The 57,671-nt window shown below is 40.8% G+C and carries 53 protein-coding genes and 3 pseudogenes (2 of these 56 cut by a window edge); 20 read left to right on the plus strand and 36 right to left on the minus strand.

The window, feature by feature from the left end:
* From dapF to C3F34_RS20690, 6 genes are all read right to left on the minus strand, one after another.
* A protein-coding gene (gene dapF, locus C3F34_RS01880; RefSeq protein ID WP_044740159.1) for a diaminopimelate epimerase crosses the window boundary here: on the minus strand, positions 1-654 show its 5' portion. Its footprint begins 192 nt before the window's first position; 654 of the gene's 846 nt are visible here — the first part of the coding sequence; its start codon is at positions 652-654; its stop codon lies beyond the left edge, outside the window.
* A 13-nt stretch (positions 655-667) separates the two neighbouring features.
* Entirely contained in the window at positions 668-1,912 is a 1,245-nt protein-coding gene (gene lysA / locus C3F34_RS01885; RefSeq protein WP_104440983.1) for a diaminopimelate decarboxylase, read from the minus strand.
* Positions 1,913-1,936: 24 nt separating this feature from the next.
* Complete coding sequence (gene lptM, locus C3F34_RS01890; RefSeq protein ID WP_016165907.1) at positions 1,937-2,161, minus strand: LPS translocon maturation chaperone LptM; 225 nt, start codon at positions 2,159-2,161, stop codon at positions 1,937-1,939.
* 133 nt (positions 2,162-2,294) lie between these two features.
* Positions 2,295-3,698 (minus strand): amino acid permease, encoded by a 1,404-nt coding sequence (locus C3F34_RS01895; protein ID WP_104440984.1) that lies wholly within the window; start codon positions 3,696-3,698, stop codon positions 2,295-2,297.
* A gap of 307 nt (positions 3,699-4,005) precedes the next feature.
* Positions 4,006-5,505 carry an alanine/glycine:cation symporter family protein gene (locus C3F34_RS01900; protein ID WP_016165905.1) on the minus strand — a complete coding sequence of 500 codons (1,500 nt, stop codon included), beginning with the start codon at positions 5,503-5,505 and terminating at the stop codon, positions 4,006-4,008.
* A complete protein-coding gene (locus C3F34_RS20690; protein WP_265596860.1) occupies positions 5,483-5,605 on the minus strand; it encodes a hypothetical protein in 123 nt (40 codons plus the stop codon). The genes C3F34_RS01900 and C3F34_RS20690 overlap by 23 nt, the downstream gene beginning before the upstream one ends.
* Before the next feature lie 250 nt (positions 5,606-5,855).
* On the opposite strand from C3F34_RS20690, the gene radA reads away from it, so the two are divergent.
* The 3 genes from radA to tehB all read left to right on the plus strand — a co-directional run bounded on the left by radA (position 5,856) and on the right by tehB (position 9,338).
* Positions 5,856-7,238, plus strand: a complete 1,383-nt coding sequence (radA, locus tag C3F34_RS01905) for a DNA repair protein RadA (RefSeq protein ID WP_104440985.1) — start codon at positions 5,856-5,858, stop codon at positions 7,236-7,238.
* Between the two features lie 128 nt (positions 7,239-7,366).
* On the plus strand, positions 7,367-8,341 hold the full coding sequence (locus tag C3F34_RS01910) for a Tim44 domain-containing protein (RefSeq protein ID WP_104440986.1): 975 nt from the start codon (positions 7,367-7,369) through the stop codon (positions 8,339-8,341).
* Positions 8,342-8,474: 133 nt separating this feature from the next.
* Positions 8,475-9,338 (plus strand): SAM-dependent methyltransferase TehB, encoded by an 864-nt coding sequence (gene tehB, locus C3F34_RS01915; protein ID WP_104440987.1) that lies wholly within the window; start codon positions 8,475-8,477, stop codon positions 9,336-9,338.
* 66 nt (positions 9,339-9,404) lie between these two features.
* Here the strand turns inward: tehB and cysN are convergent, their stop codons facing one another.
* The 8 genes from cysN to glnA all read right to left on the minus strand — a co-directional run bounded on the left by cysN (position 9,405) and on the right by glnA (position 17,329).
* The gene (gene cysN, locus C3F34_RS01920; protein WP_104440988.1) at positions 9,405-11,015 is read right to left on the minus strand and encodes a sulfate adenylyltransferase subunit CysN; all 1,611 of its coding nucleotides are present in this window, start codon (positions 11,013-11,015) and stop codon (positions 9,405-9,407) included.
* A gap of 84 nt (positions 11,016-11,099) precedes the next feature.
* Positions 11,100-12,008, minus strand: a complete 909-nt coding sequence (gene cysD / locus C3F34_RS01925; protein WP_026441297.1) for a sulfate adenylyltransferase subunit CysD — start codon at positions 12,006-12,008, stop codon at positions 11,100-11,102.
* Between the two features lie 212 nt (positions 12,009-12,220).
* Positions 12,221-12,433, minus strand: a complete 213-nt coding sequence (locus C3F34_RS01930) for a hypothetical protein (protein ID WP_016165899.1) — start codon at positions 12,431-12,433, stop codon at positions 12,221-12,223.
* A gap of 103 nt (positions 12,434-12,536) precedes the next feature.
* Positions 12,537-13,982 carry an alpha/beta hydrolase gene (locus tag C3F34_RS01935; RefSeq protein ID WP_104440989.1) on the minus strand — a complete coding sequence of 482 codons (1,446 nt, stop codon included), beginning with the start codon at positions 13,980-13,982 and terminating at the stop codon, positions 12,537-12,539.
* A 107-nt stretch (positions 13,983-14,089) separates the two neighbouring features.
* On the minus strand, positions 14,090-14,971 hold the full coding sequence (ubiA, locus tag C3F34_RS01940) for a 4-hydroxybenzoate octaprenyltransferase (protein ID WP_104440990.1): 882 nt from the start codon (positions 14,969-14,971) through the stop codon (positions 14,090-14,092).
* Positions 14,972-14,989: 18 nt separating this feature from the next.
* Positions 14,990-15,460, minus strand: a complete 471-nt coding sequence (locus C3F34_RS01945) for a chorismate--pyruvate lyase family protein (RefSeq protein WP_104440991.1) — start codon at positions 15,458-15,460, stop codon at positions 14,990-14,992.
* An 88-nt stretch (positions 15,461-15,548) separates the two neighbouring features.
* Positions 15,549-15,824 (minus strand): hypothetical protein, encoded by a 276-nt coding sequence (locus C3F34_RS01950; protein ID WP_016165895.1) that lies wholly within the window; start codon positions 15,822-15,824, stop codon positions 15,549-15,551.
* An 89-nt stretch (positions 15,825-15,913) separates the two neighbouring features.
* Entirely contained in the window at positions 15,914-17,329 is a 1,416-nt protein-coding gene (glnA, locus tag C3F34_RS01955; protein WP_171284946.1) for a type I glutamate--ammonia ligase, read from the minus strand.
* A gap of 813 nt (positions 17,330-18,142) precedes the next feature.
* On the opposite strand from glnA, the gene C3F34_RS01960 reads away from it, so the two are divergent.
* A complete protein-coding gene (locus tag C3F34_RS01960; RefSeq protein ID WP_104440993.1) occupies positions 18,143-18,934 on the plus strand; it encodes a hypothetical protein in 792 nt (263 codons plus the stop codon).
* A gap of 51 nt (positions 18,935-18,985) precedes the next feature.
* On the opposite strand, the gene yddG is transcribed toward C3F34_RS01960, so the two are convergent.
* From yddG to C3F34_RS01980, 4 genes and pseudogenes are all read right to left on the minus strand, one after another.
* Positions 18,986-19,873 (minus strand): aromatic amino acid DMT transporter YddG, encoded by an 888-nt coding sequence (gene yddG, locus C3F34_RS01965; protein WP_104440994.1) that lies wholly within the window; start codon positions 19,871-19,873, stop codon positions 18,986-18,988.
* Between the two features lie 225 nt (positions 19,874-20,098).
* Positions 20,099-20,233, minus strand: a complete 135-nt coding sequence (locus tag C3F34_RS01970) for a zinc ribbon-containing protein (protein WP_016165874.1) — start codon at positions 20,231-20,233, stop codon at positions 20,099-20,101.
* A 377-nt stretch (positions 20,234-20,610) separates the two neighbouring features.
* Entirely contained in the window at positions 20,611-20,754 is a 144-nt protein-coding gene (locus C3F34_RS01975; protein ID WP_213064793.1) for a zinc ribbon-containing protein, read from the minus strand.
* A gap of 510 nt (positions 20,755-21,264) precedes the next feature.
* Positions 21,265-21,648, minus strand: a pseudogene (locus C3F34_RS01980) (transposase); the annotation flags it as partial.
* 72 nt (positions 21,649-21,720) lie between these two features.
* Here C3F34_RS01980 and C3F34_RS01985 point away from each other — a divergent pair.
* A protein-coding gene (locus C3F34_RS01985) for an IS3 family transposase (protein WP_104440995.1) occupies positions 21,721-22,796 on the plus strand; the annotation gives its coding sequence in 2 pieces (ribosomal slippage) (positions 21,721-21,973 and positions 21,973-22,796; 1,077 coding nt in all).
* A 149-nt stretch (positions 22,797-22,945) separates the two neighbouring features.
* On the opposite strand, the gene acnD is transcribed toward C3F34_RS01985, so the two are convergent.
* The 5 genes from acnD to C3F34_RS02010 all read right to left on the minus strand — a co-directional run bounded on the left by acnD (position 22,946) and on the right by C3F34_RS02010 (position 31,815).
* The gene (gene acnD / locus C3F34_RS01990; RefSeq protein ID WP_104440996.1) at positions 22,946-25,570 is read right to left on the minus strand and encodes a Fe/S-dependent 2-methylisocitrate dehydratase AcnD; all 2,625 of its coding nucleotides are present in this window, start codon (positions 25,568-25,570) and stop codon (positions 22,946-22,948) included.
* A complete protein-coding gene (prpC, locus tag C3F34_RS01995) occupies positions 25,570-26,721 on the minus strand; it encodes a 2-methylcitrate synthase (RefSeq protein WP_016165870.1) in 1,152 nt (383 codons plus the stop codon). The genes acnD and prpC overlap by 1 nt, the downstream gene beginning before the upstream one ends.
* A 96-nt stretch (positions 26,722-26,817) precedes the next feature.
* Positions 26,818-27,702, minus strand: coding sequence for a methylisocitrate lyase (gene prpB / locus C3F34_RS02000; RefSeq protein ID WP_044740186.1), 885 nt, complete (start codon positions 27,700-27,702; stop codon positions 26,818-26,820).
* A 23-nt stretch (positions 27,703-27,725) separates the two neighbouring features.
* The gene (locus C3F34_RS02005) at positions 27,726-28,409 is read right to left on the minus strand and encodes a GntR family transcriptional regulator (protein WP_104440997.1); all 684 of its coding nucleotides are present in this window, start codon (positions 28,407-28,409) and stop codon (positions 27,726-27,728) included.
* Positions 28,410-28,839: 430 nt separating this feature from the next.
* Positions 28,840-31,815: a heavy metal translocating P-type ATPase gene (locus tag C3F34_RS02010; RefSeq protein WP_044740188.1), complete on the minus strand. Its 2,976-nt coding sequence runs from the start codon at positions 31,813-31,815 to the stop codon at positions 28,840-28,842.
* Positions 31,816-31,897: 82 nt separating this feature from the next.
* Between C3F34_RS02010 and C3F34_RS02015 the strand changes: the two genes are divergently transcribed.
* The 4 genes from C3F34_RS02015 to C3F34_RS02030 all read left to right on the plus strand — a co-directional run bounded on the left by C3F34_RS02015 (position 31,898) and on the right by C3F34_RS02030 (position 36,046).
* Positions 31,898-32,293 carry a MerR family transcriptional regulator gene (locus tag C3F34_RS02015; protein WP_044740189.1) on the plus strand — a complete coding sequence of 132 codons (396 nt, stop codon included), beginning with the start codon at positions 31,898-31,900 and terminating at the stop codon, positions 32,291-32,293.
* A gap of 71 nt (positions 32,294-32,364) precedes the next feature.
* Entirely contained in the window at positions 32,365-32,955 is a 591-nt protein-coding gene (locus C3F34_RS02020; RefSeq protein WP_044740190.1) for a 5-formyltetrahydrofolate cyclo-ligase, read from the plus strand.
* Between the two features lie 148 nt (positions 32,956-33,103).
* Positions 33,104-35,533, plus strand: coding sequence for an endopeptidase La (gene lon, locus C3F34_RS02025; RefSeq protein ID WP_044740191.1), 2,430 nt, complete (start codon positions 33,104-33,106; stop codon positions 35,531-35,533).
* Between the two features lie 132 nt (positions 35,534-35,665).
* Positions 35,666-36,046, plus strand: coding sequence for a VOC family protein (locus tag C3F34_RS02030; protein ID WP_044740192.1), 381 nt, complete (start codon positions 35,666-35,668; stop codon positions 36,044-36,046).
* Positions 36,047-36,328: 282 nt separating this feature from the next.
* Here the strand turns inward: C3F34_RS02030 and C3F34_RS02035 are convergent, their stop codons facing one another.
* Complete coding sequence (locus C3F34_RS02035; protein ID WP_044740193.1) at positions 36,329-37,267, minus strand: M20/M25/M40 family metallo-hydrolase; 939 nt, start codon at positions 37,265-37,267, stop codon at positions 36,329-36,331.
* 153 nt (positions 37,268-37,420) lie between these two features.
* Between C3F34_RS02035 and rlmH the strand changes: the two genes are divergently transcribed.
* The 3 genes from rlmH to C3F34_RS02050 all read left to right on the plus strand — a co-directional run bounded on the left by rlmH (position 37,421) and on the right by C3F34_RS02050 (position 39,680).
* On the plus strand, positions 37,421-37,903 hold the full coding sequence (rlmH, locus tag C3F34_RS02040) for a 23S rRNA (pseudouridine(1915)-N(3))-methyltransferase RlmH (RefSeq protein ID WP_026441300.1): 483 nt from the start codon (positions 37,421-37,423) through the stop codon (positions 37,901-37,903).
* A gap of 114 nt (positions 37,904-38,017) precedes the next feature.
* Positions 38,018-38,794 (plus strand): DODA-type extradiol aromatic ring-opening family dioxygenase, encoded by a 777-nt coding sequence (locus C3F34_RS02045; RefSeq protein ID WP_044740194.1) that lies wholly within the window; start codon positions 38,018-38,020, stop codon positions 38,792-38,794.
* A gap of 115 nt (positions 38,795-38,909) precedes the next feature.
* The gene (locus C3F34_RS02050) at positions 38,910-39,680 is read left to right on the plus strand and encodes an META and DUF4377 domain-containing protein (RefSeq protein WP_044740195.1); all 771 of its coding nucleotides are present in this window, start codon (positions 38,910-38,912) and stop codon (positions 39,678-39,680) included.
* Between the two features lie 65 nt (positions 39,681-39,745).
* On the opposite strand, the gene gdhA is transcribed toward C3F34_RS02050, so the two are convergent.
* Positions 39,746-41,089, minus strand: coding sequence for an NADP-specific glutamate dehydrogenase (gdhA, locus tag C3F34_RS02055; RefSeq protein WP_044740196.1), 1,344 nt, complete (start codon positions 41,087-41,089; stop codon positions 39,746-39,748).
* 342 nt (positions 41,090-41,431) lie between these two features.
* Here gdhA and C3F34_RS02060 point away from each other — a divergent pair, with 342 nt between their 5' ends.
* The 4 genes and pseudogenes from C3F34_RS02060 to C3F34_RS02075 all read left to right on the plus strand — a co-directional run.
* The gene (locus tag C3F34_RS02060; RefSeq protein WP_044740197.1) at positions 41,432-42,223 is read left to right on the plus strand and encodes an RnfABCDGE type electron transport complex subunit B; all 792 of its coding nucleotides are present in this window, start codon (positions 41,432-41,434) and stop codon (positions 42,221-42,223) included.
* Positions 42,224-42,225: 2 nt separating this feature from the next.
* A pseudogene (locus C3F34_RS02065) lies at positions 42,226-42,552 on the plus strand (endonuclease III); the annotation flags it as partial.
* Between the two features lie 72 nt (positions 42,553-42,624).
* A protein-coding gene (locus C3F34_RS02070) for an IS4 family transposase (RefSeq protein WP_104442269.1) occupies positions 42,625-43,715 on the plus strand; the annotation gives its coding sequence in 2 pieces (ribosomal slippage) (positions 42,625-43,165 and positions 43,165-43,715; 1,092 coding nt in all).
* A gap of 17 nt (positions 43,716-43,732) precedes the next feature.
* Positions 43,733-44,113: pseudogene (locus C3F34_RS02075) on the plus strand (endonuclease III domain-containing protein); the annotation flags it as partial.
* Positions 44,114-44,164: 51 nt separating this feature from the next.
* Here the strand turns inward: C3F34_RS02075 and C3F34_RS02080 are convergent.
* The 4 genes from C3F34_RS02080 to C3F34_RS02095 form a co-directional block, all read right to left on the minus strand.
* A complete protein-coding gene (locus C3F34_RS02080) occupies positions 44,165-44,347 on the minus strand; it encodes a hypothetical protein (RefSeq protein WP_044740199.1) in 183 nt (60 codons plus the stop codon).
* 85 nt (positions 44,348-44,432) lie between these two features.
* A complete protein-coding gene (adk, locus tag C3F34_RS02085) occupies positions 44,433-45,092 on the minus strand; it encodes an adenylate kinase (RefSeq protein WP_044740200.1) in 660 nt (219 codons plus the stop codon).
* 85 nt (positions 45,093-45,177) lie between these two features.
* Positions 45,178-46,494 (minus strand): hypothetical protein, encoded by a 1,317-nt coding sequence (locus tag C3F34_RS02090; RefSeq protein ID WP_016165853.1) that lies wholly within the window; start codon positions 46,492-46,494, stop codon positions 45,178-45,180.
* 59 nt (positions 46,495-46,553) lie between these two features.
* Complete coding sequence (locus C3F34_RS02095) at positions 46,554-47,081, minus strand: hypothetical protein (protein ID WP_016165852.1); 528 nt, start codon at positions 47,079-47,081, stop codon at positions 46,554-46,556.
* A gap of 252 nt (positions 47,082-47,333) precedes the next feature.
* On the opposite strand from C3F34_RS02095, the gene mrdA reads away from it, so the two are divergent.
* Positions 47,334-49,379: a penicillin-binding protein 2 gene (gene mrdA / locus C3F34_RS02100; RefSeq protein ID WP_416333086.1), complete on the plus strand. Its 2,046-nt coding sequence runs from the start codon at positions 47,334-47,336 to the stop codon at positions 49,377-49,379.
* Complete coding sequence (gene rsmD, locus C3F34_RS02105) at positions 49,379-49,933, plus strand: 16S rRNA (guanine(966)-N(2))-methyltransferase RsmD (protein ID WP_104440998.1); 555 nt, start codon at positions 49,379-49,381, stop codon at positions 49,931-49,933. The genes mrdA and rsmD overlap by 1 nt, the downstream gene beginning before the upstream one ends.
* Positions 49,934-50,061: 128 nt before the next feature.
* On the opposite strand, the gene C3F34_RS02110 is transcribed toward rsmD, so the two are convergent.
* Together C3F34_RS02110 and C3F34_RS02115 are read right to left on the minus strand one after the other, a co-directional pair.
* Complete coding sequence (locus tag C3F34_RS02110; protein WP_044740202.1) at positions 50,062-50,271, minus strand: hypothetical protein; 210 nt, start codon at positions 50,269-50,271, stop codon at positions 50,062-50,064.
* A 268-nt stretch (positions 50,272-50,539) separates the two neighbouring features.
* Positions 50,540-50,833 carry a hypothetical protein gene (locus tag C3F34_RS02115; RefSeq protein ID WP_016165848.1) on the minus strand — a complete coding sequence of 98 codons (294 nt, stop codon included), beginning with the start codon at positions 50,831-50,833 and terminating at the stop codon, positions 50,540-50,542.
* Between the two features lie 636 nt (positions 50,834-51,469).
* Here C3F34_RS02115 and C3F34_RS02120 point away from each other — a divergent pair.
* Together C3F34_RS02120 and C3F34_RS02125 are read left to right on the plus strand one after the other, a co-directional pair.
* Positions 51,470-51,679, plus strand: a complete 210-nt coding sequence (locus C3F34_RS02120) for a hypothetical protein (protein ID WP_044740203.1) — start codon at positions 51,470-51,472, stop codon at positions 51,677-51,679.
* Between the two features lie 328 nt (positions 51,680-52,007).
* A complete protein-coding gene (locus tag C3F34_RS02125) occupies positions 52,008-53,633 on the plus strand; it encodes a bifunctional 3-(3-hydroxy-phenyl)propionate/3-hydroxycinnamic acid hydroxylase (RefSeq protein WP_044740204.1) in 1,626 nt (541 codons plus the stop codon).
* Positions 53,634-53,709: 76 nt separating this feature from the next.
* Here the strand turns inward: C3F34_RS02125 and C3F34_RS02130 are convergent, their stop codons facing one another.
* From C3F34_RS02130 to C3F34_RS02150, 5 genes are all read right to left on the minus strand, one after another.
* Entirely contained in the window at positions 53,710-54,321 is a 612-nt protein-coding gene (locus tag C3F34_RS02130) for a glutathione S-transferase family protein (protein WP_104442278.1), read from the minus strand.
* 115 nt (positions 54,322-54,436) lie between these two features.
* The gene (locus tag C3F34_RS02135; protein WP_016165844.1) at positions 54,437-55,330 is read right to left on the minus strand and encodes a LysR substrate-binding domain-containing protein; all 894 of its coding nucleotides are present in this window, start codon (positions 55,328-55,330) and stop codon (positions 54,437-54,439) included.
* Positions 55,330-56,535 carry an MFS transporter gene (locus C3F34_RS02140; protein WP_044740205.1) on the minus strand — a complete coding sequence of 402 codons (1,206 nt, stop codon included), beginning with the start codon at positions 56,533-56,535 and terminating at the stop codon, positions 55,330-55,332. The genes C3F34_RS02135 and C3F34_RS02140 overlap by 1 nt, the downstream gene beginning before the upstream one ends.
* Positions 56,536-57,117, minus strand: a complete 582-nt coding sequence (locus C3F34_RS02145; RefSeq protein WP_044740206.1) for a TetR/AcrR family transcriptional regulator — start codon at positions 57,115-57,117, stop codon at positions 56,536-56,538.
* A 155-nt stretch (positions 57,118-57,272) separates the two neighbouring features.
* A protein-coding gene (locus tag C3F34_RS02150; RefSeq protein WP_016165841.1) for an acyl-CoA thioesterase crosses the window boundary here: on the minus strand, positions 57,273-57,671 show its 3' portion. Its footprint extends 126 nt past the window's final position; only the last 399 of its 525 coding nucleotides appear in the window; the start codon falls outside the window, past its right edge — the gene reads right to left on this strand; it ends in the stop codon at positions 57,273-57,275.

Raw genomic sequence — 57,671 nt, forward strand, 5'->3', positions numbered from 1 at the left:
TAAAGTTTCGCCAACACCTCGCTCGAATACACGTAAACGTGCATGTTTTTCATCAATAATCTGCATAAAGCCTGCATTGACGCGTGCTGGGAAACGCGCATGAGACTCGACTTGTGGTCCCATGGTTGCCACATCAGCCGTAATGACATCTGGAACAACGGTCACCGCATGTGGATTGCCCATGTTCACCACATCAATTTGAATCTGTTGTTGATTTGCCAACTCTAGATCATACAAATTTTCTGGTTCATCTGCTAAAAATGGAATTTCCTGTGGTAGAAATTTTGGATAACCCATATTGACGCGTACCCAACCATTCGACCCTAATTCAGGCTCAACAATGCCTGCTTTGGTTTGTACTTTAATTTTGGTTTTAGTGGTGAGTTGTCGTTCATGTACAAAACGTGCAAAACAGCGCACGCCATTTCCACATTGTTCAACCTCTGAACCATCGGCATTAAAAATACGATATTTAAAATCCGCTTCTGGTACATCGGGTGGTTCAACAATTAGTAACTGATCAAAACCAATGCCAAAATGGCGGTCTGCAAGACGTTGAATGGTCAGTGCATCTAAATACGCGCGCTGACTAATTAAATCCACAACCATGAAGTCATTGCCTAGACCATGCATTTTAGTAAATTCTAAAAACATTTTAAGTGACTCCTTAAGGCAATAAACGCTCTTTTTCCCAAAGTGATTCGATTGTTTCACGCTCACGAATCAGATGGGAGTCAGCACCATCGACCATTACTTCAGCCGCACGACCACGTGTATTGTAATTTGAGCTCATCACAAAACCATATGCACCTGCTCCCAATACTGCAAGTGTATCGTTTTCACGAAGAGGTAAATCACGCTCTTTACCCAAGAAATCGCCTGTTTCGCAAATTGCACCCACGACATCCCATTGTAAAGTTTCGACATCATCTCGTGGCGTAACAGGTTGGATATCCATCCATGCTTCATACAAAGCAGGTCGAATTAAATCGTTCATTGCCGCATCAATAATGGCAAAGTTACGGTGATTGGTCGGTTTCAATAAATCCACTTTAGTCAGTAACACGCCAGCATTGGCAGAAATACTGCGACCTGGTTCCATATATACTTTTAGCCCTAACTTTTCTAAAGCTGGTTTGAGTGCATTGGCATACTCTTCTACAGTTGGTGGGACTTCATCTTTATAAGTTACGCCCAAACCACCACCAATATCGATATGCTTCAACTGAATACCTAACGCTTTCAGTTGCTCAATCATGAGCATGACACGATCTAAAGCATCGACAAACGGTTTGGTTTCAGTCAGTTGTGAACCAATATGACAGTCAATTCCTATAATCTCTAAGTTCGGTAGACTGGCTGCATATTGATAGGTTTCAAATACCGTATCCGAAGGAATACCGAATTTGTTTTCTTTTAATCCTGTCGAAATATAAGGATGAGTTTTTGCATCGACATCTGGATTAACACGCAAAGAAATAGGCGCTTTTTTACCTAAAGTTGCTGCCACTTTCTGAATACGATCTAATTCGGCATGAGACTCAACGTTAAAACATGCAATCTCAACTTCCAGTGCTTTTTGTATATCTGCTTCAGTTTTACCTAAACCTGAAAAGACAACTTTAGATGCATCGCCGCCTGCAGCCAATACACGAGCAAGCTCACCGCCAGTCACGATATCGAAACCACAGCCTAACTTTGCCAAGACATTGAGTACCGCGATATTTGAGTTAGACTTTACCGCAAAACAAATTTGATGGTCGATAAAATCAAACGCACGATCCATATCTAAATAATGTTTTTCAAAAGTCGCTTTTGAATACACATACAGTGGCGTGCCATATTGCTGCGCAAGCTGTTCTAGGGAACACTGCTCTGCGTGCAATACCCCATTAATGCGGGTAAAACTCATGGAAGATGTCCTTTCAATGACAAGTTAAGGAGTAGAAGATTTTGATTCTGTAGTTGCCTGTTGTTCAGCGGATTGGTCCGTTGGAACTTGCTCTGTTTTTTGCGCAGGCGCTACATTTGGATATAACAAATATTTTGCACGTTTGTCATAATTTGAATCGCTTGGTAATTGTAATGCCCCCGATTGACCACAACCGACTAATGAAGAACCCAACACCAATACACTTATGCAGCAAATGACGTGACGCATCTGACCACCTATCTCAAATTTTAACGAAGTATAACCCGATCAACGCATTGACCAAAGCATTAAACGCTAGAGATTATCGCCAGACATAAAAAAACGCCAGTTCTAAACTGACGTTTTTCTGTATAGACAACGATTATTTATGTTTTGGCTTATAGAAACCGAAATAACCAATCGCAAGAATAATAAGCCAAATTGGGCTGACCATTAATGCCTTCATGGTATCTGGCTCTAATGACAACACGTAAATCATGCCAATGAAGAACACAATCACCACCCAACATGTCAAAGGACCACCAGGCAATTTAAAGGTCGATTTTGCATGTAACTCTGGGCGTGTTTTGTAGTAAACCAAATAGCTCCACAAAATAATCAACCACACCAAAATAAACAGAATCGTGGATAGCGTCGTTGCCAAAGTAAAGGCTTCAACCGTATTTGGCACGAAATACTGTAAGGCTGCCCCACCCAACAAACAAATTGCAGAGAAATATAGAGCATTTGCAGGAACTGCACGCTTATTCAAATGACCAAAAGCTTGTGGCCCTTGCTTCTCACGTGATAAGCCAAACAACATACGACTAGTCGAAAATACTCCGCTGTTCATAGAGGACATCACTGAAGACAGCACCACAAGGTTCATAATAATCGCAGCGGCTGCAATACCTGCCTGACTGAACAAATTCACAAAAGGGCTAACTTCTGGATTGATTCTGTTCCATGGTGTCACTGACATCACAATGACCAATGCCAACACGTAGAAAAAGATAATACGAATGGGAATAGAGTTCACTGCTTTAGGCAAGTTGCGCTCAGGATCTTTGGTTTCAGCCGCAGTTGTCCCAACCAACTCTACCCCGACAAAGGCAAAAATTGCAATTTGGAAGCCTGCTAAGAAGCCTTCCATTCCTGTCGGGAACATTCCGCCATTTGCCCATAAGTGGGTAAACGATGCCACTTCACCTGTTGTTGAGGTAAAGCCTGTAAAAATCATCCACAAACCAACCGCAATCAGCACAACAATGGCAATGATTTTGACCAAAGCAAACCAGAACTCAAGCTCACCGAACAGCTTCACCGTCATTAGGTTCAAGCCCATAATGAAGATAATCGCAGCAACACTTATCATTGCTCCTTCAACTGGGCTAAACGGTATTCCATTATTGAAGAATTGCAGATAATAAATAATGGCGGATAAGTCCGCGATACCAATGGTGATCCAACACAACCAATAGGTCCAACCTACGAAATAACCCGCCCAAGGACCAATCAGGTCTGTCGAGAAGTCAATAAAAGACTTATATTTCAGGTTAGATAACAGTAATTCTCCTAATGCGCGCATTACGAAAAACACCATTAAACCAATGATCATGTAAATAAATAAAATTGATGGGCCTGCCAAACTTATAGTTTTACCCGACCCCATGAACAAACCAGTACCAATTGCACCACCAATCGCAATTAGTTGTAGATGTCGATTTGACAAACTACGATGGAGTTCGCCTTGTGCGGCTGGCTCATTCGCGTTTTGATTTAACATCGCTATAAAAACTCTCTATTAATCCTTTAAGATTTTTTTAACCAAATTAATCCAAATTACACATTTGCACTATTTTTAAGCACGCCTTCGCCATGTAAGTTTTTGGGTCAATCTAAGCTAAACAACTCTATCTGTATCGTTCAGCATTCAAGCCTTATACAATTGGGGCCGATAATACGCACTACATCAATGCAATACAATGCGCCTTTTGGACACATCAGTTCATATAAATCTTATACCATTCAATAAAAAAAGCAGCCGCCGTGACTGCTTTTTAAGTTCTACTTCACACTAACATTCAATTACTTTATTGATTATTCTGTTGTTTCTTTAAGCGTTCTTCCCAATAAGTTGCATTACGAATCCCAAGTTTTACAGGATCAAAGGTATATTCTGTTACTCCTGCTTTTTGTTGCTGCTCATAATCTTTCAATGCTTTGATGGTTGGTTTCCATACAAAGTAGGTCACAATAATACCCACAATATTAATCCAAGCCATTAAACCTACACCGATATCACCAATTCCCCAGATATAACCTGTTGCACTGATTACACCGTAAGCGACAGAAATCATGATAAAACATTTCGTCACGAACAATAACGATGGAGATTGAGTGATATAACTCAAATAAGTGATGTTGGTTTCTGCAATATAGTAATAAGCAACAATTGTGGTAAATGCGAAGAAGAACACCGCCAAGGCAACAAAAATTTGTCCAAAACCACCAAATACAGTGCTCACCGCCATTTGGGTAAATGCTGGCGAACCAATTTCGACAGTACCTGCAACATTTTGAACAATAAATTGGCCTGCTTCTAATGTGCCTTGTACGTTATACATACCTGTAATTAAAATCATGAAGGCTGTAGCAGAACAAACAAATAGCGTATCAACATAAATTGAGAAAGCTTGTACAAAACCTTGTTGCGCTGGATGTTGTACTTCTGCGGCTGCCGCTGCATGCGGTCCAGTCCCCTGACCTGCTTCATTTGAATACACACCACGTTTAACACCCCAACCAATTGCAGCACCCAGTCCTGCCATAGGGCTAAACGCATCGTCAAAAATAAGTTGCAGCACACGTGGTAATTCGTGAATATTAATGACCACAATGACGAGGGCCATTAAAATATAGCCTAGCGCCATAAACGGAACAACGAACTCGGCAAAACGTGCAATACGTTTAATACCACCAAAAATAATGATGGCCAACAAAGATAGAATTACAACCAAAGCAACTAATTTGAATGAACCGACATTACCAAAGACGATGGAACCTTCACCTGTAATTTGCGTAAAGGCATTCCCCACCGCATTGGCTTGAATACCTGGCAGGAACAAACCACAAGATACAATTGCGGCAACCGCAAATACCACACCTAACCAACGTTGGCCTAAACCTTTATCAAAATAAAATGCAGGTCCACCACGGTATTGACCTTGGTATTCCACCTTATAAATTTGACCCAAAGTAGATTCTACGTAAGCTGTACTTGCTCCTAAGAAAGCCACAAGCCACATCCAAAATACTGCGCCCGGACCACCAAAACCAATTGCTGCTGCTACCCCTGCAATATTACCAACACCTACACGCCCCGAAAGTGATACGGCTAATGCTTGAAATGAAGAAATCCCTTGTTCTGAAGAACCACCATGTATTAATAATCTTGCCATCTCTTTCATTTGGCGAACTTGAACAAAGCGCGTCAGAATAGAGAAAAATAAACCTGCTCCCAAACACAAATAAATAAGAGCCTTGCTCCAAATAATACTATTTACCCAATCAACAATTTCTGCTGCACTCATAGACATCAACCTTTTTTATATAATTTGAAAATGTTGCAATTGCTTTATTTTCATTTGTTTGAGCATGAGCAATATCTATGCCATCAAACTGCTGTGTCATGACAAGAAACAACCAAACGCTCAAACTCCTTCCATGGAAAAAGTGAACTGAACAAATCACTTGACTCAAAACACACTGTTTCTTACTTGTAAAAGTCTTATATCATGTTATTTTTCTGAGCAATTCCCTTTAACCAGTAATTACGATAAACAGCGACACTTCTTATTCCTTAAGAATTGCATTCACTGTATTTAATTGTTTTCGTAACTATTACTTTTATCTAATTTACAGATTATTTTCAATTTTATTTATGGCAAAAATTAAAACCGTATATCGCTGTGAGCAATGTGGTGCAGACCATTCAAAATGGGCTGGACAATGTGTTGAGTGTGGCGAATGGAATAGTCTGGTTGAAGTCCGCATTGAACCTGCGGTGACACATCGTGCCCAACCTAAAATGGGCGGAGGCTACGCAGGACAAGCAGCAAATATCACGACTTTAAATCAGGTCTCAGTTTCGCATGAAACGCGTCTTGCAACAGGTATTGGTGAGTTTGACCGCGTACTCGGCGGGGGCTTAGTCACTGGTTCTGTGGTATTGATTGGCGGTGATCCTGGTATTGGTAAATCAACCATTCTCTTACAAACAGCAACTTATATGGCAGCAGCCAGAAGTTCCGCACTCTATGTAACAGGTGAAGAATCCCTCTCGCAAGTTGCGCTACGGGCACAACGTTTAGACTTACCAACAGATCAACTCAAAGTAATGGCAGAAACTTGTGTAGAACGTATCTGTGAAGTTTTGGCACAAGAACGCCCTGCCGTTGCAATTCTCGATTCCATTCAAACCCTTTACACAGAAACTTTACAATCTGCACCGGGTGGTGTCTCACAAATTCGAGAGTCTGCCGCATTACTGACTCGTTTTGCCAAAAATAGTGGTACTGCACTGTTTATTGTGGGTCATGTGACCAAAGAAGGTGCTTTGGCAGGACCACGTGTACTTGAACACATGGTTGACTGCGTACTGTATTTTGAAGGTCAATCTGACTCACGTTATCGTATGATTCGCGCAGTAAAAAACCGTTTTGGTGCAGTCAATGAGCTGGGCGTGTTTGGTATGACCGATAAAGGCTTACGTGAAGTCGCCAATCCTTCAGCAATTTTCTTAAGTCGCTACGATGAAGCTATTCCAGGTTCAATTGTAATGATTAGCCGCGAAGGCACACGTCCACTTTTAGTCGAAGTGCAAGCTTTGGTGGATGATGCACACGGACAACCACGTCGCGTTGCCTTAGGCTTAGAACAAAACCGCCTAAACATGTTGCTTGCAGTCATGCACCGTCACGGTGGTGTACAAACCTCTGGACAAGATGTGTACGTTAATGTCGTCGGTGGTTTAAAAATTACTGAAACTGGTTCGGACTTAGCTGTGCTACTAGCGTGCGCTTCCAGTTTACGAGGTAAGGCATTGCCCCAACAATTAGCAGTTTTTGGCGAAGTTGGATTGTCAGGTGAAATTCGCCCTGTACCAAATGGTCAAGAACGTTTAAAAGAAGCCATTAAACATGGTTTTAAATACATCATTGTGCCGCGTGCCAATGCACCACAGAAAGCCATTACAGGTGTGCAAATTATTGCAGTAGCACGATTACATGAAGCATTAACCGAAGCAATGAATCTATCAGAATAGCCGAACGCCGATGTTAAAATTTAACTGTGCAAAATTAAACAAAAAAATTGCTTTTTCTTATTGAAAAAATTGACAAATGCCTGCATAAATACAGGGCTATTTATCATTTTTTATTATAGGAAAATTGAATGGAAGTTCGACAGCGTAGTTTAGTTGCAGGTATTTTAGCAGCGGCGTTATTGGTAGCACCTTTGGCAGAAGCGAAACGTGCAGGTGGTGGTAAGAGTCATGGCATGAGCCGTTCTGCGACACCAACACAGTCTTATCAACAACCTCGTCAAGCTACACCTGCTCAACAACCTGTTGCCCCTGCAACTGCACCACAAAAATCTGGTCCAGGTGTAGGTAGTATGGTTGCTGCTGGTGTTGCTGGTGCTGCCGTAGGTGCAGTGGCTGCAAATGCGCTTGCAGATGACCACCCAGCAAGTCAAGCTCAAGCCGCCCAAGAAGAAAAAGGTGGAATTCCAGGTTGGATCTGGATCCTTCTCGCTGCTGCTGTTGCCTTCTTCATTTTCCGCAAGATGGGCGCAAAAAAAAAATTAACATCCACTAATCCATATGCACCAAATAATGGCGGTCAAACTGCATCGCCATTTGGTCAAACACCTGCGGCACCGCGTGCATCAACGGACAATACCAATATTTTTGGTCAATCTGTAGGTGGTGGCGCAGCAACTCAAGCACCAGTAAATAATGCGCCATTCGGCACTGCATATACCAACAGTGGTAACCAACTTCCTGATGGTACTGAACCTGCTGCTTTCTTACGTATTGCGCGCCAACGCTTTAACCATATTCAATCAATGAATACTGCCAGCAACATTGAAGAAATTCGTCGCTATTTAACGCCTGACTTATATCAGTCAATGTATAACGACATTATGGCGAACCGCGATCAAGATGTTGCTGAGTTCTCTAACTTGAATGCCATGGTGACAGATTCTGCAACTGAAAATGGTCAATATGTAGTGAGTGTGCGCTTTACAGGTACAGTCAGTGAAGACTTGAACAGTTTGCCGCAACCATTTACTGAAATCTGGCATTTTGTTAAACCTGCGGGTTCAAACCAAGACTGGTTAGTTGCAGGTATTCAACAGGCTTAAGCATTGAATTGCATAAAAACAGCGACTTCGGTCGCTGTTTTTATTTGTTATCAAATCAGGCTAATATCGAATGAAAAATATGCATAAACCCTTTTTCTAGCTGAGATGAAGCACCCAATCACAGGATATCCATATGCAATCTCTCGTTTGTTATAAAACTCTCCCTGTTTGGAAACACGACAGCATTCCTACCGCCTTTCAGCAACCCCACAATACCAAACAAGGCACATGGGCAAAACTGCACATTTTGAAAGGTGAACTTGATTTTGCGATGTTGAATGAACAAGGTAATGTGATCTCAAAGCATTGTTTCAGTGTCTCTGAACAACCTCCTCTAGTTGAACCTCAAGTTTGGCATCGTATTGTGGCATTTAGTGATGATATTGAATGCCAGCTCAGCTTCTATTGCCAATCCGATCAATTGTTTACGCAGAAATATCAACTCACACCGACCCATTCCGAAATTTTAGCAGCTCAACCGTATTTACAAGGTGGAAAGGCATTGGATGTGGGCTGTGGTTCAGGTCGTAATGCCCTATTCTTAAGTCAGCACGGCTTTGAAGTCGATGCATGGGATGTAAATACACAAAGCTTACAACGCCTTGAGCAAATCATTCAGGCCGAACAAATTACCAATATTCATATCCAACTGCGGGATTTAAACCTAAATCAGCAAATTGAAAAGCAATATGATTTCATCTATTGCACTGTCGTGATGATGTTCTTACAAGCCAATACCGTTCCACCGCTGATTTCACAAATGCAACAAGCCACCAAATCAGGCGGATATAACTTGATTGTCTGTGCGATGGATAGTGAAGATTATCCTGTCCAACCTGACTTCCCTTTCAGCTTCAAAGCGGGCGAGTTAAATGCACTTTATCAAAACTGGACGATCCTCAAATACAATGAAAATATTGGTGAGCTGCACCGTACTGATGAGCAAGGCCACCGAATTAAACAGCGCTTTGCCACGCTTTTTGCACAGAAGGTCTAGTTTGCAATATCTATAGGCAATAAAAAACCCACCTTAAGGTGGGTTTTTCTAAATTAATTCAATCTATTACAGGCGAACCAATTTCACGATTTGTTCTGCAAGCTCTTCTGCTTGTTCAGCAGTAAAACTTACATCGGTTGCATCAACGAGGTCAGTAATTACCACAACACCTGTTTCACGTAACAAAGCTACTTGCTCAGCACTTAAACCTGCTTTCGCTATTGCTACCACACCTTGTTGAATCAACAAGCTTTCTAACACTTGTGCTTGCTCGAGTGCTTTTGCTGTTACAGTGACTGTCGCAGGTTTTTGACCTAATCGTGCAGCACGGTCTTCTGCCGAAACAGGGTTCGCATGTGCAGTCCATTCAACCGCGGCTTCAACCATACCCGCACCAACCGTCACATTACTTAAACGGTCAATAAAGATAAATGAACCCGTATAACGACTGTCTTGATAACGGTCAAATACGACTGGCGCATCAAATTCAACGGTTAAGTCTGCAATTGCATTTAGCTCTAACTGTTCAACTTGGGTATGCTCAAGCGTATTCACATTCACGCGGTAGTTAATTGCCGTTACTTTGGCTGGAACTGTTTGCGTACCAATCTTAACGTTATACAACTTACCTTTTACAAGCGGTTGGTCATTCATCCAAACCACAGTTGCGCGGACACTACGTGATAAAGAAGGCTCTTCACCCGCTTTGACCAGCACGTTACCACGTGAAATATCAATTTCATCGTTTAAGGTTAAAGTAACAGCCTGACCAGCAATCGCATGCTCCAAGTTACCGTCATAAGTCACGATTTCTTTAACTGTCGACTTTTTACCTGAAGGTAACGCCACAATTTCATCGCCAACATGTACTTCACCCAGTGCGATTGTTCCGCAGAAACCACGGAAGTCGAGGTTTGGACGGTTGACATACTGCACAGGGAAACGGAATTCACTCTTGCTTGAATCACGGGTAATTTCTACAGATTCCAAGATGCTCATCAAGGTTTGACCTTGATACCATGGCGTATTTGCAGATGGATTAACCACGTTATCGCCATTTAAAGCCGAAATTGGCACAAACAGAATATTGCTTGGCTTACGATCTAACTGGCTCACAAACTGTTGGTATTCTTCTTTGATTTCGCCAAAACGAGTTTCAGAGAATTCCACCAAGTCCATTTTGTTAATCGCAACAACAATGTTCTTAATACCCAACAAGCTTGCGATGTACGTATGACGGCGTGTTTGAGTTTGTACGCCATAACGTGCATCAATCAAGATGATCGCAAGGTCAGCAGTAGAAGCGCCTGTTGCCATGTTACGCGTATATTGCTCATGCCCTGGCGTATCCGCGATGATGAACTTACGTTTTTCTGTAGAGAAATAACGGTAAGCCACATCAATGGTAATACCCTGCTCACGTTCTGCTTGCAGGCCATCTACCAATAACGCAAGGTCAGGTGCATCGCCTGTTGTGCCGACTTTTTTACTGTCGCGGGTCACAGCTTGCAATTGATCTTCGTAGATCAATTTTGAATCATATAACAAACGTCCAATTAAAGTACTTTTACCATCATCGACGTTACCGCACGTCAAAAAGCGTAATAAGTCTTTTTGTTCATGCTGTTTTAAGTAAGCCAAAATATCTTGGCTAATTAATTCTGATTGATGAGACATTGCTCAAACTCCACAAATGCTTTGAAATCGATTTTTTAATCTCCCTAAATCCCTCTTTAATAAAGAGGGACTTTGATTAGGAAATTAGAAATAGCCTTCTTGCTTTTTCTTTTCCATAGAGCCAGCTTCATCATGGTCAATCATACGACCTTGACGTTCTGAGCTTGTCGCGAGCAACATTTCTTGAATAATTTCAGGTAAGGTATTCGCTTCTGACTCGACTGCACCTGTTAATGGGTAACAGCCTAAAGTACGGAAACGTACCGATTTCATTTGTGGAACTTCACCTTCGTGTAAACGCATACGTTCATCATCAACCATGATGAGTGTACCGCTACGTTCTACTACTGGACGTTCAGCAGCAAAATACAATGGAACAATTGGAATCTGTTCTAAATAAATGTATTGCCAGATGTCTAACTCTGTCCAGTTCGATAATGGGAACACGCGAATACTTTCGCCTTTGTTCACTTTACCGTTGTATAAATTCCATAATTCTGGACGTTGGTTTTTAGGATCCCAACGGTGTTTATTATCACGGAAAGAATAAACACGCTCTTTCGCACGAGATTTTTCTTCGTCACGACGTGCGCCACCAAAAGCAGCGTCAAAACCATACTTATCCAGTGCTTGTTTCAAGCCCTGAGTTTTCATGATATCCGTATATTTTGAGCTACCGTGGTCGAACGGGTTAATGCCCGCATCACGACCTTCTTTGTTTTGATGCACGATCAAATCAAAGCCATGGGTTTTTGCCATGTTGTCACGGAATTGGATCATTTCCTTGAACTTCCAACCTGTATCTACATGCAGTAGCGGAAATGGAAGTTTGGCAGGATAGAACGCTTTCAAGGCAAGATGCAGCATGACAGCTGAGTCTTTACCAATAGAATATAACATTACCGGATTTTCGAATTCGGCAGCTACTTCACGAATAATGTGAATACTCTCAGCTTCAAGCTGTTTAAGATGAGTAAGTCTTTCCTCATTTATTGACATCGACAACACCGATTACTAATTCGTGCTTATTACACATTCAACAATTGATATTCATTATAGAGATTTACTATTCACAACTATTGCTTGTTTTATTATATTGATATGCAAAATTGTCATATAGAGCATAACTAATAATAACTATAAGTTTTCAAGCTATAGTCGATCTCTACCCTTTCAAAATGATTGCACAGCCTTAGAAAATTAATCTATTCACTCTTTGCCTGTGCGGCAGCTTCGCGCTGTTGTCTTAGTTCAACACGCTTTTGAATTTCTGCACGCTCTAAATCATATTGCTTTTTATTATCTGCATCACTTTTTGCAGCTAAAAGTGCCATTCCGAGAATAAACACTGGAATGAGCAGCCCAAATGCCATGAGTTTCCAAGGCATCGGTTTTTTATTCACTTCAGGTTGGTTCATAGGTGATTTAACTCAAATCTTGCATTCTTCATTGCGCAACAATATAACAAAAAAGAGCCTCAATAATGAGACTCTTTTTGCAAAGATGTATCTAACACAGTACTTAGAAATTGCCCGTACATTGTGGGTTTTGACTTGCATCTTTTTGTGCGTCAGTCAATACAATACCTGTAGCAGCGGACATATTTGCTTGAATGAAATCAAAAGCATCTGCATTTTTACAAACAATCGCTTGTGTATGTGTTGCATTCGGCACAATGGTAAGTTGATATCCATCAGCATAAGCATTTTGAGGGAAGTACTTGGTTGCATTGGTTTTCATATTTGCATATAAAGCCTGTGTAACTATAGGCAATACCGCTTGATCTTTCTCACCCTGAATAATAAATACAGGTGTTTTAATCACTTTTGCTGCGGTCGCGTTGGTGGCTGGTTGATTATCTATTAAAAATTTCTGAACTACTGGGTCCGTTTTAATCTTGTTTAAATCAATGCCATATTGTGCAATTAAGTGTGTAGGATCTTCATTTAAGAAAGCAAGTACCCCGACTTTAAATTGTTCTTGTAAACCATTTGCACTATTCGGGTCTGCATAACCCAAACATGCGCCATCATCGCCCGTACGGCCATATGCCTTTTCTGCAATATCCGCAGCACCTGCTGTAAAGATATTTTTTAAATCGTAATTAGGTTGATATGCTTTAATACCCGAACTGGTCAGCGCTGCATAAGCCAACAACTCAGCATAACCATCTGCAATTTGATCAATTGCTGCTTGTCCTTGTGCTGGTGTAATAATGTTATTTGCAACTGCATATCGAACTTTTAGTAATTGTTCATCTAATCTATTCACACCCTTAGATTGATTATTTTCATCAAGATTCAACTGCGGATCGAGATAAATCTGGATAATTCGCCCTAAACTTGATGCTGGCGCACCCGCAACTGCTCCTTTATAGCTGCTGTCTGTATTGGCAAATTCCGCAGTACCCAAGGAAGCATGTCCACCTTGTGACTGACCAATCGACATCCATGCGCCATTTAATTGCTTACCGTAATGATCTTTTGCCGCTTTTACCGCTGCAATTGCGGAATTAGCCTGACTAGATAAGTTCAAATAAGGATGTACACCTGGTGTACCCAACCCCTCATAATCCGGTGCAATGATGACATAACCAGCGGCCAATAAGGTATCTGCGAGAATTTTAAAGCGAGGGTTAAGTAAATTTTTACTCGGAGCACAGTCATCTCCACCTCCAACAGTCCCATGTTCCCAGACCACAACGCGATAGCCATCTTTAGGTTGAATGGCTTTTGGAAACAATACCATGGCAGTGGCTGTTGCAGTTTTCCCTTGAACATTAGTCATATTATAGGTCATGACTTTAATCGATGAGCTATTCTCTACTGTATCTAAAGAATAATTCCCTTCAGATAAATAGGTTTTATTGGAATCGGCTACCGTATTATCGTCATCATCATTACAAGCTGTTAAAAATAGACTTGAAAGTGTCAATGTAAGTGCCAAAGCTATTTTCGTGCGCTTCATAAAATATCCTTTTTAATCTTTATTTTTTGGGCATGAAACTACATGCAGAATTATTAAGGCATAAAAAAAGTGCCCTGTATAGGACACTCTTTAACCATATGGTCATTTCAAACTATTAATTCTAAAAAAATTCCCATAAAAATTATCATTCCTACCCAACGATTGTGACGGAAGGCCCAAAAACAGAGTTGCGGATCACGGTTTTTGGTTTTAACCGCTTGAAAGATAAAATCCCCAGCAACTAAAATTAATGCAAGCAAACCAAATGGCATCAATAATTGTTCTAGAAATAAAGCCGTTGAAATTAAAATCAGGCTTAATCCCTGCAACGCACCAATAATTTGAATATCGTAACGTCCAAATAAAATCGCGGTTGATTTCACCCCAATTTTTAAATCATATTCACGATCAGTAATGGCATATTGCGTATCATAAGCAACCGTCCACGCTAAATTCCCAAAATACAATAACCAACAAGTTAATCCCAAAGATTCACCCACTGCGGTATAGGCCATTGGAATAGACCACGAAAATGCAGCCCCCAAAAATACTTGTGGTAAATGGGTATAGCGCTTCATAAAAGGATAGATAAAAGCGAGAAATAGCGCACCAAAAGAACAATAAAAAGTTTCTATCGGTAAAAAAAACAGCATACATGCGCTGGCAAAAACCAGTATTAAAAACACACAAACCGCTTCTTTTGCGCTAATTATCCCTGTTGCCAAAGGTCTGTTTTTGGTTCGCTCTACATGAGCATCTACTTTACGATCTGCAAAGTCATTAATGGCGCAACCTGCAGCACGCATAAAAATGGTGCCCAAAATCATTGGAATTAAAATTCCTAAACTTGGCATACCTTTATTCGCAACCCATAAAGCCCACATGGTTGGCCAAAAGACCAATTCAGTACCAATGGGTTTATCGAAACGACATAAATAATAATAAGCTTCTAAGCGTTCACGCCAAGTAATATGTTGCACCGTAGCCATGAAAATCCTTTAACAATTTCATAATTTGGTTTTGCGTAGATACTGCTCGAATGCAGGTAAGAACGTTTCTTGAACAATAAATTTACAACCGTGCCAAGTATAACAACTTTGGCGTGTCCAACCATCTTCTAACCAAATCACACGGCGTTCACATGCTGGATTGGTACGCTGGAACAAAAACCATCCAATTGGTTTTGTGCCAATATGTTTAAAAAGTCTTGCTCGACCTTGCAAACTCAGAATTGGAAAAATACTTTTCGCTTTAACCCAAGGCTGCGTATCATTGCCGTATAAAAAACTTTCTCTAACCCATGAGGTATGTTGATGTGGCATTCCCATCCATTTTGCATCAATAAAATGTAGACGTTGAAAATGCTCTTTCATAGGTTGTACCCTAAATTTTCCACCCGCCAAATCCGTGAGTTGCTGCGTCAATGAACCTGTAGCATACAACCATGTTTTCAGTTCAGTTGGAATCTGCTGCTGCATAACCTTACCTGTTTAATTGATCTACTTTACGTTCAAACCCTTTTAGAGTTTATAAAGAATGTTATTGATTCAATTTAAAGATCAATTATTAACAATTATCTGTTTTGGCAATGACTTCAAACTTCCCTTGTGGCGTTTTCACCAAGATGAACCCTTCAGCACTCAGAAAAAAACTTTGGGGATAATCATAATCGAGCGCTAATTCAGGGCTTTTCAGGGCAACAAACTCTGCCTGTTTATAACCTTCTGGAGTACGCCCAACTTCAATATAGGTCACCATTGAAAAATTCAGTTTAAAACCTTTGTCATGGTCTTTGGGATCAATCCACGGATAAAAACTGGTATGTTTCTTACGTTGTGCCATAAAGCTGATCTATTTTTTTAAATAAAACAGATAATACAAAAAAAACCCGCGACGAGCGCGGGTTTTTTACAGTGGAATTCCGTTCAGAATTACAAGCTGTAGTACATATCAAATTCAACTGGGTGAGTAGTCGTGTTAAGACGACGAACTTCTTCAGTTTTAAGTTCAATGTACGCATCAAGCATTTCTTTAGTGAATACGCCACCTTTAAGAAGGAAGTCATGATCCGCTTGAAGTGCTTCAAGAGCCATATCTAGGCTATGTGCAACTGTAGGGATTTTAGCTTCTTCTTCTGGAGGAAGGTCATACAAGTTTTTGTCAGCAGCTTCACCTGGGTGAATCTTGTTTTGGATACCGTCGATACCCGCCATGAGCAATGCTGCGAAACCTAAGTACGGGTTCATCATTGGATCTGGGAAACGTGCTTCAATACGTTTGCCTTTAGGGCTAGAAACATAAGGAATACGGATAGAAGCAGAACGGTTACGTGCTGAGTAAGCCAACATAATCGGAGCTTCGAAGTGTGGAACTAAACGCTTGTACGAGTTTGTAGAAGGGTTAGTAATTGCGTTCAATGCACGAGCATGCTTGATCACACCACCGATGAAGTAAAGCGCCATTTCTGAAAGACCAGCGTATTCATCACCAGCAAACAAGTTCTTGCCATCTTTAGAGATTGACATGTGAACGTGCATACCAGAACCGTTATCGCCAACCATTGGCTTAGGCATGAAAGTTGCAGTTTTTGCATATTGGTGCGCAACGTTCCAAACAGCATATTTAAACTGTTGTACTTCGTCCGCTTTGCGAACCATTGTGTTGAAGCTCACACCAATTTCTAATTGACAAGATGCAACTTCGTGGTGATGTACTTCTACACGACCTGGGCCCATGATGTCTTCAATTTTCGCACACATTTCTGCACGCATGTCATGTGAAGAATCAACTGGAGGAACTGGGAAGTAACCACCTTTAACACGTGGACGGTGACCTGAGTTACCAGATTCATAGTCTTTACCAGTAGACCAAGCAGCTTCTTCAGCGATTAATGTATGACGAGCGCCAGACATATCGATGTCCCACTTCACTTCGTCAAATACAAAGAATTCTGGTTCTGGACCAAAGAATGCAGTATCTCCAATCCCTGTAGATTTTAGATATTCTTCTGCACGGCGAGCAATAGAACGTGGGTCACGGTCATAACCTTGACCAGTTGATGGCTCGATGACATCACAAGTAACAACTACTGTAGGCTCAGCGAAGAACGGGTCGATAAAACCTGTTTCTGCATCTGGGCGTAAAATCATGTCAGACGCTTCGATACCTTTCCAACCAGCAATTGAAGAACCGTCAAACATTTTACCGTCTTCAAAAGTATCTTCATCAATTGTATCTGCTGGGTAAGTAACGTGCTGTTCCTTACCTTTAGTATCAGTAAAGCGGAAATCGACCCATTTTGCGCCACTTTCTTGGATGAGTTGAAGGACCTTGTTCGCCATGCTCATTTTGCTCCGATGATTTTTTGTTGCACCTGTGGAGTGCGTGTTAGTAGTTGGCAGTTATAAAGCAATTCTCATACCAACTTTTAAAAAGCAAAGCTAAAACATTGAATTATTTATCAGAATACAAGATTTATAAACTTCGCTTAACACCTATTATACTGTTTGAAAAATGAAATGCACCATATTCAAACATTTTCATTATTAAGCAATTAATCACCACACAAAAGGAACCAAAATAGTGCATTTAAATTCAAATGGTTTAATGCAGTGCATTTTTTAGTATATTTTTTAACATTGATGTCTTTTTTAATTATAGACCACAAAGCAATTCATCAGAAAAGCTTATGAATGATATAAAATTTCATCTTTTAGACTACTTCTCACCATACTTTGACAACATTTTACTCTGTTTTCTATGCCTAACTCTCATTTTTAAGTACAGCTAACCAAAAACTTGCACCACTTTATTGCTACTCATGACTCTTCTTAACTCAATTTTCCCATCAATAGGCTCCGACATCTTTAGAAATTCAGAAAACTCAATATCTAGTAAAAATCAGTTGCTTTTATAGACAAAAAATAAATTTTGACCAATACTACAAAAAAACTATAATCAATTTAGAACTATATAAAGCACAACACTGTAAGAATAAAGGCAGGACAACGACACCAACCAATTACTTTACCGTTATTAAAAATTCAAGATCCTTTTAATATTAAAGTAAAGAAAAAAATTGATCCTACTTTCTTCATCTAATCTCACACTTATAAAGTACGAAATGAGAAAAACATAAGTGGGTTAACTAGAGCTAAAATATGAAAAAAAGTTTATGCTTAAGTCTTTGCTCTCTCTTTACTATAACCAGCTATGCTGCGGATACGGCAGATTTAGCAAAACAATTATCTAATCCTGTCGCGGCTATGGTGAGTGTACCTTTTCAACTTAACTATGATGAAAAGATTGGCGCGGAAGAAGATATTGAACGATATCAACTCAATATTCAGCCTGTTATTCCAATCAGTTTAAATGAAGATTGGAATCTCATCTCACGTACCGTTCTGCCAGTCGTGTATCAGACATATGGTGATAGCTCTAAATATGATGACTGGGGCACTGGAGATACAGTACAAAGTCTGTTTCTTTCACCAGTCGATTCAGGACCAGGGGGAATTATTTGGGGGATAGGTCCAGCAATGTTATTGCCTACTGCTTCTGAAAAAACTTTAGGTGCAGATCAATGGGGACTCGGACCAACAACCGTTGTACTAAAACAAATGAATGGTTGGACTTTCGGTGCCCTAGCAAACCATATTTGGGCTGTTGAGCATAAAGACAATGCTGAAGGCATCAGCAGTACATTCTTGCAGCCTTTTGTCAGCTATACCTATCCAAGTAGTTTAACCATCTCACTCAACAGTGAAGCCACCTATGACTGGAATAGTGAAGATGCAACTATACCAATAAATCTATCAGCGACCAAAATTGTAAATTTAAATGGGCAACTGATCAGTGTTGGTGGTGGTGTGCGTTACTGGGCAGATGATACGACGGGTAGTGCAAAAGAATGGGGGGGACGCTTGATTGCTTCCTTTATTTTCCCTAAATAGTTTTGCATCATCGTTTAGATAGATTTAGGGAGATGATGGCATCTCCCTGTTTTATGAAGTCCTACGAGTAGACCACCAACATAAAAACGAACCTAAAGTGACCAAAGCAGCACCTTGCCAAAATACCCATGACAGCCCCAAATCAAGTAACTGCATAGCAATAAATGAAGAAATAATCGGCGTCAAATAGGATGCAGCTGTAAGCAATTGAATATTGCCATGCAAGATGCCAATATTCCAAGCAGCGTAACCTAATCCAAATGCAGCAGCACTAATCGCCAAATAAACAAAACTCTGTAGGTGAAGCTCAGGAACTTGAAAATCACCCATCCAAAGATATTTAAGCCATAAGGCCACTGCAGTTAGGCTAAAAAATATGGCTATTGCATTCTGACCATCGCCAATTTTCTTCGTGAGCGTGCAATACGCTGCCCAAATAAAAGCCCCCATAAAAGCTAAAGCATAACTGATGGGGTTAAGCGAAATATTCTGTATCAGTTGATTTAAACTAAGCTCGCCATTTCCAACTTGAACCTGAATAATGCCAAATAAAGTCAGTAATATCCCCACAATTACTAAAGGATGAAACTTTTGCTCTTTGGTTAAAATTAAAAGTAGAACGGTTAGGCTTGGCCACAAATAATTCAGAATACTCACTTCCACAGCTTGTTGATTATTTTGAGCAAATGTTAAAGAAAGTGATAAGCATAACTCATAAGCAACAAATAGAATTGAACCCCAAATGAGGTAAACTTTAGGAAATAAATGTAATTTTGATGGTTTAAATAAGATCAGTAAAATGACGGAACTTAAACTATAAATTAAACACACACCCAAAATTGGCCCGAAGCCATCCGTTACTTGTCGTAATAACCCGACAATAGCGGCCCAGAATAAAATGGCGCACAATCCAATTATAGTGGCGAAACGATACGACATAATCCCTGACTTAACATGTGTAAATTCATGTGAATGTAGCAATAGTTAAATAGGGCGACAAGTTATTTAACCTAAGAGCATAGAAAGTTTCCTCGCAAACTATATAAAACAAATATCTCCAATAGAGTTTTCTAATATTTTTAAATAACAACAAAAAACCCTATGGATGAATAGGGCTTTTTTTAAAACAGGGATATCTGTTTTAATGTTGTTGCTTAATCACTTTTATTTTTGAAATTGAGTGCAAGCACATTTGGTACACGGGGGTAAACGATCAGTACCAATTTCTAAGTAGACTCGACGTCCGCATTGAACACAAAAATAGAAGCCTGTTCCGGGTTTTTCGCCAGCAGTAACCATTTTTGTCCTCCTTATGTTGTTTTAGAAATGGTAGGTCTAGTATAACGCGCTTATGCTCAATGTCCACTGATCATTTTAAAAAATAATGTTGTCATAAATGTAAGAAATGATGTATTCAAAAAATTGGTGATCTAAATAAAATTTAATCATCAAAGCGAAGATTTGCTTACTTTACGTACACAAATGAGGCTTTAGGTCACGTATACCCTGTTCTTTAGAGTCAGTGATCGTGAACAGATATTCAAAGTTCTCAATACAGCTGAGTACTAGTATCAGGTTTCATCCCCCTCCATAGTTTTCTTGATGCAAATAAAAAGCCCTATCTGGTGTGACTGGGCATAATTCAAAACAGCGGATCACTGTTTGCAGTGTGCAGCTTAGGCAATCTTGCTGTTAAATTGATTGCCAAGACATTTGGTACACGGGGGTAAACGGTCTGTACCAATTTCTAAGTAAACGCGGTGCCCGCATTGAATACAAAAATAGAAGCCTGTTCCAGGTTTTTCGCCAGCAGTTACCATTTTTGTTCTCCAAGTGTTTTAGAAATGGTGAACAGAGTATAGACAAGCCTTTGAGTTTGTAGAGTCTATTTTGTGACCGCAGGGGCATACCTGCAATCTAAAAAATATATGTCTAACTCAATTTAACACAAACAATCTATTAATGAATTAATTAATCTTCTTACAAGACTAATTAAAATAATAGATATGAAGTATTACATAAGCTGAATCCTGATTAAGCCAATACCGCCATAATACGAATGGTTGGCTTAATCAGGATTTGGATTAGTTGATGGTAAAAAATTAATTATCAAACCGAGATAACACTTAGAAAAAGTATCACAAAAGAATATATAAAGTTAATAAATTTTTTGGATAAAATCAACATAATTAATGATGGAACTTTAACTATGGTCGATCCGAAGTATAACTCCAACTCATCTTTCATCCTTCCAATAAATTAAGATTTTTTGTATTTAATCCGAATCCTGTTTAAGCCGATGTTTCCATAAGACGAATCATTGGCTTATTTTAATGACAAAGTTGATAAGCGCACAGAGAAGCATAAATGCCTGTCAAATAACCTGTAATACTCCGTGCTTTGCTCGTGACTAAGTTGTATGTCCCTTTTAGCAAGCTGAATAATGTTTCTATTTTATTGCGTTGTTTTAAGTGGTAGTTATCCGCTTTTGATAATTTAATCGCTTGCATGTTTTTACGATGATAGGTCATCAAATCAATATCTTGATCTTTAGGCCTGCTCTTAAGCTCATGACTAATATAGCCGCGATCAGCATACAATTTTGCAGTCATTCCTTTGACTAGTTGCTCCACCATTTTGATATCTGCTGTATGTCCATTAGATAAAATCGTATTTACTATTCCACCTGATTGATTCATCAGCAAATGCAGCTTAGGTAATCCCCCCTAAAAATAATAGGACTTAAAAGTAGAATTTTCTCTTAAGATACAAGCAGGAGATTCTGCATGAAAACATCTAAATTTACTGACAGCCAGATCATGTCCATCTTGAAGCAAGCGGAGTCTGGCACACCTGTTGCGGCCCTTTGTCGTGAACATGGTATGAGTAATGCAACCTTCTATAAATGGCGTGCTAAATATGGCGGCATGGATACATCTTTGATGGCACGGCTGAAAGAGTTGGAAACAGAAAATACCAGACTGAAAAAAATGTATGCTGAAGAGCGATTAAAAGCAGAAATTATTCAGGAAGCGATGTCAAAAAAGTGGTAAAGCCATCTTGTCGACGTCAGATGGCTCAACAGGCAGTGGCCCAACATGCTGTTAGTATCCGTTTAGCTTGCACTGCATTTGGCATAAGTGAAACCTGCTACCGTTATCAGGCTAGACTCAGTGATGACAATGTGCTCATTGCAGAACGGCTCATTGAACTCACTGAGGAAAATACCGATTGGGGCTTTGGTCTATGCTTCTCGTATTTACGGCATGTTGAGAGTCACTGCTGGAATCACAAGCGGGTTTATCGCATTTACTGTGAGTTGGCACTGAATCTGCGTATTAAACCGAGAAGAAGACTAAAACGACATGTGCCTGAACCACTGAAAGAGCCAATACGTGCAAATCAGGTTTGGTCACTGGATTTTATGCATGATCAACTTTCCGATGGTCGCAAGTTTCGATTATTGAATGTGATTGATGATTACCGCCGCGAAGGCCTAGCCATTGAAGCAGGGTTCTCATTGCCCACAATTAGGGTCATTCGTACGTTGAATCAATTGCTGGAGTGGAGAGAAAAACCGTTAGTGATCCGATGTGATAATGGCCCCGAGTTTATCAGTCACGAATTTGTGCGCTGGGCTACTGAGCACGGTATTCGTATTGAATATATTCAACCGGGTAAGCCACAGCAGAATGCGTATATTGAACGATATAATCGGACTATACGTTATAGTTGGCTGAGCAAGCATTTGTTTGATACGTTAGAAGAAGTTCAGGATTACGCAACTGATTGGCTGTGGCATTACAATCATGAAAGACCACACCAAGCTAACAAAGGAAGGCCACCTCTAATGGCTGCTTAACCTCTACTTTTAACTTCGGTTATTTATGGGAGGATTACCGTCATATCGTGTAGCAATTCCTCTAAATTGCTTGAGTCTTGCATATTATTCTCAATAAAAAACCCCACTCTAAAGTAGGGCTTTTTTTAAACAATATCAAATACTTTAAATTAAGCTGTTAATTGCTCTTTCTCTTCTTGGCTTTCCAAGAAGTCCTGAGCAAAACGCTGAAGTACACCACCCGCTTCATATACAGACACTTCTTCTTCTGTATCTAGGCGGCAAGTTACAGGTACTTCCACAACTTCATTTTTGCCATCAGCCGTTGCACGCTCAATCACTAAAGTTAAAGTTGAACGTGGCGCAATGTTACCAATCACGCTGTATAGCTCAGTACCATCTAACTTCAAGGTATTGCGGTTTACACCTGCTTTAAACTCAAGCGGTAATACGCCCATACCCACCAAGTTGGTACGGTGAATACGCTCAAAACCTTCCGCAACAATGGCTTCTACACCTGCAAGACGAACGCCTTTCGCAGCCCAGTCACGGCTAGAACCTTGACCATAGTCAGCACCTGCAACGATGATCAGCGGTTGCTTACGGTTCATGTAAGTTTCAATCGCTTCCCACATACGCATCACTTCGCCTTCTGGCTCTACACGTGCTTTTGAACCTTGTTTCACTGTACCATCAGTACGACGTACCATTTCGTTAAACAATTTCGGGTTGGCAAAAGTTGCACGTTGTGCCGTTAAGTGGTCACCACGGTGTGTTGCATAAGAGTTGAAGTCTTCTTCTGGTACGCCCATTTTGTGAAGGTATTCACCCGCAGCCGAGTCCATCAAAATCGCGTTTGAAGGCGATAAATGGTCAGTGGTTATGTTGTCACCCAAAATTGCAAGCGGACGCATGTTCGCCAAAGTACGTGGTGCAGCCAACGCCCCTTCCCAATATGGTGGACGGCGGATGTAAGTACTTTGTGGACGCCAGTCATAAAGCGGACTTTCGGCCTCTACGGTTACGCCTAAGTCAAACATTGGAATGTAGACTTTACGGAACTGTTCAGGCTTCACAGCTTCTTTAACTAACGCATCAATTTCAGCATCAGATGGCCAGATGTCTTTGAGGTAAATCGGGTTACCTTCTTTGTCATGACCTAAAGCATCTTTTTCGATGTCAAAACGAATTGTGCCCGCAATTGCATACGCCACAACAAGCGGTGGAGATGCTAAGAACGCTTGTTTTGCATATGGATGGATACGGCCATCGAAGTTACGGTTACCAGAGAGTACTGCGGTTGCGTACAAGTCACGGTCAATAATTTCTTGCTGAATGACTGGATCTAACGCACCCGACATACCGTTACACGTCGTACAAGCATAAGCCACAATACCAAAACCAAGTTGTTCTAAGTCTTTTAGAACACCTGCTTCTTCAAGATAAAGTGCAGCCGCTTTTGAACCCGGTGCAAATGATGATTTCACCCAAGGTTTACGAACTAAACCAAGTTCATTTGCTTTACGTGCCAACAAGCCTGCCGCCACAGTGTTACGTGGGTTAGAAGTGTTGGTACACGAAGTAATGGCAGCAATAATGATTGCACCATCTGGCATTAAGCCATCAGAACGGTTTTCAACAACACCCGCAATACCTTTTTCTTTTAGGTCCGCAGTTGAAACACGTGCATGTGGGTTTGATGGACCAGCAATGTTACGTGTGACTGTCGATAGGTCAAAACGTAGTACACGTGGGTACTCTGCTTTGGTCATGTCAGATGCCCAAAGGCCGATTTCTTTTGCGTACTGTTCAACCAGTGCCACTTGAGTATCTTCACGGCCTGTGAGGCGTAAGTAATCAATCGTGTTTTGGTCGATGTAGAACATCGCCGCCGTAGCGCCGTATTCTGGTGTCATGTTCGAAATGGTTGCACGGTCGCCCACAGACATGCTGTCAGCACCTTCACCAAAGAACTCAAGATAAGCACCAACAACGCGCTCTTTACGCAAGAACTCTGTTAGAGCCAACACGATATCTGTTGCAGTAATGCCCGCCTGACGCTGACCTACAAACTCAACACCAATAATGTCTGGTAGACGCATCCAAGATGCACGGCCTAACATTACGTTTTCAGCTTCTAAGCCACCAACACCCACAGAAATTACGCCCAAAGCGTCTGTATGTGGTGTGTGCGAGTCTGTACCTACGCATGTGTCTGGGAATGCTACGCCATCACGCGCCTGAATGACCGGAGACATTTTCTCTAGGTTAATCTGGTGCATAATGCCGTTCCCCGCAGGGATCACATCGACATTTTTAAATGCTGTTTTAGTCCATTCAATAAAGTGGAAACGGTCTTCGTTACGACGGTCTTCAACAGCACGGTTTTTTGCAAAAGCGTCTGGGTCAGCACCGCCATATTCCACTGCTAAAGAGTGGTCGACAATGAGCTGTGTTGGCACAACTGGGTTGACTTTAGATGGGTCACCGCCTTTGTCGGCAATCGCATCACGCAAACCTGCAAGGTCAACCAATGCAGTTTGACCTAGGATGTCATGACACACCACGCGCGCAGGATACCAAGGGAAGTCTAAGTCCTGACGGCCTTCAATCAACTGCGTTAAATAAGCAGTTAAGTTCTCGGCATCGGCACGGCGTACCAATTGCTCTGCGAGTACTTTAGAGGTGTAAGGCAGTTTTTCGTATGCGCCTGGCTGAATATCTTCAACGGCTTGACGCACGTCGTAATATTCAAGCTGGGTACCTGCCAGCGGTTTACGGTATTTAGTGTTCATTAACCACGCTCCGCCAATGGTTTAAATTCAAGATTTTCAGGGCCTGTGTAGTTCGCGCTTGGACGAATGATTTTGCCGTCTTGGCGTTGTTCAATCACGTGCGCTGACCAACCTGCTGTACGTGCAATCACGAACAATGGTGTGAACATGGCAGTTGGAACGCCCATCAAGTGATAGCTCACCGCACTGAACCAGTCGAGGTTCGGGAACATGTTTTTCACTTCTTTCATCACGGCTTCTAAACGTTCCGCAATCAAATACATTTTTTTGTTTTCTTGCGCATCCGCCAATTCAAGTGCAACTTGCTTAATTACTTCGTTACGTGGGTCAGCGATGGTGTAAACAGGGTGACCAAAACCAATCACGACTTCTTTGTTTTCTACACGCTTACGAATGTCTGCTTCTGCTTCGTCTGCATTGTCGTAGCGCTGTTGAATCACGAATGCAACTTCGTTTGCACCACCATGTTTAGGTCCACGTAATGCACCAATTGCACCTGCAATAGTTGAGTACATGTCTGAACCTGTACCAGCAATTACACGTGAAGTAAACGTCGATGCATTGAACTCATGCTCTGCATACAAAATCAATGACGTGTGCATTGCTTGAATCCATTGTTCACATGGTTTTTCACCGTGTAACAAATGAAGGAAGTGCGCACCAATTGAGTCATCATCGGTTTCAACTTCAATACGTTTGCCGTTGTGACTAAAGTGATACCAGTAAAGCAACATTGAACCGAAAGATGCCATTAACTTGTCTGCGATGTCGCGTGCACCCGCATAGTTATGGTCTTCATGTTCTGGTGTTAAGCAACCTAGAACTGAAACACCTGTACGCATCACGTCCATTGGGTGTGCATATGGTGGGAGTTGTTCTAACGCCGCTTTAAGTGATGCAGGTAAACCACGAAGTGCTTTCAGTTTATTCTTGTAGGCCTTGAGTTCCGCTTTATTCGGTAATTTGCCATGAACCAAAAGGTAAGCCACTTCTTCAAATTCGCTTTGACCCGCAAGGTCTAAAATGTCGTAACCACGGTAGTGCAAATCATTACCACTACGACCTACGGTGCAAAGTGCTGTATTACCCGCCACTTGTCCGCTGAGTGCGACTGATTTTTTTGGCTTGAATCCGTTTGTTGTTGCATTCATGAGATCTTCCTTCTTCCATTGGGTGGATCAATTCATTTTTATGCTTTGCGTCAGTTTTATTTCCTACACTGACGCAAAGATTTTATGGTTAAACTGTTATTTATTTTTGACAAAAGAGGCATCAAGGTATTGTTCAAACGCATGGTAATTAATGCGGTCATACAATTCTTGACGGGTTTGCATGGTATCGACCACGTTCTTTTGTGTACCTTCTTTACGTAAAGTAGTGTAGACATTTTCCGCTGCTTTGTTCATCGCACGGAAAGCTGAAAGAGGATAAAGCGCAATGCTGACATCCGCAGAAGCCAATTCCTCTGTGGTAAATAATGGCGTAGAACCAAATTCAGTAATGTTTGCCAAAATTGGAACATTGGTTGCAGCAGCAAATTGTTTATACATCGCCAATTCAGTAATCGCTTCTGGGAACAACATGTCCGCGCCTGCTTCAATATAAGCACCTGCGCGGTCAATTGCAGCTTGCAAACCTTCTACAGCCAAAGCATCGGTACGCGCCATAATCACGAACTTGTCATCACCACGCGCATCAACGGCAGCTTTAATACGGTCAACCATTTCTTCTTGAGTCACAATGGCTTTGTTTGGACGGTGACCACAACGTTTCGCACCGACTTGGTCTTCAATATGCATAGCCGCTGCACCAAACTTGATAAGTGCTTTTGTCGTACGCGCAATGTTAAATGCTGAAGCACCAAAACCTGTGTCGGCATCGACCAATAAAGGCAAATCACATACATCGGTAATACGGCGTACATCTGTCAGTACATCATCGAGGTTGCTAATACCTAAGTCAGGTAAACCTAAAGAGCCTGCTGCTACACCACCGCCAGATAAATAAATGGCTTTGTAACCTGCACGCTTTGCCAATAAGGCATGATTGGCATTGATGGTTCCGACCACTTGTAATGGATGTTCACTTGCAACCGCATCACGGAATTTCTGCCCTGCTGATAACGTTGACATACGTCCTCCCTCTCTCTTCATCATTAAATTAGGTTTTGTTCAATGTTTTGATAAGACGCAGCAATGTGGCGTCGCATCAGTAATTCCGCGAGTTCTGCATCACCTTCGGCAATAGCATCTAAAATACGAATATGTTCCGACAAGGCTCGATGCGGACGATTTGGCGTTTTGGAATACTGAATTCGATACATCCGAATCAAGTGATACAACTCATCACATAACATCTTTTCCAAAGTTTTATTGCCACAGTTCTTGATGATGCAATAATGAAAATCGTCCTGACCTTCTTGTAAGTAATAGCCTTTCCCTTCTTTAAAATTTGGGTCTTGCGCATGTAAATGCAGCACTTCACGCAAATTTAAAATCTGCTGTTTATCGATGCTTTGTGCAGCCAAACGGCAAGCCAAACCTTCCAAGTTTTCACGAATTTGATACAGCTCAAACAATTGTTGATGCGATAAAGACACTACACGCGCGCCGACATGAGCAGTGCGTTCTACCAATTTTTGCCCTTCTAAGCGGTGGATGGCTTCACGTAAAGGTCCACGACTAATGCCATATACACGCGCCAGCTCTGGTTCAGAAATTTTACTGCCCGCTGCAATTTCACCGCTCACAATCGCAGTTTGAATTTTTCTGAAAATCTGGTCGGTTAAAGTCGCTGTAGCGACTTGTTTTGTCTGTGGAGACAGCTCGTCAATTTGCATATTGTCAACAATCAGATCAATTATTAGCTAAAATAAGCACAAATAAATTAAAATGCAACAATATTGTCAACAACTTTGGTATTAGACTTGAAAATGCGATGGACGAAGACTTGACAATGTTTAAGTAAAATCATATCGGGTATCCGTTCTAAAGATGTTTCAATACAACAGCTCTATAATTTATTTTAATTCAATACTTTAAATCTTATTTCAATACTGATTCTGTGATAGAAAAGCATTTTTTATATCCATGTCGTGACCTACGCTTTCAACACTTGGTTTGAGTCCAATCACGAAGTTGTCCTGAATGACCCTTGAGTTTTATTATCGACACTTCAGTTTTTATTTTGTTCTATCTGTTATGCCGTAAATAGAAAAAAGCCTCAAGGAAATGCTTGAGGCTTTTGTTACCATTTATATGCTGCTGGACTTATTTTGCCTTTTGCAAACGTAAGGCATTTAAAACCACAGACAGTGAACTAAGCGACATCGCTACTGCGGCTAACATCGGAGTGAGTAATAACCCAGTGAGTGGATAGAAAATTCCCGCTGCGACAGGTACACCCAAGCCGTTATAGACAAAAGAAAAGGCAAGGTTCTGTTTCATATTACGTACACCAAGTTTCGCCATATGCAAGGCGTCGGCTGCTCCACGAATATCACCTTTCACCAACGTCACTTGTGCCGTCTGTTTAGCAATATCAGTTCCATTCCCCATCGCAATCCCGACATTGGCTTGGGCAAGCGCTGGTGCATCATTAATCCCATCACCCGCCATAGCAACAATTTTGCCCTGCGCCTGATATTTCTTCACAATCTCCAATTTTTCGATTGGGGTACAATTGCCATGCACATGCTGAATGCCTAACTCTTTTGCCACTAGTTGCGCATTTTTCTCGTGGTCACCTGTCGCCATCACCACTTCAATACCATCATCAATCAATTGCTGAATCACTTGAGGGGCATTGGCTTTAATTGCATCATGGATAGAAATATACGCCAGCACCTCCTGGCTATTGCTCAAGAAACTTATGACATTGCCTATCGCACGTTGCTGATCTAACTGGCTTTGTAGTGTAGTGTCTAAGGTGATACCGAGTTGTTCTAGCAACTTTTGACTACCGATATACAAGGTTTGCTCGCCAATCTGACCTTTGACGCCAAAGCCCGTAACATCTTCAAAGTCTTCCACTTTTAGCAATTGCTGCGTAGGAACAATTTGAGTCAAAGTTTGAGCAATCGGGTGACTTGAATATTGCTCAATCGAGGCAATCCACTGTTCAACTTGAGTTTGTTCCACATTTGGGCTGAGTAACCTAATTTCTTTCAGACTCGGCTTACCTTCAGTCAAGGTTCCAGTTTTATCGACAATCAGCGTATTAACCTTACTTAAGGCTTCAATCGCTTCCGCATCTTTAAACAGAACACCTTTCTGTGCTGCACGACCTGTAGTGGCCATCACGGACATTGGCGTTGCTAAACCAAGCGCACATGGACAGGCAATAATCAGTACCGCTACAGCACACATCAATGCCAAGTCAAATTGCGCACCACCAAACACCATCCATGCAACAAAGGTCAAAGCACTAATGAACAACACCACAATCACAAAATATTTAGCAAACACATCGGCTAAACGTTGTAGCGGTGCTTTAGAACGCTGCGCTTCTGCAACTGTCTGAATCATTTTCGATAATGTTGTGTTAGCACCTACAGCCGTGGTTTGTATTCGAATACTGCCTTGTTGATTCACTGTGCCACCAATGACTGTGTCATGCACTTGCTTTTTCACTGGCACAGGTTCACCCGTCATCATGGCTTCATCGACATAGGTTTTGCCTTCTACCACCACGCCATCCAGTGGAATCTGATCACCTGAGGAAATCTGTAAAATATCGCCTTGTTTGACCATGCCAATATCCACTTCAATCACTTGATCATTTTGAACCAACTTAGCGGTGTTGACTTGGAGTTTGAGCAAGGCTTTCAATGAATCGGCTGTTTTGGCACGGGCTTTTAGCTCCATGATTTGACCAAGCAAACTCAGAGATACAATCATACACGCCGCTTCATAATACACCGCGACACCATGTCCTGTTTTGGCTGCCATCGGAATCAGGCTTGGAAAGATGGTCGCCACGACACTATAAATATAGGCGGCTAATACCCCAACCCCTATCAGACTCCACATATTCAAGTTACGGGTTTTATACGAGGTCCAACAGCGCTCAATAAACGGTTTACCCGCCCACAACACCACAGGGGTCGCGAGGACTAGCTCAATCCACGGCTGAATATGCGGTGAAATGAAACTATGGAGATGTGAACCCATCGCTAAAACAAACACGATTAACGTCAGTGGTAAAGTCATCCAAAAGCGATGACTAAAATCAACCAATTCAGGATTTGGTGCATCATCTAAAGTCGGTTGCATCGGCTCCAGCGCCATACCACAAATCGGACACGTGCCCGGCCCTTTTTGCACAATTTCAGGGTCCATCGGACAGGTATAATCCATATCAGCAGCACCTTCAGGCACAGGACGCTGATCAGGTGGAATTAGATAAAACTCAGGATCTCCCTTAAATTTGTCTAAGCAAGATGGATTACAGAAATAATAAGTCTGTTGCTGATAATCCGTTTTTAACTCAGTATTTGGGTCAACAGACATACCGCAGACGGGGTCAATAAAAGCTGATGCTCCTGACTGGACATGCTGCTCATGTGCGTGTTTCCCGCCACCACAGCAACCTGTTTTAGCTGGTTCTGGTTTAGGCTTTGCTGCACAACAACTTGATTTTGATTCAGCTTGTGCTGTTTCTGGAGTTTTAGATTCTGTACCACAACATGTTGAGGCTTTCTTCTCTTCTGGTTTAGAAGTTCCACAACATCCTGATACTTTCGCGGACTTTTCTTCAACTGTCGTAACATAGCTTTCAGGCGCAGCGATAAATTTTTGCTGACATTTTTCACTGCAAAAATAATAGTTTTTGCCCTGCCATTCGCTATGTGGTTTACTCAAATCCGTGACCGTCATGCCACACACAGGGTCTGTAAAGCTTTCTGCTTGAGGTACTTTACCTTGCTGGTGGTTGCTCGCACAGCCACACCCTTTTGATGCAGTGACCATACTTTCTGCTTCAGGTTGGACTGAACTATCCGCTTGCTCAGTTTTCGCTTTGCTACAACAAGAACTTTGCGCTTTTTTTGAGGTTAGATAAGCTGCAGGATCGGCTGTAAATTTCTTTAAACAGCCTGAGCAACAAAACAAATAACGAACTGATTGATGCTCATACACATGTGGAGAATCCTCTGCTACCGTCATACCGCAAACAGGATCGATATTTATCACTGTAGACACTGATTTCTGTTTTGAACAGCAAGACGTTTTGTGTTGCTCACTCATTCTGGCTCACCTTTTATTTTTTGATTGTGTTAGCATAAAGTCTGTACCTAGGTACTGAGTCAAGCCTTTTGGAGATTATTTTATGCTCACTATCGGCAAACTGGCAAAACAGTGTCATGTTAATGTTGAAACGATTCGTTATTATCAACGGATTGGTCTTATGCGCATTCCTGAAACCACACAAAACTATCGTTATTACAGCCAACAAGACATTGAAACCTTAAGCTTTATTCAAAAAGGTAAAGATGCTGGCTTGCAGCTCAGTGAAATTCAAGATCTATTACATTTACAACTGAATGACCGAGAAAAAGTCCGTGACGTGATTCAACAACGACTGGAAAAAATTGATCAACGGATTCAAGAATTAAATGCACTGAAACAGCGTCTTTCAACTTGGGTAGATGAATGTAAAACCACAACAGACAGTTGTTGCCCAATTTTGCAAGAACTGAAAAAAGGTTCAACGACTGAACCATAAACAGTTACCGTCTTTTGGACTTGCCGATCATTTTAACACTCACCTTTTCGATACTCAGGACTGCGTTCATTATGTCGATTGAACTTGCCCAACTCAGAAAACAGCTTCGCAAACAACGCAGACAAGTTTCCGTTTATCAACAACAACAGTCTGAGCAGCAAATTTTACAGCGCCTAAGATCTGTGCCCAAATTTAAACAGGCCAAGCATGTCGGCATTTATCTACATGCCTTTGGGGAAATTCAGACTCATAAAATCATTGAATATTGTTTTCATCAAAAAAAGTCGGTGTATTTACCGATGATTTGCAATATGAATCAACGCTTGGTGTGGGTCAAAGTTTCACGCAATCAATTTCAAAATAAACGCTTTTCCCACCATCCGCTTGGTATGCAAGAACCCATGGCAACACGTGGGCAACACGTTTCACACCTAGACCTGCTACTAATGCCTTTATTGGCGTGTGATCTTTATGGCACACGAATTGGCATGGGGGGCGGGTTTTATGACAAAACCTTAGCATCTACACCTTATCACCGTCCGTTTCGTCTCGGGTTGGCCCATCACTTTCAATTAGTACCGCAGCGCCTCATTCGAGAAAAATGGGATCAACCTTTAGATGCACTGCTTACGCCTCAACAATATTTACGCTTCAAGCGCTAAAATTGACATTTTTGACTGTTGAGAATACTTAAAAATCACATGTTTAGTCATTTTTTATACAATTTATTTTGACCTGCCCTTGTATTTTTTAAAATACCCATCACTATAAAAAACATGGCAACACCGTTGTCACTCATTAGGAGTGCCCATGTCTGAAATTATTATGAATCAAGAAACCTTAGAGCCTCAGGTTCCAAGTGTATTACCACTTTTAGCGTTACGTGATGTAGTGGTGTATCCACACATGCAAATCGCGCTATTTGTAGGTCGTGAAAAATCGATCAATGCAGTTGATGTGGCTCGTAACAGTGACAATCTAGTATTTGTAGTTGCTCAGAAAGATTCTCTTTCAGAAGAAATTGATCACGACAACTTATATCAATACGGTACTGTCGCGAAGATTGTACAAGTTGTGAATCATGAAAATGATGAAAACTGTATAAAAGTATTAATCGAAGGCTTGCATCGTTCTAAGTTAGAAAAAATCATTGATGAAAATGATTATCTCACCGCGGAACATGCACTTAGCCCAATGTCAGTTCACATTGACGAAACAACTCAAGCAACACGTGTTCAAGAATTACGTGCCCTGTTTGCACAATATGCTGAAGCAAAGCTACGTAATGCCCGTGAACTGATTGCTGCAGCGAACAAAATTGATGATTTACTTCAATTGTTATTCTTCGTAGCGACTCGTGTTCCACTGAATATTGATGTGAAACAAAAATTCCTTGAGCACGATGAGTTTGAGGCACATCTACAAGAACTGATGACCTATTTGTTGCAACAGTCTGAAGAGCAACAGATTGAGCAAACTTTACATGACTCAGTGAAGCGTCAAATGGAGAAAAACCAACGCGAATACTTCCTCAATGAAAAGATGAAGGTTATTCAGCGTGAGCTTTCTGACATGAATGGCGGTGCAGAAGACGACGTAGCTGAAATTGAGAAACGTCTTGCTGAAGCAGATTTACCTGAGCACGTACGTAAAAAAGCAGAAGCTGAATTCCGTAAGCTTAAAGCGATGCAACCTGCGTCAAGTGAAGCGGCTGTGGTACGTAACTATTTAGAGGTGATCTTAGATACACCTTGGAATAAAGCCAGCAAAGTCAGCATTAACTTAAGCAAAGCGCAAGAAATTCTCGATGCAGATCATTATGGCTTAGATGACGTGAAAGATCGTATTGTGGAATATTTAGCGGTTCAATCTCGCGTGAAAAAACTCAAAGGCCCAATCCTTTGTTTAGTTGGCCCTCCGGGTGTAGGTAAAACCTCACTGGGCGAATCTGTTGCGAAAGCGACTGGCCGTGAATTTGTCCGTATGGCGCTGGGCGGTGTACGTGACGAAGCGGAAATCCGTGGTCACCGTCGTACCTATATCGGTGCGATGCCGGGTAAAATTGTACAATCGTTAACGAAAGTTGGCGTGAAGAACCCATTGTTCTTGCTCGATGAAATCGACAAGATGGCGCAAGACTACCGTGGCGACCCTGCTTCTGCATTGCTTGAAGTACTTGATCCATCACAGAACAACAAGTTTAACGATCACTATTTAGATCTTGATCTTGACCTGTCTGAAGTAATGTTCATCTGTACTGCTAACAGCATGAATATTCCTGAAGCATTGTTGGATCGTATGGAAGTGATTCGCCTACCGGGTTATACCGAAGACGAAAAAGTCAATATTGCTGAGCGTTACCTTGTTCCGAAAGCCATTAAGAACAACGGTTTACGTGCTAAAGAATTGACTGTTCATGAAGAAGCGATTCGTGACATCGTGCAGCGTTATACACGTGAAGCAGGTGTGCGTAGCTTAGAGCGTGAAGTCTCTAAAATTGCACGTAAAGTGGTAAAAGAAGCCGTCAGCAAAAAGGCGAAAAACCTACAAGTTGATGTCACTTCGGCTAATCTTCCAGACTACCTAGGTCCACACAAATTTGACTTTGGTATGGCAGAAGATGAAGCGCAAGTGGGTCGTGTCAACGGTTTAGCGTGGACGTCTGTCGGTGGTGAGTTATTGACCATTGAAGTTGCAGCGGTCAAAGGTAAAGGGAAATTTATCACCACGGGTTCACTCGGTGATGTGATGAAAGAATCAATTACCGCAGCCATGACCGTGGTACGTACACGTGCAGATGAGTTGGGCATCGAGTCAACTCGCTTTGAAGAGACCGATGTTCACGTCCACTTACCAGAAGGTGCAACACCAAAAGATGGTCCATCTGCTGGTTTAGCACTGACTACAGCATTGGTTTCTGCCTTTACAGGTATCCCAATTCGCCCTGACATTGCCATGACAGGTGAAACGAGTCTTGGTGGTCGTGCAATGCGTATTGGTGGTTTGAAAGAAAAATTGCTTGCTGCACACCGTGGTGGCATTAAATTAGTCTTCATTCCTCAAGATAACGTCCGTGATCTTGCAGAGATTCCTGAAAATGTGAAAGAAGGGCTTGAGATTAAAGCAGTGAAATCGATTGATGAGATTTTACCTCTTGCCTTGACATCAAAGCCTGAACCTTTGGTCAAAGCACCAATTGTAAAACCAGTCGATGATGGTAAAAAAGCCGCACGTCACTAATTTTAGCAAGAGAAAAAAGAGAGCTACGGCTCTCTTTTTTTTATTACAAATTACTGTAAATAACACCACACATCTTCGTGCTTTTATCCCCTAAAATAAATTGCATCCAAAGGATGATACAGGACCATTAAAATGAAAAACCCTGTCGGATGGTTTGAAATATATGTCAATGACATAACCCGAGCCAAACAATTTTATGAAGCAGTATTTAATATTCAACTCTCTGAATTGATTCCTCCTTCTGAGGGTAACTCGCTTCAAATGTGGGCGTTCCCATCGGATATGCAAGTTTATGGCGCTTCTGGTGCTTTAGTTCAAATGTCAGGAGTCGCCGCAGGTGGAAACAGCACATTAATCTATTTTTCATGTGAAGACTGTGCAGATGAAGCAGCCCGAATTGGTGAAGCGGGCGGCAACATTCATGAATCAAAAACTTCAATTGGTGAGTACGGATTTATTGTTTTAGCTTTTGATACAGAAGGAAATATGATTGGTTTACATTCTATGAAGTAAACCAGCGTATCGTAAATAATTTAAGGTTATCGTATGTTCTAACTTTGAATATTAAGCAGGTTTCCCTTCACAAATCAGACTTGAAAAAATCCAAAGAACACCCAATATTAAATAATAAGAATACATATGTGCTGTATGTTTCTTATTCTTAAAGGTTATCTGTTTCTCCAGGCAGATAATCTCTTGATCGCAGTCCTTACACTATTCAAGGACTGCGTTTTTTATTGGTATTCTTTAATTTTTCTACATAAAAATAATAATGCCCTTTTCATCCTACATTATTTACTTCAATATCGTTTGCACCAACCCATCGATCACCTGAGTCATCTTTTCAAGATTTAGGGTCTTTAATGTGTCGGCAGCCGTATGATAATTCTTATTCCGATAAAAAGCGGTATCGGTCAGCATAATCGCAGGAATATCATAATTCCAATAGTTGCTATGACTTGAAAAATTCAATCCTGGGGTAAAAGATGGTGCGACTAAACGCTGGCATTCCAATTGCTGCATGGCAGTACAAAAATTCTCACCTAATCCACGCGAATCGATATCACTCACCGCTGCAATAAAATTACCGTGACTTGGATAAATCCACTTCAATCCAACAGGATATTCTTGCACCAGTGCTGTATCGTAGTAGCCAATCATTTCCAGAATATAAACCCCTAGAATCTTATCGCGTTGTGCTTGTACTGACTTGGCATGTACATAACTGCCCATATATTCTGTATTGGTATATGGTGGTTCTTCAAGCGTATAAAAAGCAAATTCTACATTATGGCTTAGATGGCTTTTTTCCTGTGACAAAATACGAGCCGCTTCAATCACTCCCGCGACCCCAGAGGCATTATCATCTGCTCCCTGTACTTGACCAAACACATCATAATGTGCGCCAACGATGACTTTTTCGGCTCCTCCCACATTTAATGAACAGACCACGTTGCGATAATTCTGCCGATTCACAATATAATTCTGAAATTGACAAGGAATACCAAATAAACGCATTTGCTCTTTGATCCAAGCTGAAACTCGATTTAATTCGGCAATATTTTGATGATTCCGAAATGAACCTGTACCAATAATTTGCTGTAAGTAAAGTTGGACATTCTGGACGTCAGCTTGTTGGCTGGTCGCAGAATTGGCCTGACTCTGCGTAACCACCGAAATAGCCGTCATCAGTAAACCAACCCAAGCTACTTTCAAAAATTTATTCCTTTTCATTTATTATTATTCCACCGTCATCACAATTTTTTTCGTTCTTACAGAGCATTAATGCAACAGCCAGTAATTATTTTCAATTGCAAAATGTATATCGAGATTGGATTGTATTCATTCAACGCTATAATTCTGCTGAATAAGCATGTGATGCCAGATATGAAAATACGAATTCTGACCATTGGTCAAAAAATGCCAGCTTGGGTTCTGACGGGTTTTGAAGATTATTTCAAACGAATTCAACCCTTTGTACAAACGCAAATTATTGAGTTGCCCATGGCAAAGCGTGGAAAAAATGATTCTGAAGCCGACATTTTAAAATATCGACAAATTGAAGGTGATAGCATTTTAAATGCACTCAAACAGAATGAAACGCTCATCGCGCTTGAAGTGGGTGGTCGTGAATTCAGCACCGAAAAACTGGCTGATACCATGAAGTCTTGGATGCTAGAAGGCAATGATGTCGCCTTGGCAATTGGTGGACCAGATGGTCATTCAGAAGCGGTTCGTAAAGCAGCCGCATGGCATTGGTCATTATCAAAACTGACCTTGCCACACCCATTGGTGCGTGTCATGCTGATTGAACAGTTATATCGAGCCATGAGCATTAATCACAATCATCCCTATCATCGGGCGGGTTAAAGCCATCTCCTATCATTCTATAATTGCAACAATACGTTGAATAGAAATGCTTTATTCAACTATTTCTCTTTGGCATGATGAACATATTCTCTTATTCAAATTAGGCGCAAGACGATGAATCTACAAACTTTACCAGGTTTATTTATTTCTCATGGATCTCCCATGCTTGCGCTTAACCCTGAACAAGTCGGTCCAGCCTTACAACGTTTGAGTTTAAATCTACCAACACCTAAAGCGATTGTCGTGATGTCAGCACACTGGGAAAGTCAGGCACTTGAGGTCAATACGGGCATCCGCCCAGAAACTTGGCATGATTTTCGTGGTTTCCCCCCTGCGCTATATGAAATTCGCTACCCTGCTCCTGGTGACCCTCAACTTGCCGAAGACATTTTAAAGCGACTGTCTGATGCAGGATTTGATGCCCACGCCAATAATAGCCGCCCGCGTGATCATGGTGTGTGGATGCCATTACTCCACATGTTCCCGAATGCAGATATCCCAGTGGTTGAAATTTCACTACCTATGCATATGTCAGCAGAACAGATTTATCAAATTGGGCAAGCTCTTTCAGTTTTACGTGAACAACAAGTTTTACTGATTGGTTCGGGCAGTATTACCCATAATTTGTCTGAATTGTCATGGCATGGGGAATCGCAGGATGTGCCTATATGGGCATCGACCTTCCGAAACTATGTGGTTCAAAAACTGTCGCATCAAGACTATGAAGCAGTATTGGACTGGAACAGTATTCCCTATGTACAGCGCAATCATCCAACTTTAGAACATTTTTCGCCTTTATTTTTTGCAATGGGTACGGGCACACGCTTTAATATTGTCCATAGCAGTTTCACAATGGGTTCATTGGGAATGGACATTTACCGTTTTGACTAATCCTTTCTAAAAATTAAAGAAATGAATACAAATGTTGTACACGTATTCATTTCTTTTTTTTATTAATCATTTAACCTTTAGTTTTGTATCTATTCACTAAAGTGTTAATTTAAAAATGAAATTGAAATACCTTTTACTTGCTTTGTTGCCTTTTTCTCTTGCTGCTTGCCAATCAACTCAAACACCATCAAATTTGGATCAAGCCGTGAATGTACAATCAATTCCTGATCAAAACAAAACGCTTGCTGCCTATGAATGGATCAGCACTACATCGACCACGCCAAAACCTTTAACACTGTCGTTTAATACACAAGGACAATTGTCTGTAAAAACTAGCTGTAACGGTTTAGGTACGAGCTGGAAAATTGAAGGTGACAAAATTGTCACAGGTGCAATGATGGGCACACAAATGGCTTGTGCTGAACCCGCAATGCAACAAGAACGCTTAGCAGCAGATTTACTCGGTCAACGTTCAATTCAATTTACGTTGAATAGCCAAAATGTTGAAGCACCTACCTTAACACTGCTTTCTGCGAAAGGCGAAAAACATGTCTTTGTTGGGAAAATGACACCTGAAACTAAATACCAATCTCAAGGTGAAACCATCTTTTTAGAAATTTCGCCAGAAACAAAAACTTGTTCAGCTGGTGTCGCTCGCATTGAGTGCTTACAAGTTCGTGAAATCAAATATGATGACAAAGGTATAAAAACAACTGTCGATAAAGATTGGACTTTATTCTACGACCATATCGAAGGCTATACTCACAATTCTAAAACCCGCCAAATTGTTCGCGTAAAACGTTTTGAGCGTCAAAACCCTGCTGCGGACCAATCTAAATATGCTTATGTCAAAGATATGGTGATTGAAACCGAAACTGTAAAATAAATACAAGCATAAAAAAGCCGATACAATTGCATCGGCTTTTTTATCTGAACTGCTCGTTTTCTGTCTTAGAACACACCCTGCGACAGCATAGCATCAGCAACTTTCACGAAGCCTGCAATATTGGCGCCATCCACATAATTAATGCTACCGTCTGCTTTTGTGCCATATTTAACACAATTACGGTGAATATCTTTCATAATTGCATGTAAACGCTCATCGACTTCTTCGAAGCTCCATCCTAAACGCAATGCATTTTGTGACATTTCAAGACCCGAAGTGGCTACACCACCAGCATTAGATGCCTTACCTGGTGCATACAGAATTTTCGCTGCAACAAATTTTTCTACAGCATCGAGTGTTGAAGGCATATTGGCACCTTCTGCAACACAGAAAACACCATTAGCCAATAATACCTCTGCATCTTCACCCGTCAATTCATTCTGAGTTGCACATGGTAAAGCGATATCACAAGGAATCCCCCAAGGGCGTTTGCCTTCTAAATATTCAAATCCATGCTTAGATGCAAATTCAGAAATACGTCCACGGGCTTCATTTTTTAAATACATTACTTCTGCTAGAAGTTCATCGGTGAAACCATCTTTGACATAAACCGTACCATTCGAGTCTGAAAGTGATACAACTTTTGCGCCTAGGAACATGGCTTTTTCAGCAGCAAATTGTGCAACATTACCCGAACCTGAAATGGTCACAGTTTTTCCGTGGAAACTATCACCACGCGTTTTTAGCATTTCTTCAGCAAAGTATACTGTGCCATAACCCGTTGCTTCTGGACGTGCCAAAGACCCACCAAATGCCAAACCTTTTCCAGTAAATACACAAGAAGTATCATTACTGAGTTTTTTCATCATCCCAGCCATATAGCCGACTTCACGACCACCAACACCAATATCTCCAGCAGGAATATCTGTGTTAGAACCTAAGTGACGGTATAGCTCAATCATTAATGCTTGGCAGAAACGCATAATTTCGCCTTCTGACTTCCCTTTAGGGTCAAAGTCAGAACCGCCTTTTCCGCCACCCATAGGCAACGTTGTTAAGGCATTTTTAAAAGTCTGTTCAAAACCCAAGAATTTTAAAATGGATAAATTGACAGAGGGATGGAAACGCATCCCACCCTTAAATGGACCAATTGCTGAGTTGTATTGAACACGAAATGCTCGATTTACTTGGGTGTTACCTTGATCATCGACCCATGACACGCGGAATTGGATAGCACGTTCTGGTTCAATTAAACGCTCAAGTAATCCATGTGCTGCATATTTTGGGTTCTTTTCAATGAATGGCCACAGACTGGTCATCACCTCTTCTACCGCTTGTAAAAACTCGGGTTGGTGTGCATCACGTGTTTTTACGTAATCCAAAAAGTCGTTTAGGCTACTGTATTTCAACACTTCATCCTCAGCAATTTATGAATCAAAATAGGTCAAAATTAAATTAAGTGATAAATTTTGGCGCAAAACATTAAATACTTTTTATCCACCTTCCACAATATTTATTTAAAATAACTTGATATTTTCAATATATAACAAATAATTATTTTAACTATTAAATAAAGTTTGTCTTTCATATTTTTAAACCCTGACTTAACAATCCCACCTTTTTTTGCACCATATAAACACATTTAATGCATTAATTTGGAACACAAGATTAATCACCTAAATCATGCTAAAATTCAGAAAAATTTGACTCTATCTCTCTAATCCTGTTCTAAAAACAGGCGTGGTTTTCGCATGATTTCGCAAATTGCTCTCATTCAACACATCGACGCGCTACTTCCCCAAACTCAATGTGGTTTATGTGGTCATCGAGATGGTTGCCTTCCCTACGCCAAAGCAATTGCTGAAGGAGAAGCTGCCAATAAATGCGTCCCAGGTGGACAGCCTGTGGCTGATGCTTTAGCTGAATTATTACAACGCCCATCTCTAAAAGCAGAGGAAAGCGTATGGCCTCTTCAATCGGATGGTCGTCCACAACGAATGAAAGCCATTATTCGAGAAGATGAATGTATTGGTTGTACCAAATGTATTAGTGCATGCCCCGTTGATGCGATTATCGGATCGGGGAAACTCATGCATAGTGTGTTGACTGATTTATGCACGGGCTGTGAACTTTGTATTCCACCCTGTCCAGTTGACTGTATTGATTTAGTCGAAGATTTAAATAGCTTACCTAACGAAATTGAACGCACAATAGAACAAAACGATTTACGCCAACGCTACTATGCCCATATTCAACGTGAAGAAACTCGTCGCTTGCAGCGTAAGGGCCCTGTAGTACGTGCCGAAATTGATACAGCATTATTTGCTCAATTCTCTACTCAGCTTGATTCAGTACATGTAATTGAAGTTGCCGACAAAACACCTACTGTCACCCAACAAGATGCTAAATCAACCATTGAGTTGGCAAAATTACGAACACAAATTAAAAAGTTAGAGAAACAACTCAGCGTTCGTGAAGATGTAAACAAGCGTGCACAATTACTGACCTTGACCGAACAACTCAATGCTTGGCAAGGAGCTTAAACATGGTGACCAAAACCTCTACCGTTAAAAACATGACCAAGAAGCAAATTCAAACCTTCTTTGAACGTTTACGCGATCAGCGCCCCAACCCGACAACGGAGTTAAACTTTTCTACACCGTTTGAGTTATTAGTTGCGGTAACCCTGTCAGCTCAGGCCACTGATGTCAGTGTCAATAAAGCCACAGATAAATTGTTTCCAATCGCTAATACACCTGAAACCATTTTGGGGTTAGGTGTTGAAGGACTCAAGCAATACATCAGAACCATTGGTTTATATAATTCCAAAGCTGAAAATGTCATTAAAACCTGCCAAATTTTAATTGAACGACCTTTGTACACGACAAAAAAAGACAACTCATTGAAATAATGGCATAATACTTGTTTTCTGACGACGAATATGATGACACATTTCAATGAGTTACATCTCATCTTAAACAAATATCTAAAGTGGAACAAGTCACGTGTAAAATGTTTTACACTGATTATGCTGGCATTAATTGTAAAACAGACATGTAATCTTTCTTCTGCATCTAAAGCCTTACCCATCACGTGCTTACCACAATCATTTTATCGACGTATACAACGCTTCTTTGCAGATCAGTATTTCGATTATCGTCAAATTTCTCAGTTAATTTTCAATATATTTTCATTCGATAAAGTCCAATTAACTTTGGATAGAACCAACTGGAAATGGGGAAAACGAGATATCAATATCTTGATGTTAGCCATCGTCTATCGTGGAATAGCGATACCTATTGTTTGGACATTGCTCAATAAACGTGGAAATTCAGATACAAAAGAGCGTATTGCTTTGATTCAACGCTTTATCTCCATTTTTGGTAAAGATCGTATTGTGAATGTGTTCGCAGACAGAGAATTTATCGGTGAGAAATGGTTTACATGGTTAATTGAAAATGACATTAACTTCTGTATACGTGTTAAAAAAACTTTATTGTGACCAATCACTTAGCCAAGAATCATAAAATTAGTGATTTATTTCGTCATCTTCAAGTTGGTCAAACAGAATGTCGTAAACGACGTATTTGGGTTGGTCGAGTGAAACTGTATATTAGTGCGCTACGATTAGAAGATGGAGAACTTTTACTTGTTGTTTCTCCTATGTTTAATGCTTCTGCTATTGGTGATTATGCATTACGCTGGGAAATCGAAACCTTATTTAGTTGTCTCAAAGGACGTGGATTCAATCTTGAAAATACTCGTTTAACAGACCCTAGACGAGTCAAGAAATTGATAGCAGTGCTAGCGATCGGTTTCTGTTGGTGCTATTTAACAGGTGAATGGCAACATGATCGAAAAAAAGCGATAAAACTAAAGAAGCATGGACGACTTTCAGTAAGTTTATTTCGCTACGGTTTGGACTATGTTCAGATGGCTATTCTACGTTTGATTGGTTTTGGAAAAAAAGAAGAATTTAAGAAAGTGCTAGCAATTTTAAGAAAGAAAAAGCCTGATAGGACAAGGGCCCTATGAAATTTGTCGTGTACAGAGTTGAACGACATAACAGTCAAGTGCCGAATAATCGTGCCGACTTAGAAGCCTTACCTGGAGTTGGACGTAAAACTGCAAATGTGGTGTTGAATACTGCATTCGGACATCCCACCATGGCGGTGGATACGCATATTTTTCGATTAGGCAATCGGACAGGTTTGGCAGTAGGAAAAAATGTCCTCGAAGTTGAGCACCGACTAGTCAAAGTTATTCCTAAAGAATTTATGGTCGATGCGCACCACTGGCTGATTTTACATGGTCGTTACTGCTGTATCGCACGTAAACCCAAGTGTGCCGAATGCGTGGTTTCAGATGTATGTAATTGGCCAGAGCGTTTTGAATTTGGTGCAGCACGCGCAATTCCTGTTAATAACATTTAAGAAGCGCAGCGGATCTAGTACAAGATACGCTATTATCTCAAAATCACACTCTTATTTTTTCGACTGTTTTTGTTTCAATTTCGGATGTAACTGATATTGGGGTTTTTCCGCAGTTTTACTTTCTTCTTTTTGCTTTTGTTGGGTTTCTTTTAACATTTTAAAGCTGATATATAACAAACCCAGTAACATGACCAAGCATGCCAACACTAAAATGAATAAACCAATTTTTAACAAAATCGTATCCTCAAAAATTTAGGACAAATAAAAAGAGCCCTAATATGACTTAGGACTCTTTTAAAGTCAAAAATTCAGGTTTGAGTTATTTTGACTGATCTAAAATTGCGAACAAATCTTTTTGTACGTCTTCAATTGCACGTAAACCATTTAATTTGTCATAAGTCGGTGCATTTTCACCAGAAGCAGCACGACCTTGGTAGAATCCAACCAACTGCTCAGTTTCTGTATGATATGAACCTAGACGCTTACGAATAGTTTCTTCTTGGTCATCTGGACGTTGAACCAAGTCTTCACCAGTTTCATCATCTTTGCCTTCAACTTTAGGTGGGTTGTAAACAACATGATAAACACGACCAGATGCAGGGTGCTGGCGACGACCAGACAAACGCTGAACGATTTCTTCGTCAGGTACATCAATTTCGATCACGTGATCGATGTTAATGCCTTCTTTTTCCAAAGCCTCAGCCTGTGGAATTGTACGAGGGAAACCATCGAAAATGCAGCCGTTCACACAATCAGGTTGAGCAATACGTTCTTTCACAAGACCAATGATCAGTTCATCAGAAACCAGACCACCGCTTTCCATTACGCTTTTAGCTTTAAGACCTAATTCAGTACCTTCACGAATTGCAGCACGGAGCATATCACCGGTTGAAATTTGTGGGACATTGTAGCGCTTACAGATCAACTGAGCTTGTGTACCTTTACCTGCTCCAGGTGGTCCGAGTAAGATAATGCGCATAAAAAAACATCCTCATTTAAAACAATATGTATGATACTTCGAGCCAACAATTATGCAGATCTAAACAGTCAGCATGAGTATCTAATTATAAGAAAGCCACAAACAAATGTATTGTACCAGCTATAAATCCAGTGACCCCACCTAATACAATCAGAATCCATTCGTCTTCCTGAAATGCAGGACGTAACAGGTTCTGGAACTCTTTCGGCGTTAACTCTCGGATACGCTCTCGGAACATTTGAAAGATTTTCTGTGCACGGCTCGCATTGAACGCAGGGTCGCATACTGGCACCATCGTAATTTCAATTGAGCGATCAATCAAGTCCGTCTTGAGTTTTGCGTACTCTTTTGGCCCTAAAGATAGCTGCAATGATGTGCGAACCAGTGGAGTTTCCATAATTTGGTTAATATGCCGTTTGACGATACGACGAGTTTTGTCTTTTTTCGTGCCATACATCATTTCAGTCATGATAGATTTTAACGTAATCAAGTCTTCAGTAACGACACTGGCAAATACATCCGATACTTCTTCCTGACGCTTCATAAACGCGCCTTGGATATTATACGTTCCGATTCTCGGCCAGACAGGTTTCACCCAAGGAAACTTACGATCTTTAGTTAATTCAGTGAGTTGTGGGTAACGAACATAATGCGGTTCTATCGGGTTAAAGACCATCCAAATTGCAATCCAGTTGGTTAAAAATCCCCATACCGATGCCCAAAATGGGACTGTCCAGTGCCAAGGCACGACAAACCACACAATCATTTGGAACACACCAAAAAACATTCCTATTAGGGCACTAATATGCCAAATAAAATTGATTTCCTTTTGTCCCACTTTTAAGAACATACGCACCATTAAACGACGATCACCTTCCATTTGGCTGACCACCATTTCTCGCATGTCTACCAATGACTCGACGTTCACCGTTAATTCTGTTACCAGTTCTTTCAACACCTCTGGAAGTTGCTTATGTGCCTGTGCATAAATTCGGCGTTTAATCGAATATGGTAAATTTTCCCAAAGTACCGCATTGCGATCGACCATGACTTCATCAATCAGATGTTCCAGTTCAAAGCCAACCTGCTCACCAATAATACGCGCCATATCTTCCGGATCCATGGCATCTAAAAATTCGCGCAAAGAACCCAGTTTAGATAATGTATTATCCGTAATAATGCCTGAAATGCGTCCTGCTTTACGTGGCACAATACCTTGCCAACCCACAGGCAATGGACCTAAATGAAAACCCCAAAAAGTAATTGGATAGAACACCATTTTGAGTGCCATCCAAACATGTGCCCAAGTTACAAAAGCAGTTACAGGAATAATGCTCAGCACAGCCCAAAAATCGGGACGATTCAAAAAGGTTTGCCACAACTGATTGATGTACTCAAGCATGCATATTTTCCAAAATAATGACCAAATAACAGAGATTAATTCTTAATTTTTTAAACAGGTTATTTTCTGCCTAAGCCCATACTTAATGTATAAGAGAATTGTATTTTCGGTTCTATGTGTTCTACAACCACACCCTCACGATTTTTTAATTCTTCTCCTGCCCCAAGCCCGACACTGAATGTACTAATGCGATCTTTGTTTAATAAAACATATGCAAGATCTACACCTGCACCTAAGCGTGTTTCATCTTTATTATCCACTTGCTTACTGGCAATATGACCTGCATAGGCACCCACATAATACCCGTTTTTATCCTTTCCTGTGAAATAGTAAGGATATCTAAAACCTATTTGTGTTCCAAAAGGGGAATCATCGGTAAGAAAAAAACCCACTTTGGCATAGGCTATGCCATAAGGATTAACCCATTCTGTATTTAAATGAATCAGTTGTTGGGTTACCCCTGCTCCCAGATTCCATGTGCTGACACTTTCAGGAGGCAATTTCGCATCTGGTAAATAATGATGATCTTGCGCATAAGCTGTATTGAATAATGTTATCAATGCTAACAAGGGATAAACTCTTGTCATTATTGTCACCTTTGTCCTTATTTTAATTGTGCATGCATTCCAAATTTTTTGCATGTTTTTGACTTTAACAGAATTGTTTCTATTCTTATATACAACACCTGATCTTTTTACTGTCTATAAAGTCAAAACACACTGTTGCAATTAAACAACCTAGCCCCCGCCCACTTCCAGCAGATAAGCATTATCAAAGCCTGTGACTTGAGTTAGAATAGCGCCTTCCTGATTCTCCCCCACTGTGTAAGTCAATCGCGTATGAAGCAGCACTTTCCTTTAAAAAATGTCCAACAAGAAAAGCGCATTTATCGCAATCGAGTATTAATCTCTGTCGGGATCGTCAGCTTTTTTATGTTGCTGTTGGTGGCACGTTATGCCTACTTGCAAATTATGCAATACCAACAGTTTTCAACGGCATCAGATCAAAACCGTATTCGACTTCAACCACTTGCTCCAGCGCGTGGTTATATTTATGACCGCAATGGTATTTTATTAGCCGATAACTACCCAGTGTTTACCGCGACCATGAGTCGTGCCGATGTGGAAGATATTGACGATACTGTTAAGCGTCTTACACCAATTTTAAATCTGACCGACGAAGATATTGAACGCTTCCTGTCACGTATTAAAACCTCGAAGAAAACCGAACGTGTCTCGATCAAACTCAATTTAACTGAAACTGATATTGCCAAATTCAGTGAAGTTAAATTCCAGTTCCCTGGGGTCAATATCGAAACTCAAATGACCCGTTATTATCCACATGGTGAGCTGTTTGCCCATGTGATTGGTTATGTGGGGCGTATTAATGACAAAGAACTAAAAAGTATTGATAAGGACTTGTATGCGGGAACCAACCTGATTGGGAAAATTGGGGTAGAAAAATCTTATGAGGAACTCTTGCATGGCGTACCAGGGAATGAATCTGTCGAGGCCGATGCACATGGTAATGTTCTACGCCATTTAGGACGTAAAGAACCCGTTCGTGGCAATGATTTATACCTTTCTCTGGATTATGGCTTGCAGACTGTTGCGACTGAACAACTGGCAGGTCGACGCGGTGCCATTGTTGCGATGGATCCTCGTACAGGTGAAATTCTAGCGCTGGTTTCCAGTCCAAGCTTTAACCCTAACCTGTTTGTAACCGGGATTAGTCATACTGACTATAGTGGATTACGCGACAATTTAGATCAGCCACTTTATAACCGTGCGGTACAAGGCGTTTATCCACCGGGTTCAACCATTAAACCAATGTTTGGTTTAGGGGGTATCCACTATGGTTATATCGACTGGGGGACTGCAATTTCCGATCATGGCTACTTTACCTTACCTGGCGATTCTCATAAATTCCGTGACTGGAAAAAATCGGGGCATGGTGTAGTCAATCTTCATAAGGCCCAAGTCGTTTCCTGCGATACATTTTATTATGTGCTCTCTTACCGTATGGGTATTGAGAAAATGAATTCATGGATGCGCCAATTTGGTTTCGGTCAAAAAACAGGGGTAGATTTACCGAGTGAAAGTGAAGGTTTATACCCAAATCCTGACTGGAAAATGCGTACCCGTAAAAGTAAATGGTTAAAAGGCGAAACGATTTCTGTGAGTATTGGACAGGGTGCTTTTACCGCAACGCCGTTACAACTTGCTATGGCAACCGCCATTACAGCCAATCATGGGGCACATGTAATTCCACATGTGTTACAAGTCAGCAAAGGGGCAAAACCACATAAAGTTTTGAATGCTCCAGATGGACATATTCAGTTTAACGGTAAAGATGAAGACTGGGTTCAAATGCGTGACGCCATGGTAGATGTTATTGAAACAGGCACAGGTCGTGGTATTCGGACACCGATGTATAAAATTGCTGGAAAAACAGGTACAGCCCAGGTCAAAAGTATTGCGCAAGGGAAAAAGTATAATGAGGCTTTACTGACCGAGCGTCAGTTAGACCACGGACTTTTTGTTGGTTTTGCACCTGCTGAAAATCCTGAAATTGCCATCGCTGTTGTGTGGGAAAATGGTCGTCATGGTGGTTCTGCTGCACAATTGGCCCGCCCTGTCTTTGACTATTGGTTGTTACAACGTAAAAAGAACCCAATTAAACCAGAAGGTCATCAAATTAGCGGTGGCTTAATGACTGCTGGAATTAAACCAGGCGAATTGCCAAGTGGTTCTGGCACAGCTCCAGCGTCCTCAACGATAGGCTCTCAAGCACGACCAACAAGTTCAACTACTCATACAGCTCAGCATGCAGCTACTCCTACCAACCAAGCTGCTCCTGCGGCTGCAGCGGATGATGTCGAATAATGAAAAATCAACTCAGAATTATTGGCGGAGAGTGGAAGCGCCGCCAACTCGCTTTTGCCAGTATTGAAGGATTACGCCCGACTCCTGACCGCGTTCGCGAAACACTGTTTAACTGGTTAATGTGGGATATTCAAAATGCTCAAGTCTTAGATATTTGTACAGGCTCAGGGGCTTTAAGCTTTGAAGCCTTATCGCGTGGTGCCAAGCATGTAACCATGATTGAACCAGACCGAACTCAAGCGCAGTTTTTAAAACAAAATATTCAGTTATTAAAAGCAGAAAACTGCGAATTAAAAGTGGCGACTGCTCAACAGGCCCTTCCCACCCTAAAATCTAGTTTTGATTTAGTGTTTTTAGATCCACCATATAGCTTAAATCTTTGGGAAGAACTGGCCAAACTGGCTGATCCGTTGATTACTGAAAATGCCCTAATTTATATAGAGGCTGACCGAGAGCTCAACATGTTGAATTTACCGCACAGTTGGCACGCTATAAAGCAAACCAAAGCAGGTACAGTTCGAGCAGCTTTATATAAAAAAGTGGCAGGTCGTTAAAATACACTTTTCTTTATACTTATTATCTGTACTTTACTTCGACTAGCTTAAGATAAAAAACATATAAGTAATTGTTTTTAAAAATAAAAACCAGATGGAAAAACTATCCCCATCTGGTGCAATGATACTCATAAATCAATTAAAGGGTATCGGATAAATTCAACTTTGGGAGATGAACCATTTTTATCGTTCATATATTTTTGATGAGATGGTTCTGATTGATAATCAGTTTGTTGAAGCATTGGACTGGTATTTGAATGATCCATGCTTGTGCTAGGTGACATACAACCCATCATCAAGCCTGTAATCACTACAAGCAATAAGGTTGCTTTTATCATTTTCCTTCCCCTTTTTCTCTAGGGTCGAGTCTGTATTATTCACCTTTAATCCAAATTATAATCCCTTGATTTGTGCGTTTTTTGTACTATTTTTTAAAAAATGCCAATTCTACCGCTTATAAGAAATTGCGATATAGAGGTTAATCTACGATTGGCGCGCTGGCGCTTGCTTTTATTGTTCTTAGAACATCTCCTTCCTTTTACGTTTAATACAGTTAAATAAGGCGACAAGCCTTATTTAACCCAAGCATAAGACCTCAAAATGCAACTAATGTGGTAAGGGCCGAGTCTGCTTATAGTATGGTCTATCAGGTCGATGATCTGGCGGTCGACCTTCAGGTGGACGGTGTTCTGGTGGTCTATTTTCTGGAGGACGATGCTCTGGAGGGCGATTGTGCGGAGGTCTATAATCTGGACGTCCATTCCATTCATAGCCATAAGAGGGTCGATGATCATAGTCATGCGAATAACGATGATCATGATCATACCAATCATCGTCATACCAAACACAACCCGATAACATGATGACCGACAAAGTGGATAACACAATTAGTTTTATCATAATGCTCCCCTTGTCAACTGGGTGTACTTGTTCATTATTCAGGATAAGTATGGATAAAAAATCAGCTACTTGTTCTTTTTTTGTTATGTACAAATAAATGTGTTTTTATCTCTTAATAACTAGATTTTGATTTATTAAAAATAAAGGTATTCCATCATCTGAAAACCTTTTACCAGATGATTGTTCATGTAAATGGAACTCATATAACCCCGTATAAATCAAATTGGGGCATCCATCTGTTTAAACTAATTTTCAAAAATATGGTCCTTTTGAATCTATTTAATTTCTATTCAATACATCCCAATACGAAATAATTTCTTACAAGTCTCCCGTGAGTAATCCCTCTATTAAACAGCTTCTACCTACCCGTTTTGTGTAGTTTAAGTAAATGAAAATTGCTTGATGACATGCTGTTGAAATATTTAAATACAAATCCTGATGACAGTTTCACCTCATTGTTACCCTAGCTACACAGTTTGTACATTATTGTATTATTCACGTAATTCATTCTGTTTCGCTTTGTTGTTTTAATTGATTGAACGCCTGTGAATACTTAGCATGAGTCCTGTTCTGACTTAAGTGATGATAAGTAGAACATCTTTAATTTTATCTCGTTAATAACACAGGATGCCTATTATGAAATTAACTCATATCCTACTTGCAACAACATTTGCTGCTGCCGCAACCACAACTTTTGCTGCAACTACTGAACAGCCTCAAACTGAAGAGAAAGTCATTGTTTCAACCCAAGAACAACCCGCAACTTCTGCAACTGAAGGCACGGCTGCTCAACCCACCACTCAACCTGCTGTAGATTCAGCAAGTGAAGCTACGCCAGCACAATAAGGCCTAGTGCACCAGTTTTCTAAGACCTTCACTCCACCTCATTCACTCGAAGGTCTTAGAAATTTTCAGGTGATTCAGAGTATTCTGTCTCGCCTGAATCTCCTCAAAAATGCATGATCCTCTCGAATATCTGAATCATAAATATAGTTAATTACGATGATTCCCACGACATCAACTATCATCAAAATCAAAACAAATCTTTTTAAATCAACGTAATAACAAAAGCTGAAAAATGGACTTAGGTCACTTTAATACTCGCTATCCACTATGGCATAGCTTGTTTGTAGCCCTCTCTTCACCGTTAATAGCCTCATTGTGAATTGATTGAATGGAATTCGCTGTGAGCACAAAAAATACTGAATTTACCACTGAAGTGGCAATCCTTGGCGCTGGTCCTGTAGGGCTTACGCTTGCAAATTATTTAAGCAAGCAAGGAGTACAAGTCACCGTCATTGAACAACTGGATCAACTGATCGATTATCCGCGTGCCATTGGTATTGATGATGAAGCTTTGCGCACGATTCAATCACTTGGACTGGTTGAGCAAGTTTTACCGCACACCACCCCAAATCATGCTATGCGCTTTTTGACCCCAAAAGGTCATTGTTTTGCCGATATTCAGCCTTTAACTCGCGAGTTTGGTTTCTCACGTCGAAATGCATTTATTCAACCGCAAGTCGACAATGTACTGCTTCAAGGATTAAAGCAATACCCACAAACCCAAGTGCTATTTTCTCGTCAACTGACTGAGTTTAGCCAAGATGCTCAATCTGTCACGCTTAAAATGCAAAATAAGCAGGGACAAAATGAAGTCGTTAAAGCTCAGTACCTGATTGCTTGCGATGGCGGTAACTCTGTTGTGCGTCGTACTTTAAATATCGGCTTCGATGGTAAAACTGCACCAAATCAATGGATTGTGATTGATATTGAAAATGATCCATTGGCAACGCCACATATCTATTTATGCTGCGACCCTGTACGCCCATATGTATCCGCTGCATTACCGCATGGTATTCGCCGTTTCGAATTTATGGTGATGCCTGGTGAAACTCAAGAAGAACTCAGCAAACCAGAAAACATCAATAAACTTTTGGCAAAAGTATTACCCAATACTCAAAATATTGAAGTAATCCGTCAACGTGTTTATACCCACAATGCTCGTATTGCAGACAAATTCCGTGTAGATCGTATTTTACTGGCAGGTGATGCTGCCCATATTATGCCTGTCTGGCAAGGACAAGGTTATAACAGCGGTATGCGAGATGCCTTTAACTTAGGCTGGAAGATGGCATTGGTCGTAAAAGGAAAAGCTGGACCTGAACTTTTAGATTCATACCAAATTGAACGTAAAGATCATGCCAAGGCGATGATTGATCTTTCGGTTATGGCAGGTCATGTATTGGCACCACCGAAAAAATGGCAAGGTTTTGTCCGTGATGGAATTGCTTATGCACTTAATTATATTAAGCCAATTAAACAATACTTATTGGAAATGCGCTTTAAACCTATGCCGCAATACCATGATGGCGTGTTGATTCAAAATAAGCTGAAAAACTCACCTGTTGGTAAAATGTTTATTCAGCCCAAAGTTGAATTGGTTTCTGGTGAACAAGTTTTATTAGATGAAATCATTGGCAATGACTTTGCGATTCTGGCTTGGGGTGTAGACCCGCAATGGGGATTGTCTGAGACAAGCTTGCAGCAATGGAAAAAATTGGGTGTGAAATTCATTCAGGTTTTACCTGCTGTTCAGCTACAAAACGAAAATCGCAAACAATACGATGGTGTCATTTGTGTTGGCGATATTGGGACTGATATTCGGACTTGGTTTGGTCGTACCAATGACTCTATGGTGATTTTACGCCCTGATCGCTTTGTAGCAGCCCTTGCAATTCCACAAAGTGTAGATCAAATTAGCCAAGCCTTATTCTCAAAACTACATAGCAAAGCTTAAGTTATTTGAATTATCTCCCCCCTGTAAAATGACAAAGCCCAGAACATATTCTGGGCTTTGTCATTCATCAAAACAATTATTCAAAGGCATCAAACCAAGCTATTCCCTCTAGCGAAGCTCGAGTTTTCATCTGTCTTAAAAATGGTTTCGCTTCTTCAAAATACGGAATCAACTTAAACGACATGGCATACACCAACCAATATGCCAAATATAAATCTGCCGCGGTGCACTTTTCTCCAAGTAAATAAGGGTTTGCCTGACTTAGACCTTGCTTTAAAAATTGGAATAATCGTTGCTCATCGCCAAAACTTAAGCCCATTTTCTTACTTTCAATCAGATCATCAGCAACATTCAAGTTTTTGATGTCCATATATTCAGTTAATGGACCATGAATGTAGAACAGCCACTTTAAGTAAGCTCCACGCTTCGGATCATTCAGTGCGGGAGCAAAACCCTGCTCAATATATTTATCTGCCAGATAGGCAATAATTGCAGGTACTTCAGTGATGACAATGTCGCCATCTTTCAAACAAGGTACTTTTGCCATGGGATTAATGGCTAAATACGTTGCCTGATGCATCTCTTCATAGCTGATATTAATCAGTTCTACCTGATCTTCAATCTTTAGCTCTTTGAGGAAAGGTAAAATGATATTACCGCGAGATTGCGGATTGGTATAAAGCTGCATCATTGTTATTGCTCCACTGTTGTTATTTTGCGCTACCTTAGCATAGCTTAGCTCATCACTGCGTGGCGATTCTGTCATCCATGACCTAGAATTGGAGCATATTTTCAGTGCTGAATTAGAAAATTCCAGTATAAAATTGTTCTTTTAAAATTTTTAAAATCAGTTCAATCGCTTCACTACGCTGCTCTTTACGATAGCTGGCATACAAACCAATGGTCGGCAAAGGTTCAATGGTATTTTTTACCACAATTTTATCGCCCAATAAGGGAATCACATAAGCAGGCACCAAACTCCAACCTACGCCCATTCCCACCAAATTCACATTTAAAAGAATGTTGGTTGAATGCTGAACTACATTTACATTGAGCTTGGATTGTTTAAAAAAGTCCTGAATAATTTTATAAAGTTGAGGCGAAGCCCCTTCATCGCTGATAATAAAATCTTGCTGATTAAAACTTTTGATACTAACGTGACGCTGTGCTGCTGCGGCTGAATCTTTAGGCACAATGAGTGCCAATGGTTCATTAAAGATTTGTACAAATTCCAATTCACTCGATTCATCAACATAACGGGTAAAAGCAATATCAATGTCGCCTTTCTTTAAGGCTCTGAATTGATCTGCATCAGTCAAACTATGGAAATGAATTTTTAAATCAGGAAAATGCGCCCGAATATTGGGCATGATATAGGGAAAAATTTTCATTTCTGCTACAGGTACAAAACCAATATGCAATTGGTCTTTGCTGATATTTGCGACTTTACGCGCATCCTGAATGGCTTTTTCTGCATGTTCCAAACTGAGCAAAGCTTCTTTTAAAAATGCTTTCCCTTCTTCTGTTAATTCCACTTTACGGTTAGAGCGAACTAATAATTGCACCCCAACCTCTTGCTCTAAATCTTTAATTTGCTGGCTTAAAGAAGGTTGCACGGTACACATGCGCTGTGCTGCTTTGGTAAAATTTAACTCTTCAGCCACTGCAACAAAATAGCGTAAATGACGTAATTCCATCAGTGTTCTCCTTCCTGTTGAACGGATACAACCTTAGCTGCCACTTTTACTCGATACACCATCAGTGTAACTAAAGTCATCATGGCACAAAACAGATAAGTCACGGCATAGCCCCAATAGGCAATTAATATGCCCATAATGACGGAACCCACCGCTAAACCTAAATCAAACAACGTAAAGTAGGTCGAAATTGCATGTCCAATCCGTTGCCTTGGTACACTCTGAATCGCAACAGTCTGCAAGCATGGAAATAGCGTGCCATAACCTATACCAATGAGAACTGCTGATAACCAGAGCACCCACGGTTGATTCAACTGACTCACCACCGCCAAACCAATCGCAAATAGTATAAAGGACGGATAAATCACCACACTGGCACCTTTTTGGTCAAACCAACGTCCTACCCAAGGTCGAACCAAAATCATGGAGCAGGCAAAGACCAGAAAAAAACTACCGGTGTATGCTATCAACTGTTTGGTTTCAGTATAAGCTGTAATAAAGCTCATCACACTCGAATAAGCAAATGCTGTCAAAAGTGCTACCAAACCCACAGCAAGTACGCGAAACTCAATAATATCGTGTAGTGTTAAACTGGAAGATGATGGCTCGACTAAAGACTGGCTGTCTTCATCATGAATAGGAATACACAAACAGAAAATAAATCCTAGCGTCATCAGTCCCGATAAAATGGCAAATAACACTGTAAAACTGGCATATTGGGTAATGGTTAAAGCCAATAAGGGGCCAAACACAACCCCTAAATTGGTCGACATGACAAAATAGCCCATGCCTTCGCCTTTGCGTTGCTCAGGAATAAACTCATTGGCAACAGGTACCGTGACTGTCGTTAAAATACTGAACCATATGCCATGAATAAAACGCACCAATAACAGGCTCCACATGCTGTCGATACATAAATAACTAAATGCAAACAGCACAAAGAATAATTCTGAGCCACGAAAACTGAGCTTCTTGCCAATTTTTTCCGAAATCAGTCCTGAAAATGGACGTACCAAAATGGATGAAATCAGAAATAGTGTCAGTGCCAAGCCTGCTTCTTTGACTGTGCCACCCAAATCTTTCATGATGTACACAGGTAAAATTGCCAACAGGGCAAAATAATAGGTAAATAAAAATAGATTATTTAAAACACAAAATATAAATGCCCGATTCCATAGCCTGTCTACACATAGTGCCGATTTCATTTATGGACTCACTTTCTTGTCAGCATTCACACGGGCAGGTTGTAGTACCATGTCTAGCAATGCCTGAATATAAGCATCATCAGGCTGATGATTAAAGAAGATCATCTGATAATGAATCGGTGCATATAAGGTATCCAGCATCAGTTCAAATGGATAATCGGCACGAATCTCTCCATTTTGAATGGCTAATTGAATTAACTTGCGGGTCGCTTCACGACGGGGTAATAAATACTGGCTAAAAAACTCCCCTGCGGCTTGACGATGCTCGGATAACACCACCAATAACGCTCGTCCTATTGGACGATTTAAAGCATGCGATAACTTGAGTAATTGTTGTTTTAAATTAAATTCCAAACTTTGTGCATAATCCAGTTCAAATACCGAAGCCGTTTCCTGCTTAAATGCTTCAAAGACCAAATCAGATTTATGTTTCCACCAACGGTAGATGGTGGACTTACCCACGCCTGCCCGAGCAGCGATCTCTTCAATTGTCAATTTACTGTATTCATAATCTTCTAGAGCTTTGATTACAGCATCTAAGATACATTGCTTACGACGTGAAGATTTTTCTAACTCAGACATAAACCACCATAAATCGAAACGATACGTATCGTTTTATATTAATGTAATTTCACTGGCTAAACTAGAGGATTAAGACTAAGGACTATAAGTCAGAGACAGAAAAAAGCCCGTAAGTTAATAAACTCACGGGCTTCGCTTTTGAACACAGTTAAATTTTAACTGGCTGCTGAAGACTTTTTATAGATACTGCAAGAAGGGTGATGATTTTCCTGCAAACGAGCCACTTTGCGCTGTTCTGCAGCTTCAAAACGACAACGCTTCCATTCATTGCTTAAGTCTAATGGTGGAATTTGTTTAGGCTTACCTGTTTCGTCCACTGCAACCATGGTGAAGTAGCAGCTATTGGTATGTCGTACCGTACGCTTTTGAATATTTTGTGCTTCTACACGAATACCGATTTCCATAGAAGTACGGCCTACGTGGTTTACACTGGCAAGGAAAGTGACCAATTCGCCGACATGAATCGGCTCTTTAAAATTCACTTTATCAACTGATAGTGTCACAACATAACTACCCGAATAGCGACTTGCACAGGCATAAGCCACCTGATCCAG

This window comes from Acinetobacter sp. ACNIH2, from assembly GCF_002934965.1.
In the GTDB taxonomy this organism is placed as follows: Bacteria; Pseudomonadota; Gammaproteobacteria; order Pseudomonadales; family Moraxellaceae; genus Acinetobacter; species Acinetobacter tandoii.

What these genes read in the sequence shown, in the direction of transcription:
- lysA (WP_104440983.1), bottom strand. Translation starts at nt 1,912, where the DNA reads ATGAGTTTTACCCGCATTAATGGGGTATTGCACGCAGAGCAGTGTTCC.
- lptM (WP_016165907.1), bottom strand. Translation starts at nt 2,161, where the DNA reads ATGCGTCACGTCATTTGCTGCATAAGTGTATTGGTGTTGGGTTCTTCA.
- C3F34_RS01895 (WP_104440984.1), bottom strand. Translation starts at nt 3,698, where the DNA reads ATGTTAAATCAAAACGCGAATGAGCCAGCCGCACAAGGCGAACTCCAT.
- C3F34_RS01900 (WP_016165905.1), bottom strand. Translation starts at nt 5,505, where the DNA reads ATGAGTGCAGCAGAAATTGTTGATTGGGTAAATAGTATTATTTGGAGC.
- C3F34_RS20690 (WP_265596860.1), bottom strand. Translation starts at nt 5,605, where the DNA reads ATGACACAGCAGTTTGATGGCATAGATATTGCTCATGCTCAAACAAAT.
- radA (WP_104440985.1), top strand. Translation starts at nt 5,856, where the DNA reads ATGGCAAAAATTAAAACCGTATATCGCTGTGAGCAATGTGGTGCAGAC.
- C3F34_RS01910 (WP_104440986.1), top strand. Translation starts at nt 7,367, where the DNA reads ATGGAAGTTCGACAGCGTAGTTTAGTTGCAGGTATTTTAGCAGCGGCG.
- tehB (WP_104440987.1), top strand. Translation starts at nt 8,475, where the DNA reads ATGCAATCTCTCGTTTGTTATAAAACTCTCCCTGTTTGGAAACACGAC.
- cysN (WP_104440988.1), bottom strand. Translation starts at nt 11,015, where the DNA reads ATGTCTCATCAATCAGAATTAATTAGCCAAGATATTTTGGCTTACTTA.
- C3F34_RS01930 (WP_016165899.1), bottom strand. Translation starts at nt 12,433, where the DNA reads ATGAACCAACCTGAAGTGAATAAAAAACCGATGCCTTGGAAACTCATG.
- C3F34_RS01935 (WP_104440989.1), bottom strand. Translation starts at nt 13,982, where the DNA reads ATGAAGCGCACGAAAATAGCTTTGGCACTTACATTGACACTTTCAAGT.
- ubiA (WP_104440990.1), bottom strand. Translation starts at nt 14,971, where the DNA reads ATGGCTACGGTGCAACATATTACTTGGCGTGAACGCTTAGAAGCTTAT.
- C3F34_RS01945 (WP_104440991.1), bottom strand. Translation starts at nt 15,460, where the DNA reads ATGCAGCAGCAGATTCCAACTGAACTGAAAACATGGTTGTATGCTACA.
- C3F34_RS01950 (WP_016165895.1), bottom strand. Translation starts at nt 15,824, where the DNA reads ATGGCACAACGTAAGAAACATACCAGTTTTTATCCGTGGATTGATCCC.
- glnA (WP_171284946.1), bottom strand. Translation starts at nt 17,329, where the DNA reads ATGAGCATGGCGAACAAGGTCCTTCAACTCATCCAAGAAAGTGGCGCA.
- C3F34_RS01960 (WP_104440993.1), top strand. Translation starts at nt 18,143, where the DNA reads ATGAAAAAAAGTTTATGCTTAAGTCTTTGCTCTCTCTTTACTATAACC.
- yddG (WP_104440994.1), bottom strand. Translation starts at nt 19,873, where the DNA reads ATGTCGTATCGTTTCGCCACTATAATTGGATTGTGCGCCATTTTATTC.
- C3F34_RS01970 (WP_016165874.1), bottom strand. Translation starts at nt 20,233, where the DNA reads ATGGTTACTGCTGGCGAAAAACCCGGAACAGGCTTCTATTTTTGTGTT.
- C3F34_RS01975 (WP_213064793.1), bottom strand. Translation starts at nt 20,754, where the DNA reads ATGGTAACTGCTGGCGAAAAACCTGGAACAGGCTTCTATTTTTGTATT.
- acnD (WP_104440996.1), bottom strand. Translation starts at nt 25,570, where the DNA reads ATGAACACTAAATACCGTAAACCGCTGGCAGGTACCCAGCTTGAATAT.
- prpC (WP_016165870.1), bottom strand. Translation starts at nt 26,721, where the DNA reads ATGAATGCAACAACAAACGGATTCAAGCCAAAAAAATCAGTCGCACTC.
- prpB (WP_044740186.1), bottom strand. Translation starts at nt 27,702, where the DNA reads ATGTCAACGTTATCAGCAGGGCAGAAATTCCGTGATGCGGTTGCAAGT.
- C3F34_RS02005 (WP_104440997.1), bottom strand. Translation starts at nt 28,409, where the DNA reads ATGCAAATTGACGAGCTGTCTCCACAGACAAAACAAGTCGCTACAGCG.
- C3F34_RS02010 (WP_044740188.1), bottom strand. Translation starts at nt 31,815, where the DNA reads ATGAGTGAGCAACACAAAACGTCTTGCTGTTCAAAACAGAAATCAGTG.
- C3F34_RS02015 (WP_044740189.1), top strand. Translation starts at nt 31,898, where the DNA reads ATGCTCACTATCGGCAAACTGGCAAAACAGTGTCATGTTAATGTTGAA.
- C3F34_RS02020 (WP_044740190.1), top strand. Translation starts at nt 32,365, where the DNA reads ATGTCGATTGAACTTGCCCAACTCAGAAAACAGCTTCGCAAACAACGC.
- lon (WP_044740191.1), top strand. Translation starts at nt 33,104, where the DNA reads ATGTCTGAAATTATTATGAATCAAGAAACCTTAGAGCCTCAGGTTCCA.
- C3F34_RS02030 (WP_044740192.1), top strand. Translation starts at nt 35,666, where the DNA reads ATGAAAAACCCTGTCGGATGGTTTGAAATATATGTCAATGACATAACC.
- C3F34_RS02035 (WP_044740193.1), bottom strand. Translation starts at nt 37,267, where the DNA reads ATGAAAAGGAATAAATTTTTGAAAGTAGCTTGGGTTGGTTTACTGATG.
- rlmH (WP_026441300.1), top strand. Translation starts at nt 37,421, where the DNA reads ATGAAAATACGAATTCTGACCATTGGTCAAAAAATGCCAGCTTGGGTT.
- C3F34_RS02045 (WP_044740194.1), top strand. Translation starts at nt 38,018, where the DNA reads ATGAATCTACAAACTTTACCAGGTTTATTTATTTCTCATGGATCTCCC.
- C3F34_RS02050 (WP_044740195.1), top strand. Translation starts at nt 38,910, where the DNA reads ATGAAATTGAAATACCTTTTACTTGCTTTGTTGCCTTTTTCTCTTGCT.
- C3F34_RS02060 (WP_044740197.1), top strand. Translation starts at nt 41,432, where the DNA reads ATGATTTCGCAAATTGCTCTCATTCAACACATCGACGCGCTACTTCCC.
- adk (WP_044740200.1), bottom strand. Translation starts at nt 45,092, where the DNA reads ATGCGCATTATCTTACTCGGACCACCTGGAGCAGGTAAAGGTACACAA.
- C3F34_RS02090 (WP_016165853.1), bottom strand. Translation starts at nt 46,494, where the DNA reads ATGCTTGAGTACATCAATCAGTTGTGGCAAACCTTTTTGAATCGTCCC.
- C3F34_RS02095 (WP_016165852.1), bottom strand. Translation starts at nt 47,081, where the DNA reads ATGACAAGAGTTTATCCCTTGTTAGCATTGATAACATTATTCAATACA.
- mrdA (WP_416333086.1), top strand. Translation starts at nt 47,334, where the DNA reads ATGAAGCAGCACTTTCCTTTAAAAAATGTCCAACAAGAAAAGCGCATT.
- rsmD (WP_104440998.1), top strand. Translation starts at nt 49,379, where the DNA reads ATGAAAAATCAACTCAGAATTATTGGCGGAGAGTGGAAGCGCCGCCAA.
- C3F34_RS02110 (WP_044740202.1), bottom strand. Translation starts at nt 50,271, where the DNA reads ATGATAAAAGCAACCTTATTGCTTGTAGTGATTACAGGCTTGATGATG.
- C3F34_RS02115 (WP_016165848.1), bottom strand. Translation starts at nt 50,833, where the DNA reads ATGATAAAACTAATTGTGTTATCCACTTTGTCGGTCATCATGTTATCG.
- C3F34_RS02120 (WP_044740203.1), top strand. Translation starts at nt 51,470, where the DNA reads ATGAAATTAACTCATATCCTACTTGCAACAACATTTGCTGCTGCCGCA.
- C3F34_RS02125 (WP_044740204.1), top strand. Translation starts at nt 52,008, where the DNA reads ATGGAATTCGCTGTGAGCACAAAAAATACTGAATTTACCACTGAAGTG.
- C3F34_RS02130 (WP_104442278.1), bottom strand. Translation starts at nt 54,321, where the DNA reads ATGCAGCTTTATACCAATCCGCAATCTCGCGGTAATATCATTTTACCT.
- C3F34_RS02135 (WP_016165844.1), bottom strand. Translation starts at nt 55,330, where the DNA reads ATGGAATTACGTCATTTACGCTATTTTGTTGCAGTGGCTGAAGAGTTA.
- C3F34_RS02140 (WP_044740205.1), bottom strand. Translation starts at nt 56,535, where the DNA reads ATGAAATCGGCACTATGTGTAGACAGGCTATGGAATCGGGCATTTATA.
- C3F34_RS02145 (WP_044740206.1), bottom strand. Translation starts at nt 57,117, where the DNA reads ATGTCTGAGTTAGAAAAATCTTCACGTCGTAAGCAATGTATCTTAGAT.